We start from the raw sequence: 56,127 nt of genomic DNA on the forward strand, positions 1-56,127 counted from the left end.
GGCGGTGGATCAGTCAACCCATCCACCGACTGGCACACCGCTTTCGCGAGCAAGCCCGCTCCCCCACTTCCAACTGCGGTGTTTAGAAAGCCCAGTCCAGGCTCAAACCCACCCCATGGACTTTCTCCTTGCTGGCCAGCAGGCCGTTGTAATCCAGATTCACCTTCGCCTCCTTGCTCAGCGCCAGGCTGACCCGCGCCCCCACCAATGCCGCATCACGCACCATCGACGAACTCTCCACAGTGAACGAAGGGCCGCCCGAGGCAAACGCCAGGTGCCGCTCGGAATCGACGCTGCTCAGGTTGTGCTGCCAACCCAGGGTGCCGGAAAGCTCCAGTTGCTGATGGTCATTGATATTCAAGGTTTTCAGCGCTCGAGCACCCAGGGTACTCAACACCACATCGCGGCTGTCATCCCGGCCCTTCAAGGCCGCCGCATCACCCTTCTCGGTAAACCCATCGGCATCCAGATGCACGTACGCCAGGTTGGCGAACGGTTCCAGGGCCAGGGGTTGCAGGTTCAGGCGATACGCCGCCTCGGTAAACACCTGGGTACTGCGGGCATCCACCTTGGCTTTCTGCTTGCCGGCGACTTCACCGTATTGCAGCTCGCGCTTCACATCGGCGCGGTGCCAGCTGTAGGTCGCACCACCGCTCAAGCGCAAGGCACCGATTTCATGCCCGGCATACGCACCCAGGTGATAGCTGTCCACCGATGCCCGGGAATGGGTGTCGCTGCCCATGTTCAGCGATGTATCGCTGTACCCCGCCACCAGGCCTACACGGGTGTCTTCATCCAGCGCGCCGTCCACACCCGCCAGCATGCCGCCGATGGAGGTGGTGTAGCCCGCCGTATCGCTGCCGCTGTTGGTCTTGCCCCAGGCGCCCAACGCCTTGACCCAGACGTTGCCACGGCTATCGACGGTCTGGCTCGATGCGCCCATTGCCCCTTGCTGCAAACGCTCGCCCACGGCTTCGCGCAGGTAGCGGTTGTCATTCACCAACGCGGTTTCCAGCGCCGGGTAGATCTCCCCGGACAGCTGCTGGAATGCACCCTGGGCCGAGGCCGCATTCGGCGCCAGCAACAGGCTTTCGTACACGGCGTTGCCCGCGCCCAACTGCTCGGCAGCAGCGGCCACCGAACGTTGGTTCGGGGTGGCGGCCACACTGGCAAAGGTGTTGGCATTGCGCCCCACATCCAGCTGCACGCCGTTGGCGGCGTAGTTCAGGGTACCGCCGATAAACAGATAGTTGGGCAGCACCGAACCGAAGCTGCCGGTAATCCCGCCTGCAGCCTGCAGGATGTTGTACTGGCGACCGATCAGGCTTTCGGCCTGGGTCTGGGTCAGCAGCGTCGGGCTGTTTTCCAGGGCCAGGGTCACCGTGCCGCCGCTGAGGGTGGCCTTGCCACCGGCGACGATGCGATCACTGTTGGTGGCCGACAACTCCACCGCATAGGTGGAGCCCGCCGCGAAGTTCACATCCCCGGCCACGTTCAGGGTGCCGATGGAGTTGCCCGGCGCCACGGTACCGCCGCTGTTCGCTGTCAGCGAACCAATGCGCCCGGAACCACCCACTACCCCGCTGTTACTGACGGTGACGTCGGAGGTGATCGAGCCATTGATCGCCAGCAACCCTTGGTTGACTAGGGTCGGGCCGCTGTAGGTGTTGGTGCCGGTCAGTACCAGCGCGCCAATGCCCTGCTTGGTCAGGCCGCCATGCCCGGAGATATCGTTGCTCCACACATCCAGCCCGCAATGCACATCGGTGCACGTGCGCTGGGTCGGTTTGCCGGCATCCACCACGGCGCCAATCCCTGGCAGGTCCGCGACAAACTGGCCGGAGCCGTAGGCGCCGTCGATACGAAACTCCGCCGGGATATCCTCAGCCGTCACAAACATCCCCGGGCCGTTGATGGCCTTGCCCAGGTTGATCATGCCCCAACCGTACAGCGAGTCGATGCCCGGTGCGCCGAGGTCGGTCGCGGTGGTTTTCAGCAGCGTGGAGATCTGGTCGCCGCTCATGTACGGGAAGCGCTCCATCAACACCGCTGCACTGCCGGCCACATGCGGCGCGGCCATGGAGGTGCCGTTGAAATTGGCGTAGTCGGTGGTCAGGTTTTCCAGGGAGGTGCCGTTGATCACCGAACTGTAGATCTTGGTGCCGGGGGCCGCGACGCAGAAGCTGGCGGCATACCCGCAGCGCGAGGAAAACGTACTGATCACGTAAGGATCGGAACTGGCGGTGTCGGGATTCTGTTGCAAGGCCGCCACCGACAGCCAGTTGGGTGCAATCTCCGGCACGAAGTACGCCAGGCCCGAGATCGCATCCGGGTTGTTGCGGTTGTAATCGTTTCCGGCGGCAAAGATCGTCAGCACGCCGCTGCGGGCCGCATCAATGGCGCCCTGATAAGCGCCACCTGCGATCGTCCCAAGGATCGGCCGAATGTTATTGAACTGCGCCTGGGCTTCATTGACCGTGAAGTTGGGGAATGCCGGATCTCGGCCGCCCTTGGCGTACTGGTCACCAATGCCGATGCCCCAGCTGTTGTTGATAATGCGCGCGCCGCTGGCCACCAAGGCATCCCAGCCGGCTTTGTAGACCGCACCGTCGTTGCCCAGGATGATCCCGTCTTCGGGGCCCGGGTCACCGTTTTCGGCGCTGATGATCTGCGCATCGAACGCCACGCCGTGCATTGGCCCGCCGTCGCGGTTACCCGCGGCGATGCCGCCTACGTGCGTGCCGTGATTGCCGAGCTTGCCGTTGGAACCCAGGGAAGGCGTGCCGTCGTAGCGAAACGCATCCCCGGCCTTCACCGGGATGTACGGGTCGGTGTATTGGCGAATGCCTTCGGTCACGATCGTGACCACTTTGCCGGGGCTGGCGAATTCCGGATGCTGGGCATACACCGGCTGGTCGAAGATCCCCAGCTTCACGCCCTTGCCGGTGTAGCCGGCGGCGTAGGCGGCGTCTGCATGCACGGCGCCCAGGCCCCAGTCGGCCTTGAATTCATTACTGCGCCAACTGGCAGCATCTCCCAGTTTTCCGGTTTCCACGTAGGGTGCGGCCTGGGCGGTACCCAGGCTGGCCAGGCAACACAGCAACGCGCCGTATGGCACGCAGTTCAGGGCCTTGAGCGGGTAGCCCGGGCCTGTTGGGATGGCGGATTGAAACCCTCGTTTTGTTTTTTTCACGGTGACCTTCCTTAGTTTTTATTGCACTTGTATAAATCACGTTTCTCCCAAGCGTCGCCGACCCCATATGGGAGCGGGCTTGCTCGCGAATGTGGTGGCTCAGTTACAGGTGCGTCGACTGACACACCGCATTCGCGAGCAAGCCCGCTCCCACAGTTGACCTCTTTCGGCCTCAGGATCTTGCTCAGAACTGCCAGTTCAGGCTCAACCCCACGCCCTGGATTTTTTCCCGGCCAGCCAATTGGCCGGTGTAGTCGAGGTTGACCCGTGTGCTTTTGCTCAACGCCAGGCTCGCCTGCACGCCCACCAATGCCGCGTCGCGCATCAACGGCGAGCTTTGCACCGCAAACGACGGCCCTCCGGCGACAAACGCCAGGTGCTCTTCGGATTCAACGGCACTCAGGCTGTGCTGCCAGCCCAGCGAGCCGGAAACGTACAGTTGCTGGCGGTCATTGAGGGGGAAGGTTTTTGCCGCCCGCAGGCCCAGGGTGCTCAGCACCGCATCGCGGCTGTCACTGCCACGCTCCAGCGCGGCGGCGTCGCCCTTCTCGTGAAAACGTTCGTTGTCCAGATGCACGTAAGCCAGGTTGGCGAACGGCTCCAGCGCCACCGAGGACACGTTCAAACGGTAGGCCGCTTCGGTAAATACCTGGGCACTGCGCGCATCCAGCTTGGTCTTCTGCTTGCCGCTGACTTCGCCGTACTGCAAGTCGCGTTTCACGTCGCCGCGATGCCAGCTGTAGGCACCGCCGACGCTCAAGCGCCAATTGCCCAGCTCATGCCCGGCGTAGGCGCCGAGGTGGTAGCTGTCGATGGACGCCGATGAATGCGTGCCGCTGCCCATGTTCAGCGAGCTGTCGCTGTAACCGGCCACGAGACCGGCACGGGTCTGCTCGTCCAGCGCGCCGTCGACACCGGCCAGCATGCCGCCCAGTGAGCTGGTGTAGCCTGCCGTGTCGCTGCGGCTGTCGGTCTTGCCCCAACTGCCGAGCGCCTTGACCCACACGTTGCTCTCACCGGTAACCGGCGTATGGCGCAGGCGCTCGCTAACGGCATCGCGTAGCTGGCGGCTGTCATTGATCAGCATTGTGCCGATGGCCGGGTAGATTTCTCCCGACAGCTGCTGGAAACCCGACTGCGCCGTGGCTGCCGAGTCTGACCGCAGGATGCTTTCGTACACCGGATTACCGGCGCCCAACTGCTCGGCGGCCGCGGCCACCGAACGCTGGTTACGAGTGGCACCGACACTGGCGAAACTCGCATCACTGCGGGCAATGCCCAGTTGCACACCGTTGGCGGCATAGTCGAGGGTGCCGCCGAGGAACAGGTAGTTGGGCAACACGGCACCGAACTGGCCCTGGACCCCGCCCGCCGCCTGGAGGATGTTGTACTGGCGCCCCACCAGGCTTTCCGCCTGTTGCAGGCTGAGCAGGGTCGGGCTGTTTTCCAGGGCCAGGGTCACGGTGCCGCCGCCGAGGATTGCCTTGCCCGTGGCGACAATCCGGTCGCTGGTGGTGGGGGTGAGTTCGACCGCATAGGTGGAGCCGGCGGCGAGGTTTACATCCCCGGCCACCTGCAAGGTGCCCACGGAATTGCCCGGCGCCACGGTGCCGCCGCTATTGACCTGTAACGCCGCGATGCGACCGGAGCCGCCCAACGTGCCGCTGTCATTGACCGTCACCGCGGACGTCAGCGAGCCATTCACCGCCAACCGGCCGCCATTCACGGTGGTCGGGCCACGGTAGGTGTTGTCGCCCGCCAGGATCAGGCTGCCCGCACCGGATTTGGTCAGGCTGCCTTCGTAGATACGCTGGGCCGCGGCTGCCGCACGGGCAGTGCCAACGGCATAGTCCGTCTGGTCCTGCTGACTCGCGCCGGCGCCCACGCCGTTCTCCCAGCCCTTATCGCGCAGGGTTTGCTGCCAGGCCAGGGTTTCGGCGCTGTCTTCGGCCTGACGCTGGATCAGCGCCTTGTCGGAGATCGCATTGCTCCACACATCGCCCTGCCCGGCCGCCAACGTGACATTCATCGGCCCGAGCAATTGCCCGGGCCCGTGCATTGCTCGGCCAAGATCCGGCACGCCCCAGCCGACCTGAGTGGTCGGTGCATCGGTGACCGCGCCATTGAGCTGGGTGGCCGTGGTCAACAGCACCTGCAAGGCCTGTTCGTTGTTCAGGTATGGATAGCGTTCCATCACCAGCGCCAGTGCGCCGGTGGCATGAGGCGCCGACATCGAGGTGCCGGATTTCACCCCATAACCGCCATCGGGAATGGTGCTGTTGATCAACGCCCCGGGGGTGGAAATGCACCAGTACTTGGCGATGCCGCACTGGTTGTATTTCTGGTTGTTCGCCTTGTCCAGGCCCGATACCGCCAGCCAGTGGCCTTCCAGCTCCGGCTGGAAATAAGGCAAGGCCGAACGCACGCTGGCGTTGGCGTAGCCGCTGTTGCCAGCACTGAACACGTTGATCACCCCGGCCTTGGCCACCTCCGCAGCGGCATCCAGCCAGGTGTTCTGGTTGTAGTGCTGGGCATAGGCAGCGTGCAGGTCGCCAATGGTCTGGTAGCTGACATCCTTGGGTTGGCTGCCCCAACTGTTATTGATCGCGCGCACGCCGGCATCCACCAGCGCGCTGTACACCGCCTTGAAGTACTTGGGGTCTGGCGTGGGGCCGAACAGGAAGCTGTCGCTGGCGTTGGTGTTGCCGACGTAGATCTGCGCGTTGTACGCCACGCCGTGCATGCCCACGCCATCGCGGGCCGCGCCCATGGTGCCGGTGACGTGGGTGCCGTGGGAGTCATTGTTTGGGTTGAGCGCGCCGGTGGTCGTGAAGGGACTGCCATCGACATAGGTGCCACTGGCGGTGACCGCGTGATAGCGGTCTTTTGAGGCTTCGGGATGGTTGGGGTCGAAACCCGAGTCCAGGGCGCCGATCTTCACGCCACTGCCGGTGATGCCGCTCGCATAGGCCTCGTTGGCTTTCATCCGGTCCAGGCCCCAGTCGCTCTGGAACTCGGCGGTGCGCCAACTGCCGGGGTCGCCGACTTTTCCGGCTTCGATGTACTGCCCGTGGGCCGCCACTGACAGCAGCAGCAAGGAGCCTGCGGTGAAGGGTTTGAAGCGAGGTGAACCAATGATCATGAACAGTCCCTTTTCTTATTGTTGAAATACCTGTGGCGAGGGAGCTTGCTCCCGCTGGAGTGCGCAGCGCTCCCAAGATCTTGGGGCCGCTACGCAGCCCAGCGGGAGCAAGCTCCCTCGCCACAACAAGCGCCCTTGCCACAGAAAGCTCCCTTGCCAAAACAAGCGGCCATGCCACCAAAGCTCCCTTGCACCAAGTACCACTCGTCCAGGCATCAGCGGCTCTCAGGACCAAACGCCTCGTCCACCTTGGCCAGGTCGGTGTCACGCAAGTTGCCCGCGTAGTAATGCAATTTGGTCCAGGCCATCAGGTAGTCGTACCGTGCCTGGGCCAGGTCGCGACGGGTGCTGTACAGCTGCTGCTCGGCGTTCAGCGCATCGAGGTTGACCCGCTCGCCGCCGAGGATGCTTTGCTTGGTCGAGACCACCAGCGCTTCGGCCGAAGTCAGCGCCTTTTGATACGCCCGCAACTTGCTGACGCCCGACAGGCAAGCACTGAACTGGCGTCGCAGTTCGATCAGGGTTTCGCGGGTCTTGCCTTCCAGTTCGTACTCGGCCTGCTCCATGGCGCGGCTGGCCTGGCGGGTGGAAGCCGAGACGCCGCCACCGGCATACAACGGCATGCTGACTTCGATGCCGATGGTGTTGGTGTCGTAGCGCTGGTTGTAGGTGTTGCCGCTGTCGGATTCCTGCTGGCGCGAGCTGGCATACGCCGTGATGCGTGGCAGGTGCCCCGAACGGTTGCGCTCCACTTCATAACGCGCCACTTCCACGGACTGGCGTTGCGAGGCCAGGTTGGGGTTGTTGGTCAGCGCCAGTTCGTGCCAGGTGTCGTAATTGGCCGGGGTCAGGGTGAAGGCGGCAAACCCCGGGTTCAGCGGCGCCAGGTCGTTGATATTGACGCTCTGCACGCCAATCAGCGCCCCGAGTTCGCGCAGCGAGGCGTCCTGTTCATCCAGCGCCTGGATTTCCTCGGCAGTCGCCAGCTCATAACGCGACTCGGCTTCCAGGATGTCGGTGCGGGTGCCCTCGCCCTGCTGGAACAGATGCTGGTTCTGCTGGAACTGCTGCTCGTAGGCCTTTTTCTTGGCGCGGGCAATGTCGATCTGGTCCTGGGCAAACAACGCCTGGGTGTAATAGGTCAGCACCCGCACCAGCAGCGCCTGGCTCTTGTCGCGGAAGCTCTCGTCGGCAAACAGTGCCTGGGCCACGCCCTTGCGGTAGTTGGCATAGGCTTCGTAGTCGAACAGCGGCTGTTGCAGGGTGAACGTGGAGCCATAGCTGTTGTAGTTGCGGTCATCGTGATAATTGCCGCCGCGCCCGTCGGGCAAGGTGGCCTGGGAGTTGTTGCGGCCCTTGTTGTAGTTGTACGAGAGCTTGGGCAGCAGGCCGGCGCGGCCGATGGTGCGGTTTTCCAGGCCGGCGTCGCGCTCCTTGATGGCACCAAGGAATACCGGGTCGTTGCGCAGGGCCTGTTCGTAGACATCGAACGGGCCCATGGCGGCCTGGGCGTTGCCGCAGGCGAGCAGTAAGGCGATGAACATCGGCTTCATGCTCATTCCTCGGTCAACGCCGAGCCAGCGCGGTCCAGCAGCGGCTTGAACAGGTAATTGAGCAAGGAGCGCTCGCCGGTGCGGATGAACATCTCGGCGGGCATCCCCGGCTTGATCACCAGGCCATGGAGTTTCTCCAGGGCGCTGCTGCTGACGGTGGTGCGCAGCACGTAGTAAGGCATGCCGGTTTTTTCGTCGAGCATCTGGTCGGCGGAGATCAGGCTCACCTCCCCCGGCACCCGCGGCGTGCGGCTCTGATTGAAGGCGGTGAAGAGAATGTCCACCGGCAAGTGCGCACCGACCTTGTCCACCAGGTGCACCGGCAGGCGCCCTTCGACTTCCAGGCGGGTGTCCTGGGGCACGATTTCCAGCAGGGTTTCACCGGCACGCACCACGGCGCCTTCGGTGTGCACGCCCAGGTTGACCGCGATGCCATCGGCGGGCGCGTTGATCTCGCTGTGCTGCAGGTCGAAACCGGCGGAGGTCAATTGTTGCTCCAGGGTCAGGCTGCGCAACTGCGCGTCGGCCAGTTGGCTGCGCACTTCCTTCTGGTACTCCTCGCTGTGCTGCTGCAACTTGAGGCGCGATTCGAGGATGCCCTGCTCCACCCGCCCGCTTTCGCCGGTGTTCTGCGCCAGGTCCTGTTGCACCTGGGACAGTTGCCGCTGGTATTCCATCAGCCGGTTGCGCGGGATGTAGCCGTTGTCGGCCAGGGGTTGCAGGTTGTTCAACTGGTCACGCAGGGATTGCGCCTGGGCCGTCAGATCACTGCGGGCGCGGCGCATGCCGTTCAGTTGCGCGGTGGCACCCTCGATACTGGCGCGAATCCCGGCCTGTTCACGGGCAAAGGCTTCGCGGCGGCTGCTGAACAGTTGACGCTGGCCTTCGAGGACCAGTGCCAGGGCTTGGTCCGGGTTGCCGCTCAATTGCGCCGGAAAGGTGATCGTCGACTGGTTATCCCGCTCGCTCTGCCACCGTGCCACGCTGGCCCAGGCCATGCGGTACTGGGCTTGCAGGGAGTGCACGTCGGCCTGGTTCTGCGTCTGGTCGAGACGGAACAGCGGCTGGCCCTGCTTCACCGCCTCGCCCTCACGCACCAGGATCCGGCTGACCACGCCGGGGCTCAGGGTTTGTACCGCCTTGCGCTTGCCCGAAACCACCACCGTGCCTTGTACCGGGATCCCCTGGTCCAGCGGCGCCAGACTGGCCCAGAGGAAAAACCCGCCGGCGCCGACCACCGTCAGCAGCCAGCCCATGCGGGCGAAGAAACGCGCGTCGTGCTCGGGATGGGTCTGTTCGTAATCGCGGTTGATTTGAATGCTGCTGTCGCTGCTCATGCGCCTGGATTCCTTCCGGCTTGATACTGACGGCTGAGGCTGACCCCGGCCTTTTCTCGTGGTGCTTCCTGCTGGCCGGACAGTGCGCGCAGCACGTCCTGGCTCGGACCAAATGCCTGCAAACGACCTTCGTTCAGCACCAGCAGCTTGTCGGCCTGGGCCAACGCCGAGGAACGGTGAGTCACCAGCACCACCGTGCTGCCCTGGGCTTTCATCTGCATGATCGCGCTGGCCAGGGCGGCTTCACCCACGGTGTCGAGGTTGGAGTTGGGCTCGTCGAGCACGATCAGGCGTGGCCCGCCGTACAGCGCGCGGGCCAGGGCGACCCGTTGCTTCTGCCCACCGGACAGGCCGCTGCCCTCGTCGCCGAGCACGGTGTCGTAGCCGTGGGGCAAGCGCAGGATCAATTCGTGCACACCTGCCTGTTGGGCGGCCTGCACCACCAAATCCGGGTCGGCTTCGCGAAAGCGCGCGATGTTGTCGGCGATGCTGCCGCTGAACAGTTCGATGTCCTGGGGCAGATAACCGATATGCGGTCCGAGGTCGTCGCGGTCCCAGCGATGAATGTCGGCTCCGTCCAGGCGCACGGTGCCTGCCAGGGTTGGCCATACGCCCACCAGCACGCGGGCCAGGGTTGATTTGCCGGAGCCGGAAGCACCCAGCACGCCGAGCACTTCGCCCGCAGTCAGGTTGAAGCTGACTTGATGCAAGGTCGGCACACGTCGCCCCGGCGGGCCTGCGCTGACTTGCTCGAAACTCACATTGCCCTTGGGCGCCGGCAAGGCCATCTGATCGCCCTGGGGCGGAAACTCGCGCATCAGGTTGTCGAGGCGCTGGTAGGCCAGCTTGGCCGAACTCCATTGCTTCCACACGGCAATCAACTGGTCGATGGGGCTCAACACCCGGCCCATCAAAATGGAGCCTGCGATCATCATCCCGGCGGTCATGTCGCCCTTGATCACCAATAGCGCACCCAGGCCCAGCACCAACGATTGCAGGCACAGGCGCAGGGATTTACTCAGGGAACTGATGATCGAGCCGGTGTCGCTGGCCTTGTTCTGCAGGCCCAGGAACTGCGAATGCACCTTGAACCAGCGCTTGCGCAATGCACCGAGCATGCCCATGGCCTGGATGGTCTCGGCGTTATGCAGGTGGCTGGTGGCCAATTGGGTGGATTGCTGGGAATAACCGCTGGCTTCACCCAGAGGCTTTTTGGTCAGGTATTCGTTAAGGCACGCCAGGGCAATCAGCAGCACGGCACCGGCACTGGCCAAGACACCCAGCCACACGTTGAACAGGAAAATCACGAACAGATAGATCGGAAACCACGGCGCGTCGAAAAACGCGAACAGCGCAGGCCCGGTGATGAATTGGCGGATGTGGGTCAGGTCCCCCAGGGATTGCCCGCCATGGCCTTCGCCCCGTTGCAGGTTGCGCTCGAAAGCGGCCTTGTAGACCCGCAGGTTGAAACGCCGCTCCAGCTGGCTGCCGATGCGAATCACGATAAAGCTGCGGATCACCTCCAGCACACCGATAAAGGCGAAGAACCCCACCACCATCAGCGTCAACATCACCAGGGTGGTTTCGTTCTGTGAAGACAGCACGCGGTCGTAGACTTGCAACATATAAATCGACGGCACCAACATCAATACGTTAATCAATGCCGTGAAACAGCCAATACTGATCAGAATACTTTTGTAGTCGCCGAGTGCCTTGAACAATGGTGCAACGGGAGTGGTCTTCGCCATGTTGCCTGATCTTCCCTGAGCCGAATGACGCGCAATAGTTTACCGAGCGCCCCAATAAGGGGCGGGCAAACATTAAAATCGGGTTATATCGATATAACGAACTATTACGGTGCGCGTTGTAATATCAATACCGCGCCGGTTTTTGCGCGACCTTCATATTCGCCTTCTTTCTGGCGATTCAAATGGGTTATGCCGGTGCCTTCGGCATTCATCAGCCAAATACCATCGGGAGTAGGCGTCCAACTAACGGGGGCTTCCCCCAGCCATTGTCCGGCGCACTCCACATCGCCCCCTAACGCGTTAGCCTGCTCAATCAAATCCAGTGCGCACACCTGCTCTTGCTGATGCAGCGCCCAATGCCCGGCCAACTGCGCGGAAGTAGGTAAAACCAGACTGCTTGCCATTGCTGTGGCTCCTGCCGACATAAGCAACACCTGGAAACTCCAGGCCACGGTACTGCGAAATAGCGTCATCACCTTCGCCCGTTCATGGGGTGGATGCAAGGGCAGAGGGCGGCGCGTGTGCGCCACCCTCCTTTACGCGTGTATCAGGCCACGATGTCGGTGACGGCTGCCTGGCCAACGGTGGTGACGAGGAAATCCGCCACGCCGTGCCCGGAGAAGTCCACGGCCAATGTGCCCAGGTTGGTACCCGAAGCGTAGGACAGCACCGCGTCGCCGGCATGACCGGTAAACGCGTTGACGAAGGTCAGGCCTGCACCTTTGGTGATGCCGGTGAGGTCGATCTTGTCGGAACCCGAGGTGAAGTCGAAGATCTTGTCGGCCGCACCCGGCTTGGAGTCGGAGCTGGCGCCGAACACGAAGGTGTCGTTGCCTGAGCCGCCCCACAGCTGGTCTGCACCGCCGCCGCCGAAGATGATGTCGTTGCCGGCACCGCCCTTGAGGACGTTGGCGGCTGCGTTACCGATCAGCAGGTCGTTGCCCGAACCGCCGATGGCGTTCTCCACGGTCACACCCTTGGCGATGGAAACGTTGCCCACCAGGCCGCCAACGTCGGAGAACGAGGTTTCATTGAGGTTGATCTTCTGGTTCTGGGTAAAACCGGAGAAGTCCAGGGTGTCGTTGCCGCCACCGTCCCATACCGAGAACACCAGCTTGTCGGCCGATGAAGTGGCGCTGAGGAAATCACGCCCGGTGTTGGAGTTGAAGCCGTAGGTGGTGTCACCGGCACGGGTGTTGTAGTTGGCGCCGTAGAGCTTCTGGATCGCGGCGATGTCGTCGATCAGCGGGCCGGACGAGTAGGCTTCTACCCCGCCTTTGCTGAAGTTCTGGTTGGTGTTGCTCTCGCTCCAGTAACTCATGACGCTGTAGCCACGCGTGTCCTGTCCATAGTCCGCGTCTTTGTACGAAGGGTTGCCGGTCCCGGCGTTGTAGTCGCCAGGGTGGTCCAGGCCCAGGGTGTGGCCGATTTCGTGGGTCAGGGTCTGCCGGCCATAGTTGTTCAGGTCCGGGGTCTTGTTCGGCGTGTAGCTGTTGTTCGTCAGGTACCAGGAAGTGCCGTCAAGGCCGCTTTCGTTGTACTTGGCGTTGGTGCCTGGCAGGTAGGCAAAGGCCGCTGCGCCGTCCTGGCCGCCGCTGTAGTTGCCGAAGGTCATGTGGAAGTCACCGCCCGAGGCTTTCTCGGTGAAGGTGACATTGGCCACATCGGCCCAGGATTGCATGGCCAGTACGGCCTGTGCTTTCTGCTGGGTGTTGAACTGGCTGAACCCGGTGATCCCATGCTTGTTCATGGTCGCGTTCGAAGCCGAAGTCAGGAAGGTGTAGGTGAGATCGATCTTGCCGTTGCCATCCACGTCCCGGTACGCGGCGTTCTCACGCAGCAGGTGGTCGGCGGCCTGGTCAACGGTGAACGACGGTTTGCCATTGACCGTGAGGTTGCCACCGCGGTCGTATTGATGGCTAAAGCTATCGATCTGGGTGTAAGCGGTACTTGCTTGAGCCGCCGACACAATAGCTTTGTCTTTTACTTTTGACATAAACGTACTTCCTTGTTTGCAAGTGGAACAGTTTTTGTCCGACCGGACCCACTCTGGCGAGTAAGTCCGATCACTCGCCCCTTTTGAAGGCGAAAGAAAACTGACACAACCTGAAATCATTCGTCCAGCGGTTTTTATCCAAGGATAAAGTTGGGCCGGTGAACAAAACCTGCAAACACTGGTAAATAGCGCCTTATTTAAATCCAGCTATTTAAATATTAAATACTCCTAAAGACATTTAGCCACGAATGGATCCAAAGTATTGACTGAGGTGCACTAAGAAAGTGTCACCGTGTCATTGTTAGTATTGATTGGCCACTATTTAAGTGTTTGTCCCGTATTACCGGGACAAGACTTAGTTTACTTACTGGCCGCGCCAGCCGGTTTGGCGCAATGCCTGCAGGAGCGTGTGGGCATCCAGCGCGGGCACCCGCACACCCTGGTCGGTGGTCATGTCTTCGCCGGCCACTATGGCATTAATGATCGCCTCTTCCACGGCCTCCGCCGCCGCGCTGAACAGCGGTGAAATGTGGTCGTTATTGACCATTTGCAGGGCTGTGCTGAGGGGCGAGCCCTTGCGCCCGTAGTCGGCCACCGGCAAATCCTGATTGCCGGTGGCGAACGCCAGGAACAGGTCCCCGCTGGAGTCCTCGGTACCGCCACCCGTGCGCGCAATCCCGATGGACGCGCGTTGTGCCAGGCGCTGGCATTGATGGGGCAGCAACGGCGCATCGGTGGCGATGATCACCACGATGGAGCCCATGCCGGGTGTGCCGCGATCGGCAAAGGGTGACGGGATGTCCATCAATTGCCGGCCTACCGGGTAACCATCCACGCGCAGTTCCTGACGCTTGCCATGGTTGGCCTGCACCAGCACACCGACGGTCCAGCCACCCTGCTCCGCCGGCAAGCGCCGTGACGCGGTACCGATGCCCCCCTTGAACTCATGGCAGATCATCCCGGTGCCGCCGCCCACGGCGCCCTCCGCCACCGGCCCGGATTCGGCGTTGGCCAGCGCCTTGCGCACATGCTCCGGGCCGACGTGCTGGCCCCAGATATCGTTGAGCAAGCCGTCGTAGGTTTCCATCACCACCGGCATGCACCAGTACACGGCGGGGTCTTCGAGGCTTTCGCGCTCCAGGGCGATCAGCGTGTCGCGCACAATCCCGATGCTGTGGGTGTTGGTGATCGCCAGCGGCGTGGTCAGCAACCCTGATTCGCCGATCCATTCAAGGCCCGTGGCGTCGCCATTGCCGTTGAGCACGTGGTAGCCGGCAAAACATGGCTGATACCGCGCGGCACCGGCCCGGGGCTGGATCGCCGTCACGCCGGTACGTACCTGTTTGCCGTCGATGCGGGTCTTGATCGTACTGTGGCCGACCCGAACCCCTGGAACGTCGGTGATGGCATTCAACTCACCGGGCGTACCCAGTCCCAAGGTGATGCCCAATTGACGTGCACGCATAACCACTCCTTACAATTTCTGAAACGCCGGACTCAACCGGCCACTGATGCAATACAGGATCACCGACAGTGCCAACAGGCCGATGATAATCATGATGTCGCGAACCGAGGCGGCAATCGCCAGGGTCACCAACAGGTAGCCGGCGCCCAGCACCGCCAGCAAGGCCGGCACCGGCCACAACGGCATGCGATACGGGTGCTCGCGGTCACGCAACAGAACCCGGCTCATCAACGCACTCAACGCCACGATCAGGTACACCAGCATGATCAGCAGCACGCTGAAAGACGTCAGGTCCGCCAGGTTGGAGCTGAAGCTGAGCAATGCCGAAGGGACCGCCAGGAACAGCGTAGCCAACCACGGGGAATCCCAGCGTGGATGAATCCGGGTGAAGAGTTTGTTGATGGTGGGTGTCCACAACGCATCGCGGCCGCTGCTGAACACCACCCGGCCAATCTGGATGACGATGGCGACGATGGCGTTGAACACCGACAGGAAGATCCCGGCGCTGACCAGCCGCGACAGGGTTTCGTTACCGTGGCTGGTCAGCAGGTAGCCGATCGGGTCGGGGCTGCTGATCATCGCGCTGAGGGATGGCGCACCGATCAGCAAGGCGGTGATCGGCACCAGCTCGATGACCACCACCAGGCCCAGGGACCACAACACTGCCTTGTGCACGCCCCTGCCGCCGCACTTCATGTCTTCGGCCAGCAATACGGCGGGACCGTAGCCATTGAACGAGAACAGGCCGATGCCCACCGCGCCGATGACCAGCGCCCAGGGCGCCAGGTGCAGCACGCCGTTCTCGACGATTTGCGGTTGCAACAGCACGCTGACCGGCTGCACCGGGTTGCCGAAGCCGATAAACACGATCACCAGCAACGCCGCCACTTCCAGCAGCAGGCAGGTGCCGGTGATCCAGGCATTCAGCTTGATATTGAGGATACCCAGGGCGTAGCTGCACACCACAATCACCAGGGCCACGGTTTGCGAATCGAATTGGGTGCCGAGGGCGTTATTCAGGTAAGTCGCCGCCCCGGTGGCCAGTACCGGCGGGATAAACAGCAGCATCACCAGTACCGTGAGGAACGTCGCGTAGCCGGCCATGCCGCCGAACACCCGCTTGGCATACACGTATTCGCCGCCGGCGCTGTTGTGGGCACGCCCGAGTTCGGCGTAGCAAAAGGCGAACATCAGCGCGAGCAAGGCGGCCATCACAAAGGCCAGGAACACCCCGCTGCCGGCCTGCTGGATGGCAAACGGCGCAATCACGAACACTGAACTGGCCGGGGTGACCGCCGAGACGGTGATGGCCACTACATCGAATACGCTCAGGGTGGGTTTCAGCACGCCGTCGGGCGTGGAAGGAGCACTCATATCGTTATCCTCTTGATTGTTCTTGGTTTGAGGCAGAAACGAAAAGGTGAAGCGGCGCAGGGTATGTTCCCCACTGACTGACGGCCAACTTAAACACTCTGTGTAAATCGGCCAATTCCCCTATTGGAGTACTCCCCTTGACGCCGCCGGGCAAAAGTCGAACCCTTGCGGCCTGAATCCTTAGCGTGGAGCTGCACATGAGCCTGTTCAGGGAAGTCGGCATGCACGCGGGCCTGGGGCGTACCGTCGCACAGATCGGCACCGGGCGTTTCTGGAAGCAACTGGTGCTGTTGCTGCACCAATGCCTGCCCTTCGACAATGCCCTGGCGATCTTCTACCCCGCCGATGGCCCGCCCGAAGCGCTGGAAGAATACGACGCACAACCGAGCAGCAAACCGGCGTCGATGCTGGTTTATCTGAATGGCTTGTATCTGTTGGACCCGTTTTTCCAGGCGTGTCGCGAGGGGTATGCCAGTGGCGTGTACCGCCTTGAGGAAGTGGCGCCGGATCATTTTCGCCAGAGTGAATACTTCCTCAATTACTTCCACGACAACGTGCTGGAAGACGAGGTGCAATTCATCCTGCAATTGCCGGGTGCGGGGACTTTATCGCTGTCGTTGGGGATGCAGCGGTTGTTTACCGGCGAGGAAACGGGGTTGATGACCATGCTCGCGGCCTGGGTGTTGCCGTTGATGCAGCAGCATTGGCAGCAAAGCACCCAGCGAGTGGCCGCGCCGGCGGAAATGGCCAGCCAGATACGGGACGCGTTGAGTCATTTCGGCTGTGGTGTGTTGTCGGAACGGGAGCTGGAAATAGCGCGATTGGTGTTGCGCGGGTTTTCGTCAAAAGCCATGGCCGAACGGCTGAATATCTCGCCGGATACGGTCAAGGTTCACCGCCGGCACCTGTATGCCAAGCTGGATATCTCGTCGCAGCCGGAGCTGTTTTCGTTGTTTATCCAGTCGTTGGGGCATGACTTGGAGAATCCTTAATGATCGTTCCCACGCCCTGGACGCTCCGCTTCCGCTTTTGAAGTCGTGACGCGGAGCGTCACAGGATGCATTCCCACGCGGAGCGTGGGAACGATCATCAACGCCCGGTACGAATGGTGTTCCACACCCGCGTACGAATCCGGTCGATGTTCAGCGGCATTGCTTCCAGTGCGAACAACTTGCCCATCATTTCCGGACTTGGGTACACCTTGGTGTCGCTCTTGATTGCCGGGTCCACCAGGCTGTCCGCCGCGGCATTGCCGTTGGCGTAGTGCACGTAGTTGGTGATGCTGGCCATCACTTCCGGGCGTAGCAGGTAGTTCATGAAGGCATAGCCGGCTTTTTCATCCGGGGCATCGGCGGGCATGGCGACCATGTCGAACCAGATCGCGGCGCCTTCTTTCGGAATGTTGTAGCCGATGTTCACGCCATTCTTGGCTTCCTTGGCGCGGCTTTCGGCCTGGAGGATGTCGCCGGAGAAGCCGACGGCCACGCAGATGTCGCCGTTGGCCAGGTCGGCGGTGTATTTCGAGGAGTGGAAATACGCCACGTACGGCCGCACTTTCATCAGCAGGTCCTCGGCCTTTTTGTAGTCTTCCGCCTTTTTGCTGTGGTGCGGCAGGCCCAGGTAGTTGAGCGCCGCCGGCAGCAGCTCCGGGCCGTTGTCGAGGATGGCGACGCCACACTTCTGCAGTTTTTGCATGTTCTCGGGCTTGAAGATCAGGTCCCAGGAATCCACTGGGGCGTTGTCGCCGAGTACCGCCTTGACCTTGTCGATGTTGTAGCCGATACCAGTGCTGCCCCACAGGTACGGGAAGCCGTGGGCGTTGCCCGGGTCGTTGTTTTCCAGGGCCTTGAGCAGCACCGGGTTGAGGTTTTTCCAGTTGGGCAACTGGCTCTTGTCGAGTTTCTTCAGCGCCCCGCCCTGGATCTGCCGGGCCATGAAGTGGTTGGAGGGGAACACCACGTCATAGCCGGATTTGCCGGTCATCAACTTGCCGTCGAGGGTTTCGTTGCTGTCGTACACGTCGTAGGTGAAACCGATGCCGGTTTCTTTCTGGAAGTTCTTGGTGGTGTCGGGGGCGATATAGTCCGACCAGTTGTAGATCTTCACCGTCTCGGCGGCTTGGCTGAGGGTGGCGACGAATACCAGCGGCAACAGGGCAATGGGTCTCATGGTTCGATTTCCTGGCGGTTTTAGGGCTGTTTTTATGGCAGGCGATCAAAGATCAAAGAATCAGAGGATCAATACATAGGTCTTGCGCACGGTTTCCTGGATGTCCCAGATACCGGTGCTGTTGGCCGGCAACATCAGTGCGTCGCCGGCTTCTATGTGGAGCATTTCCCCGTTGTCGGGGGTGAAGGTGCACCGTCCCTGGATAAAGTGGCAAAACTCCTGGGCTTTGATCTGCCGGCGCCAGCGCCCGGGCGTGCATTCCCAGATGCCGGTTTCGACGCCGTCGCTACGTTCCACGCTCAAGGTCGAGGCCACCGCGACCGGTGTGCCCAGTGGCACGGCGACGGGCGAGGAGTCCGGCAAATGGGCGCTGAGTGTGTCTTTGAACTGGGTAATGCTCATGTTCATACCTGTGGTGATTGAAACGACTTAGTGCATGAAACCTTCCATGAACCCGGCAACCCCGCTGGCCAGTTTGCGGCGCCACGGGGCGGTATTGGGGTTGGCCAACACCTGGTCCTCATGCACAAAACTGCGGATGATCGCGTTGTAGCCCAGCCAGCGGCAGGGTTCCGGTTCCCAGGCCTTGAGCCCGTCCAGCCGGCCCGGCTGAATCACCCATGGCTGGCGAACCAACGGCGTATCGAGCCCCAGGATCAAGTCCGCCAGGGTGCGGCCACCGAGGTTGCTGGCGCCTACGCCCTCGCCGCCGTAACCACCGGCCAGGGCGATGCCTGCCGCGTGATCGCAGAGCATGTGCGGCTTGAAGCGCCGGGACATGCCCAGGTTGCCGCCCCAGGCGTGGGTGATCCGGACTTTCTTGAGCTGCGGGAACAGTTCGCCGAACAGGTAGCGACGCAGCTCGACTTCGCTGTCGGTGAGATCGAAGTTGTGCCGCAACTTGCCGGCAAACTGATAACCCCCGCGAGCGCCGAACACCAGGCGGTTGTCCGCCGAACGCTGGCCGTAAGTCACTTGCCGGCTGCTCTCGCCAAACGCCTGGCCACGATTCAGGCCGATCTCGTCCCAAGTGCTGGCCGGCAACGGCTCGGTGGCAACGATCAGGCTTTGCACCGGCAACTGATAGCGCCCCAGCGGAGCCAGCGTGGTGGCATACCCTTCCACCGCCGGCACCACCCAGGAGGCGCGCACCGAGGCTTTGTCCGTGCGCAGGCTGCCGGACTGCCAATGGGTGACGGGACTGTTTTCGTAGATCTTGACGCCCATCCGCTCCACCAACCGCGCCAGGCCGCGCACCAGCTTGGCCGGGTGAATCGTGGCAACGTGGGGTGCATAGATGCCGCCATAAGGCTTGGCGATACGGATCTGCTCGGCCAGTTGTTGCGGGCCAAGCCAACGGTAGTCGTCGTCGGTCAGGCCCTGGCTGTGAAGTTTGGCCAGGTATGCACGCAGGGTGGCTTCCTGTTCGGGGTAGCGCGCGGCGCAATACAGCACACCACCCTTGCGGTAGTCGCAGTCGATGCCTTCGCGCTCGATCACTTGCGCGACTTCGTCGGGGATGGCGTGCAGCAGGTCGAACGAGGCCCGGCGCTGTTCCGGGGTCAGGCCGGCCAACAGGCGGTCCTCTCCCAGCAGGTTGCCCATCAGCCAGCCGCCGTTACGGCCCGAGGCACCGAACCCGGCGGTTTGCGCCTCGATGATTGCGATTTTCAGCTCGGGCGCCTGGCGCTTCAGGTAATACGCGGTCCAGAGCCCGGTGTAGCCGGCGCCGATGATGGCCACGTTGACGTCCAGGTCCTGCTCCAGGGACGCGCGTGCCAGCAGCGGCTCGTCCAGCTGGTCCATCCATAAACTGATATTGCGCCATGCAGGCATGCCAAGCTCCACCACCACACTTCGATGGCAGTGATCCTAGAGCCTGGCCTCAGGGGCTGTCTTGCGCGCGTGCACGCAGGGAAATTTGTTTGACGTAGGCCTTTGGCGACTGGCCGGTGTGCTGGCGGAAGCTGCTGTAGAACGCCGACGTCGAATTGAAGCCGGCGGCAAACGCCAGTTCGTCGATGCGGATCGGCGGCGCGGCCAATTCCAGTGCAGCCAGCAGATGCTGGAGGCGTGCCTGGTTGACGTAGCGATAAAAACTTTGCCCCAGCACCTGGTTCAACAGGTAGGAAATCTGGTTGCGGCTGTACCCGCACTCCTTCGCCACCCGTTGCAGGTCCAGCTCGGGGTCCAGATAGGGTTGCTGGCGCTCGAAGTACTGTTGCAGGTCGTTGGCCATGTAGCTCAGTTGCTGCGGCGACAGGCCCAGGCGGCTGACGGTCGGGCGTGTGGTCTCGCGGCGGCTGGCAGACTGCTCGTGGACCAGGGAGGCGTACTCGTTGACCCGCCAGATCAAGCCATCGCGCACGGTAATCGCTTCGCTGGTGCGAAACGACACCAGGCCCTGGCCGCCACGCAAGGTGATGCGGTATTGGATGAACGCGGTGTCGCCGTCGGCGCGGATGCGGTCGGTGTGTTCGATCGCTTCGTCGGCGCCACGGGGCATGCTGGCTTGCAGGTATTCGCGCAGCTCGCCGGCACCCACCACGCGGTTCTGGAAGAAATCGTGGTACTGGATGTCCGGATGGTAGTACGACATCACTCCATCCAGGTCCCGATCCCGCCAGCACAGATGGTGACGCAGTACCAGCTTGGCCGTAGCTTGGGTTTTCTGGGAGTCATCCGGAATGATGTCTTGCATTGAGCGCTCTACGCCGGTGAAAAAAGAGGCAGCTTGCCCAACTGCCCGTACCCGCTCAACGGCCATTTGATATTTCCGACTAATGGCCTTTCGCTTAATACCACGCAGCACGTGACCCATATCAACGTTATTGAAAACAACTGCCGGACGGGACGAAAAAACTCCCATGCCCGATGCGAACGAATGCTATTTTTAATGCTCACGACGGCCAGGACCAGTGACGGTCATGGCGCCCCTGCAGCGAGCTAAAGGAAGCGCTCAATGAACAAGGTGGGCAACATGAACAAAGTGACATTCCCCAATGCCTGCCAGTTGATGCGCTGGCACTTTCATCCCATGGGCTTTGAGGCGAGCATGGATGCTCCCGGCAGTATGATCGCCCGCCTGTTCGACCGCGCCAGCGGGGAAACCCTGATTGCAATTGCCGGTATCCCTTGCGCCACGGTGATGAACGCTGCTGACGTGGAGCGGATCATCGAGGCGGTTGAGGATGAACTGGAGTCGTTTGTGCCGCCGCTGTCGCTACGGGCTTGATCTGGAGAAGCAGGTATCTTGTGGCGAGGGAGCTTGCTCCCGCTGGGTTGCGTAGCAGCCCCAAAATCCTGGGAGCGCTGCGCACTCCAGCGGGAGCAAGCTCCCTCGCCACAGCAAGCTCCCTCACCACAGGATTCAACGTCACCCCTTATGATTTGCTGATGCGCTGGTCGTCAAAAAACGGTTTGTCCTCGGCAACCCGGTCCGAAGCCTTTGGCACATTCACCCCTTGGCCATCCTGGCCGTCGACATACCAATAGCAATGGCTCACCGCCCGGGTAATGCCCACGTAGGCCAGGCGCAGCACTTCGTCTTTCTGCGCGCTGTCGTAAGCTTCGGTATCGCCGTCCTTGCCCAGTCCTGCCATGCGGTAGACCTGGTTCTTGTACGGCGAACTGGTCAAGTGCTGGCAGTCGCCCAGCAGGAATACCGCATCCGCTTGCAAGCCCTTGGCGCTGTGATAAGTCAGTTGCTTGAGCCGGCGGCTGCCGTACGGCAAACTAGAATCCACATTAACTACCGACTGAATATGCTCTTGAATCAATGACTTATCGCTGCTTTTTCGATACAGCATTAACACCGAATCACCCTTTTGATAGTGCGCCAGCAGTTGTTGGCCCAGCGCCGCATCGTCACGGTCACGCACCGTGACCGGCACCAACTCCTTCGCGGTTCCACTCGCCTTGGCTTTCTTGCCGCTGATGGCCGGGGCCGCCCGCACAATGTGCTCGGCAGCATCGATCACGTGCTGATGGCTGCGGTAGTTCTCGCCCAGCATCACCCGGGTGGTCGTGGGTGACGGGAACTCCTTGTTGAACTCCATGAAATACTTGGGCGAACTGCCACGCCAGCCATAGATCGACTGCCAGTCATCGCCCACGCACAACAGCGAAGAGCGCTGGGCCCCACGCCCCACGTGCATGGCCGGCCCGCGGCTGCGGATCTCCCGCAGGCTGGCCCGGATCCACGAGACGATCTGCGGCGATACGTCCTGGAATTCGTCGATCATCAGGTGCGACATCGGCCGTAGCAGCGGGTCGCTGAGCAACTTCAGGTTCTCCGGGGTGTTTTCGCCAAACAGCGAGAACATCCGGTTGTAGGTCATGACCGGTGGCGACTGGTCCAGCAAGTGATCTTCGAGGGCCTTCCAGAAAATGCTCAGTGCCTCGAAGTAAAAACGGTCTGGATCATCCTTGGCAAAACTCATCTTGCCCACGGCGGTGGGCACATCCAGCCCGAGGTTCTCGATGAACCCGGCGGCGGCAACAAAGCTGTCCAGCAACGGTGCCGAACCCAGCTCGCCCTTGACCTTGTAATCGAAGCCCGGGCCCGCTGTTGCGTCACCTGCCAGGCTGCTTAAAAGCCGCTTGGAAGACTCGTAGCTTTCTAGCCATATCAATGGTTTACGGCAGAAAGCTTGAAATAGGGTTCGCTTTACCGCCCACTCGGCACGTACTGACAGCTTGGACCCGAGTCGACTGACCTGGGCATTTTCCCGCGGGTCGAAGCCCAGTACGACCCAGGCATCCAGTTCGGCAATGTAGCCATGGCAGTGAAACTTCGCGCCGTTGATATCGAACGTCTGGCGATTGGGCTCGATGCCCTTGATCGGCCAGGCGCCGGCACGAAACCACAGGTCTTCGATCACATCGCAGAGTTCTTCATCGCGCTTGGCCGCCAGTTCGGTCACCGCCACGCGTTTTTGCACGTCCGGGTGATCGCGCTCCAGCTCCTTGAGTTGCAGGGCATGGCGCGCCAGCGGGGCGATCAGTTCGCGGAAGCGTTCATGGCGGCCATGCAGCCGGTGATAGCAGGCATTCAGTTGCTGGCGCTGGGCGTCGTTGATCCGCAATTCGAAGGGGTTGCTGTCGGCCTCATCAAAGCCCGCTTCGGTCCGCGCATTGAGGTTCTCGAACGCCTGCAGCCGTTCAAGGCCCGGCAGGCTGCGCACCATTGGCAGGATGCGTGAGTGAAAGGTCCGCACCACCGCTTGCGCGTCTTTCATACCAAGGGGTTGGCCCCACAAGGCGAGAATTTCCATGAGCTTGTTGATGAAGTCCTTGCGCGACTCACGGGTGAAGGTCACCACCGTCATCGAGCTCAGCTCGAAGCCCAGGTAATGGGTCAGCAGCAGGATACGCAGCACCAGCGAGGTGGATTTACCCGCGCCGGCGCCGGCGATCACCGAGGTGGACGGCGTGTCGCTGAAAATCATCTTCCATTGCGCCGCACTCGGCTGGGCATGGGCCGGCAGCAGGCGCGCCACATCAGCCTTGATGCGTTTTTTCAATTCGGCGGTCAGCGGCAGGCGCCAATCATCGAACAGATTGTCGTCAACACCCGGCGCAGTGTGCTCATCCGGCCGGAAGTCACGAATCAGCAGGACCTGGCGGCCTTCCTCGATACCATCCGCCTTGCCTTCCTTATAGCCATACTCCACGCCGGCCGTGTGGCCACTGCGAAAGCCGTCGGCCTGGCCATGCAGCCATGAGAAACGGTGCTGTGCCCGCAGGCGCGTCAGGCCGTGACCGAATAATCGGGCGGCGAGCCGTTTCAACAGGGGCATTTCGGCCAGTGGCCGCAGTTCGGGAGGCAGATCGGGGGTGTGTTGCGGCACGCGGACTCCTGCGATGCTTTAACTCGGACAAGAGCCCTATGGTCGCCGCAAATGCCCCACAGTTCCAGCCAATTGCTTTGCGCTCATGCAGTTAGGCGATGAAGTGAAGACAAGTCCTGAGCATCGGCATCGAAGCATTCGATAGGAATCCAGCATTTTTTACGCTTTTTATCGATCTGGCGCTGCTGGATGATGGCTCCCATCCACAGGAGACGATCATGCTTGAACTTCGACCTTTCAACACCCTGGGCGGCGCCAATCACGGTTGGCTGGACGCTCACCACCACTTCTCGTTTGCCGAATACCATGACCCCAAGCGCATGCACTGGGGCAACCTGCGGGTGTGGAACGATGACCTCATCGCACCGGGCACCGGCTTCCCGCAGCACCCGCACCGGGACATGGAAATCATCACCTATGTGCGTGAAGGCGCCATCAGCCATGCCGACAACCTGGGCAACCAGGGCCGCACCGAGGCCGGCGACGTCCAAGTAATGAGCGCCGGCACCGGCATCGCCCACAGCGAGTACAACCTGGAAGCTACGCCGACCAAGATTTTCCAGATCTGGATCATACCCAATGAGGCCGGTTTGCCGCCGTCGTGGGGCGCGAAGCCGTTTCCGAAAGGTGACCGCGAAGGGTTTGTGACCCTGGCCAGTGGCAAGGCCGGAGACAGCGAAAGCCTGCGGATTCGGGCCGATGCACGCTTGGTAGCGGCAAACCTGAAAGCCGGTGAAAGTGCCGAGTATCGGCTGGACAACGGACGCCGGGCGTACCTGGTACCGGCCACCGGGGTGATTGAAGTCAATGGCTTGCGTGCACAAGCTCGAGACGGTGTGGCGGTTGAGGATGAGCAGGTACTGCGGGTGACAGCGGTTGAGGACAGCGAGATCGTGTTGGTCGACCTCGCCTGACCGAGCTTGAATGTGGCAAGGGAGCTTGCTCCCGCTGGGGTGCGAAGCGCCCCCAAAAATGGGACTGCTGCGCAGTCCGGCGGGAGCAAGCTCCCTCGCCACAGGTTAATCAGTCATAGGTTGGGCATCAGTTAGCCGAGATCGCCCCGTCCACCAACACCTGGGCCTCTTCCACCAGTTGCTTGAGGTGATCTTCGCCGATAAAGCTCTCGGCGTAGATCTTGTAGATGTCCTCGGTGCCCGATGGCCGTGCGGCGAACCAGCCGTTTTCAGTCATGACTTTCAGCCCACCGATCGCCTGGTCATTGCCCGGCGCGTGGCTGAGGATCTGCTGGATGCTTTCCCCGGCCAACTGCGTGGACGTCACCTGGTCTGGCGACAGCTTGCCCAACAAGGCCTTCTGCGCCGGAGTCGCCTTGGCATCCACCCGAATGGCGAACGGCTCACCCAGTGCATCGGTCAGCCCGCGATAAATCTGGCTTGGGTCCTGGCCTTTGCGCGAGGTCATTTCCGCCGCCAGCAGCGCCGGGATCAAGCCGTCCTTGTCAGTGCTCCACACGCTGCCGTCCTTGCGCAGGAACGAGGCGCCGGCACTTTCTTCGCCACCAAAACCCAGCGAACCGTCGAACAGGCCATCGGCAAACCACTTGAAGCCCACCGGCACTTCGTACAGGCGACGGCCAATGCGCTTGGCCACGCGATCAATCAAGCCACTGCTGACCACGGTCTTGCCCACCGCAGCATCAGCGCGCCACTCGGGGCGGTTCTGGAACAGGTAGTCGATGGACACGGCCAGGTAGTTGTTCGGCGCCAGCAAGCCACCGGACGGCGTCACGATGCCATGGCGGTCGTGGTCCGGGTCGCAGGCGAAGGCCACGTCATAACGGTCCTTGAGGCCGATCAACCCCTGCATGGCGTAGCTGGAGGACGGGTCCATGCGGATCTGGCCGTCCCAGTCGACGCTCATGAAGCGGAAGGTCGAATCCACTTCGGTGTTCACCACGTCGAGGTTCAGGCGGTGATGCTCGGCGATGGCCGACCAGTAGCGCACCCCTGCTCCGCCCAGCGGATCGACGCCCAGGCGCAAGCCAGCGTTGCGGATGGCATCGAAGTCGATGACGTTGACCAGGTCGGCCACGTAGGTGTTGAGGTAGTCGTGGCGATGAGTGGTGTCGGCCTTCAGCGCCTGGGCATGGGTGATGCGCTTGACCCCGGCCAGCTTATTGGCCAGCAGTTCGTTAGCCTTGGCTTCGATCCACTTGGTGATGTGGGTGTCGGCCGGGCCGCCGTTGGGCGGGTTGTACTTGTAGCCGCCGCTTTGTGGCGGGTTGTGGGACGGCGTGATCACGATGCCGTCGGCCAAACCGCTGGTGCGGCCGCGGTTGTAGCAAATGATGGCGTGGGAAATCGCCGGTGTCGGGGTGTACTCATCGCCTTCGGCGAGCATCACGTGCACGCCATTGGCGGCCAGTACTTCCAGCGCACTGGCGCCGGCCGGGGTGGACAACGCGTGGGTGTCGAGGCCGACAAACAGCGGGCCGTTGATGCCCTGGGCTTCACGGTACAGGCAAATGGCCTGGCTGATGGCAAGCACGTGCCATTCGTTGAAGCTCAGGTCGAACGAGCTGCCGCGGTGCCCGGAGGTACCAAAGGCGACGCGCTGGGTGGAGATCGCTGCATCAGGCTGGCCGGTGTAATAGGCCGTTACCAGTCGCGGGATGTCTACCAGCAATTGAGCTGGTGCCGGCTTGCCCGCAAAAGGACTGAGAGTCATGCATAAACCTCTGAAAGAGAAGGATTCGGAAAAAAGTGCAGTTTACTGGGACTTGGACTGCTCCGCGACGTTATAAATCCTACAGCAATCAGCGAAATTTCATTCAGTGCCGGTCTGTGCCTGCCTGAGCGCCAGAGCCAGCTCATCCAGGGCATTCTCCAGGTTATGGGCGCCGTCAACGGCATGGCTCAGCCGCAGATGCTGGCAGTGCAGGCCACTGAGGCTGAACAACTCCCCCGGCGCAATCACCACCTGCCGGGTGAGCAGGCGCTGGAACACTTGGCGCATATCCACCGGGGCCTCTGAGCGCAACCAGAAGGTCGCGCCAGCGGCGGGCATTCGGTAGCTCACCTGGTTGCCCAGATGCGTGTCCAGCCGCAGGCCCATGAGCCGGGCCTGCTCTTTGAGTTGCGGGCGCAACTCCCGCAGATGCTGGTCGATGCGCCCGCTTTGATAGAGCCGCGCAATCGCGCGCTGGCGGATAGAGGACAACCGGAATGCGCGCAACAGGAACTGGCGCTGCAGCTCGCCGCTGAGGTGGCGCGACAGCAAATAGCCAAACGGCGCTTCCGGCCCGAGCATCTTCTCGAACGTGGAAAACACCATCAGCCGCTCGGGATTGGCCAGGTCCCGTAACGCGGTAATTGGCTGCCCGAAGCCGAGGTCACCATGGCTGTCATTTTCTAACAACCAACAGCCATGCTGGTCCAGCAATCGCACTAGCTGCAGGCGATCATGGGTGGACAGGACTACGCCGGACGGCAGGCTGACACCGGATGACAGCAACGCCAGCTGCACCGGCTCGGTGCTGAGCAATTGCTCGAACAACGCCAGGTCCAGGCCGTCGTCCGCCGTGAATGGCAATTCGAGAATCCTCACGCCTGCCCCCTGCAACAACCGCAGGATCAGCCAGTCACACGGGGATTCGACGATGATCGCAGCGCCCTTGAGACCCAGCACCTCGATCAGGATTTCCAGTACCCCGCGCAAGTCGGCGCCGATGTATACCTCGTCCGCCTGCCAGCAACGGGTCGGCGACGAGGTATAGCGCGCCGCGAGCGTCGCCCGCAGTTCCCACACACCACAGGGCTGCGACCATGGCTGCAGATGATGCGGGTAATGCCGCAACAGTTCGCGCTCGAGCAGCAACAGCGCTGCGTCCAGTGACGCCGCAAGTGCCGGTTCATCGGCGCTGAGCACGCGCATTCCCGGGCGTCGCGCACTGGCATAGAGGCGCTCCAGCAGGTCGCCACCGCTGCTGCCTGGCGGTTTATTCAATACCGGCCAGGCGTAGTAGCCCGACTTGGGCACCGAGTACACCCGGCCCTCCTTCTCGAGCAACGAGTAAGCGTATTGAATGGTCGAGATCGACACATTCAGGCGCTCCGCCAGCTGCCGCAATGATGGCAGTTTTACCCGGGCATCCGTGCCCACCTCGCCGATGAGGTTGATCATGTAGCGATACACCGCCTGGTAGGCGAAGTCGGTTTGCCGGTCGTCCCTGAGGTTCATCGCTGGTCACCCGCCGCCACCCGCTTAACGCCCCGCCAGTTGGTAGGCTGCCAGGGCGGGCGCACCTTGCTGTGGCGTCTCGGCCATGCCCGGCACGCCGGTGGCGGGCCGCTTGCGATAGAGATGTTGCAGCAGGTCGATCGGCAACCCGCTGGTGTCGATGGCCCATTGCACCAGCATCTCGGCCACCGGCTTGCCTTGCAGCGCCTTGTGCAGCTCGGGGAGCGCCACCAGCATGCCGGGGTGGCATTGGCGCAAAAAGCTTTCGAGGCGCTCGCCGTGACGGATAAACGGCGAAAACATCAGGCAGTTCAGTTGGCTTTCATCCAATCGGAACAGCGCCTGGGCGTAGTCGGCCGCCAGCGCTCGGCCATCCTGGGTCGCTGCCTGGGCAATCAGGTGTTCGGGAATCTGCTTGCGCCGCATGAACAGCGCGGCCTGCTGCATGAAGCCCTGTGCGCCCTCCTCGTAATCCAGTTCCCGCAGGCACTCGGCCTGCAGGCCCCGCAGATGGGCCATCAGCAACGGGTTCGCATAGCTCGCGTGGCTGAAATGAAAGCCAAACTCGTCCGGTTCATAGCCCATGAACTGACGCAACAGCGGCCCGGAGGAGTATTCGGCCGCGTCCTTAAGGTCGGCAGCGCCGATATAGGCCAAGTGGCGATGGTTGTCCGTGTCGGACTTATCGGCGACGGCGTAGCGCTCGCCGTAAAGGTCGCAGTAATAGGCGTTGCTCCACTCATCCATGCGCGCGAACAGCCCGCTGAGCACCTGGGGCTGGCGCGGCGGGATCTCTGCACCGCTCGCCAGCGCAGCCTTCTTCAGCCACGCCAGGTACTCCCGCTGCTTGCGCGCGGAGTCACCGCTGACCAGCGCGTGCACGCCCCCATTGCATGTGGTGACGCGCTGGTAAAAGTCACCGAGGGCCAGGTAGGCGTCGTTGCACAGGGTTTGGCGAAGATCTCCCGAGGTCAGGTGCCCCACCATCAGCATATTGCGCCGGCTGGTATCGCGCGCCGCACTGGAGGCCGGCCGCAGGTGGTTGAACGGCAAGACTTCCTGATTCTCGACCATCAGCAATTCGACACGCGCATCGTCATGCATGAACAGCGCGCTGTAGCCGCGATGCAGCGTGTCCAGGGCATTTTGCGACATGCCGGCATGGCGCAAGGTCGCGACCCGCAGTTGAAACGTCCGCGGCGCCCGGCCTGCAAGCGTCAGCTGGGCTGCGCGCAACAACGCCAGGACATAGCTGCTGCCGGCGCCTGCGCCGTGAGCGACCAGCACCTTGTATTCACCGATCCGCTCCATGCCGCCTGCCGCTACCACGATTCGTTGAATCAATAACTGGAGCGAGGTACGTTCTGTTCGAGAGAAATGCCCTATCAAGCGTTGCAATACTTGTTGATAGACATAGTTCATGGCTTGTTCGTGAATAGCGCTCATAGTTCTACTACCTGAGTTGAAATATCAGTTTCGGGCAATCGTTGACGGCATTTGCCTGACCTGTTGTTTCTGTAGGGGCGTTACAACATGTGACATTCAATGGAGATTAGCACCGGGCCCTACCTGCCAAGCCGGCCTTTGGGGGCTTCCAGTCCCGAAAAGGCGCCAAGCCAAGGGGCACGCAGCCCAAACCGAAAGTCTTAGGAACGCTCTGACAACTTCCTACGCTGCTTTAACTTACAAACTAGAGAAACATCCGACATAACCCACTTCAATATTGATGTTCCGGCAAAACAGCCATGGGAAACATTATTGGGCTTGACGGATGTACGGGGTGATTTCATATATTCAATCATTGCTCAATCCTTGAGATAAAAGTGACGGGGCAATTATCGGCACTTGAATAATGATTAACAGATACAGAGCGCCGGCTAAAACCGGTTCAGATGGGGGCTTGCATGGGGTATCGAGTGTGCAGACACGACAACGCCGCGCTGGGATTCAGGGCGGCGTCAGGGGCATACATCTGGTTTATCGGGCTGAAGTACTGAAATCCCGATTCAAGCGGTGGGCAGGTTAAGTCCTGTCAAATGGCGCATTTGCCCCATGCGCCCGGGGGCAGGAATACTCGCTTGAGAATATTCCCACAGATCAAACAGTTTCTACCTGCAAGGCAACCCGTTCACGGCACGGACATTCGTCCATATAGCGGTGCGCTTCAACGAACTGGCTGAACGGAAATACCGTGGTTTTCAGCGGTACCAGCACCTTGTCGGCGGTCAGTTGGTTGATGTCACGCAGGGCTCGCTGCAAGGCCACCTGGTCCTGGATGATGCCCAGTTCCGGTTTGCCGGTGAAGTTGCCGATGCAGTGCACAAAGAACTGAATGTTCTTCTGGAACGCCGCACAGGCCGGAAATGGCGTCTGGTTGCCACCTTGCAGGCCGTACAGCACCAGGCTGCCACGCGGCGCCAGCACATCACCCAGCAACGACATCTGCGGGCCACCCAAGCCATCGAACACCACGTCTACGCCGCGGTTGTCGGTGAACTTGTTGACTTGCATCAGCAGGTCCTGCTCTTCGGTGACGATGACCTTCTCGGCCCCGAGGGACAGCAGGTATTCGCGCTCATCACTGGTCTTGGTCGCAGCAATCACCCGCACACCCAGGGCTTTGCCCAGTTGCACGAACGATGGGCCGGCACAGTGGCTGGCGTCCGTTACCAGGGCGAATTGCCCGGGTTTGACCCGCGCCAGGTCCATGTACGCAAAGTAGGCAATCAGCAGCGGCGTGTAGTGCACGCTGGCTTCGATCGGGCTCAGGACATCCGGGTAGCGGGTCAGCGCCGAGCGCGGCAGGACGATCTGTTCGCCGTACACCGGGTAGTCATTCGGGCTCTCGGCCGGGAAGCTGGCGACCTTGTCACCCACCGCCAGGTCGTCGACACCCTCGCCAACGGCCACAACCACGCCGGCCATTTCATGGCCAAGGCCGGAAGGCAAGCGGGCATGGGACGACGCCAGGTTCTGGCGCCACAGAATGTCGTACCAGCTGATGCCAATCGCCTCGACGCGCACCTGCACTTCGCCCGGTGCGGGCTTAGCGGCTGCATGCTCTTCGCATTTGAGCACCTCGGCCGGACCAAACTTGTGAAAACGGATCGTGCGGGACATCGCAAACCTCGTCAAAGTAACCTCTATTGCCATGAACTCTATCTGGGCTTTCGGGGCAAGACCACCGGTCGCCGTTAATAGTCGACATGCCTGTCATTGATTCCGCACATACGGAAAAGGTGCCAAGCCATGTAGGAAAACTGAATTAGCCGGTGCAGAGTACCAGCCTTTCCCCGTAAGATTCATGCCGGTCATTGTTCTTATATGACCGCTCCCGTCAAGTTTACTGACGCCGCCTGGGACACAAGATGAACCGTAACGACCTGCGTCGTGTCGACCTCAACCTGTTGATCGTATTCGAAACCTTGATGCATGAGCGCAGTGTGACCCGCGCTGCCGAGAAACTGTTCCTTGGCCAGCCGGCCATCAGCGCAGCCCTGTCACGCCTGCGCGGCCTGTTCGACGACCCGTTGTTCGTGCGTACCGGACGCAGCATGGAGCCCTCGGCCCGTGCGGTAGAAATCTTCGCCCTGCTCTCCCCGGCCCTGGACTCGATTTCCACGGCCGTCAGCCGCGCCTCCGAATTCGACCCGGCCACCAGCACCGCGGTATTCCGCATCGGCCTGTCGGACGACGTCGAATTCGCCCTGCTGCCGCTGCTGCTCAAGCGCCTGCGGGCCGAAGCCCCCGGCATCGTGCTGGTAGTGCGCCGCGTCAACTACATCCTGATGCCCGGCCTGCTGGCCTCCGGCGAAATCTCCATCGGCGTGAGCTACACCACCGATTTGCCGGCCAACGCCAAGCGCAAGGTATTGCGCCGCAGCAAGCCGATGCTGCTGCGGGCCGACAGCATGCCGGGTTCCATGAGCCTGGATGACTTCTGCGCCCGACCCCATGCCCTGGTGTCGTTTGCCGGGGATTTGAGCGGGTTTCTGGATGAAGAACTGGAAAAACTGGGCCGCAAGCGCCATGTCGTGCTGGCTGTGCCGCAGTTCAATGGGCTGGGGACGTTGCTGGCGGGCACCGATATTGTCGCGACCGTGCCGGACTATGCCGCTGAAGCGTTGACTTCAGCGGGTGGCTTGCGGGCTGAGGAGCCGCCACTGCCGGTGCGCACCTTTGAATTGCACATGGCGTGGCGTGGGTCCCAGGACAATGATCCGGGGGAACGGTGGTTAAGGTCGCGGATTCAGATGTTCTTTGGCGACCCGGACAGCCTATAAAGCAACAGCACCGCCGGGCATCACACCGAACTCGTCACTTCGCTCTGAACAGATTGCAATTCCCCGGGAACCGGCTCATCGCTGGCGATCGGCCTTGGGCCTTGAATCACGGCCAGGCGCCCGGTGCTCGGCGAGCTTTTTTTGCTCTTGTTTGAATTGCTGTTGCCAGCGGGCCAGCGCCTCAGCCCCGTCCGATGCCTGCACCGCCATTGGCACAGACACGATCATCCCGAAAAGCGTCCAGATAAGGAGTTGCTTCATTTCATCTCACCTTCGTTGTTGTAGCTGAAACTGGTTCGGATATCGGCACGCTGGTATTGGTCGAGCAACCCCGCCAAATCCCGGTAACAAGCAGCCAGGTCGAGGGCACCAAGGCGGAACAGTGATCTCGACGTACGCCGGGCCTGGGCCGCGCTGATCGCTGAATCGAAGGCATATCTGGCAATACGCCGATCGCCCGCTTGCACACACCTGGCGATTGATGAATCAGGCTTCAGGTCGCGTGTCTTGGGGTGCAGCAACCTTAACTGTCGACCCAGTTGAAGCGAGACGGCACCGGCCTCATCGGCGCCCGACAGCGCTTGCAGGGCAACCATCCGGTGCTGTTGCGTGGCCTGCCACTTCAGAAGATCCATGCGGTGCCCGTGACGGAGTAACCGGCGTGTGTCCTTGTGCAGCGCGGTCCTCAGGACGTCGGCGTGGCTGGCGGGTTTCCCCGGCAGCAACTGGAAGGCCAGCAGGCAGATAGCAAGCGTCACCATCCAGGCCAGGGCTTGATTCGCGAAGTCAGCGAAGTCGTATTGGGCGGTCCCGGCGGTGCCGACCAGGGTGTTGAACGTAATCAGGTAGGCGACGCCTTGCAGGGCATGGCGCGGCCGGGTCGTGGCATGAATCCCGACCGCCCAGAACGCAACCAGCACCACCGTGAGCAACCCGAACCCGCTGATGTGCGGCAACAGCAGGAACTTGCACCCCGCCGCTGCCAGGATTGCGTAGAAGGTTCCCCTGGCAAGGCTCGCAATGCCTTGCTCGGGCGCCGCGCTGGTGGCCAACAAGGTGCAGAACGGACCCAGTACGGCCAGCAAGGTTGGCCCCTGGTCCCAGCCGGTGAGGTACCAGACAGCACCGGTCGCCAGCGTGGCCAGCAACGCTCGCACACCGTTACGCAGTGCAGCGCCGTAGTGTCGGTGAAACCCCACGGCGCGGGCCGGCGGCAGGGGCGCGCGCTCAAGGCAGGCAAAACTCGACAAGGCGCTGGCCAGTTCGGCCAATGGTTCATTCAGACGCCGCTGGCTCGCGCCTGGTTCAAGGCTGGCTTGCAGCTCCCGGACACGATCGGCCGCCACGCAAAACCCGGGCATGGCTTCAGCCAGCTGGCGCAACTGTGCGCCGATTCCAGCGTGCGAAGGTATCGCACATTCGTCGAGCACCACGGCATGCAGATACGCAAGTCCTGCCTGCAGGGTCGCCAGCCTGGCGCGGATCAGCACCGACTCGCCCCGACCAATCCCGAGAAGGTCGTCCACTTTGCTGATATCGATGGCCAGCGGGTCCTGCGCACGCGCCGGCCCGCCGTCAAACCGCACGGCCAATAACCGCAGGGTGCGCGACGAGACGTCGCGAAGTGCCATGGTCAGTGTGCGCTCGACGGTCTTGCGGCTGAATAATGTGGCCACCAGGCACAGGCTCAACACCCCCAGAACAACGGCCGTGCCCCGCCCGACGATATGTTCGAAACCTTGCTGTGGCGCGACGATGGCGGGCCCCAGGGCCAGGCAAACGGTGTAGCCGGCGACCACCGCCGCCGTGGCCTGGTAGTGCCGAAACACGGTCATGGCGCCGACACAAAGGCCCAGCCATACCCCGATCCCGAGGATAAACAGCAGCATTTGCTGGGCGAACAGGCTGGTCAGGACCAATGCCACAGCCAACCCCACGAGGGTGCCCAGTGCCCGGTGGAAGCCCTTGCCAACCACTACCCCCTGCAGCGGATGGATCAGCAACAACACGGTTGAGGCGGCCGAGAACGGCGAATCCAGGTGTAATTGGAACCCCAGCCACAGGGCCAATGAGGCCGCCAAAAGACTACGCAGCACATAGCCCGAGGTAGCAGCTTCCCATGCCCCAGCATGCGCAGTGCACGGAGCATCACATGAACGCCTGAAGCCATTGCACCAGCCTCCAGCGCGGCGCCGTGCCCTCCTCGGCAACGTCGATGCTGGCGGTCATCCCCGCCGCCAACTCCACACCGGGCGGCACCTTGTCCAGTTCAATCCGCACGGGCACGCGCTGGGCCAGGCGTATCCAGCTGAACGTAGGCGCCACCTGGGGCAAACCACTGTTACTGCGCAGCTCGTTACCGTCGGCAATGCCCCGACCAATGCTCGCCACATGCCCTTCGAGCAGCGGTGAAAAACCCATCAGCTTGATGGACGTCACAGCCCCCACCCGAACACCGGCCAGCTTGGTCTCCTCGAAGTAACCGGTGACCCAGAAGCTATGGCTATCGACCACAAAGATATTGGTCTCGCCCGCTGCCGCGTAGTCACCCGGCTGCAGCCGCAACTGGGTCACATAGCCGTCGACCGGCGAACGAATCGTCGTGCGGTCCAGATCCAGCCGCGCATGGGCCAGTTGGCTGCGGGCCGCATCCAGGCGCGCCCTGGCCACCGCCAGGTCCCGGGCTGCGTTGTCGGTTTCCTCCCGCGCAATCGCATCGCCGAGCTGGTTGCGGCGTTTGAGCTGTGCACTGCGCTGCTCGAAGACACTGCGCGCCTCGGCAAGCTCGGCCGTGCGCTGTTGCTGGGCAAGCAAGTAGCTGCTGCGATCGATCTGGTAGAGCAACGCGCCCTTGGCGACCCATTGGTTGTCGCCCACCAGCAGGTGTTCGACCTGGCCGGACACCTCGGGGGCAATACAGATGACTTGCGCGCTGACACGCCCGTCCCGCGTCCAGGGGGCCAACTCATAGGCGCGCCACAGTTGCGTGCAGAACAGCAATGCGGCCAGCCCGAGCACCAGGGTGACGAGGGTCTTGAGGATGTGTTTGATGATCATCGCGCTGCCCTCAAAAGCTCAGAACCAAGGTCGAGAGCACGATCAGCGACACAAAGAAACGCGCCAGGCTGGGGTGCCAGGCCCAATCCAGCCAGCGCCGCAGGGCCCGCTCCAGTAGCCCGTACACCAGGGCTGCAACGCCGACGTAGAGCAAGAACGGAGGAATGTAGAGGTGGGCAATCGTGATTTCGCTGAGCATCGGTTGAATCTCGCAGTCGGCAATCACCTTGATCGCCTTGATGAAGATGGTAGGGACTGCAAGGTCGTGCCGATATTGAGTATGCTGCCAGGATATAATCAATTTCAGACAATCGAGGCGGTGCAACATGGGCGAGATGAAGCTCCAGGGCGTTGATCAATTCGAACTGGACAGTTTTGATCAGCCCGCCGTCGCGTTGATGCTCGGCAGCCAGCGCAACGACACCGAATTCCCCGTGCACAGCCACCGCAAAGGCCAACTGGTGGTGGCATATCACGGCGGTATCGTGTGTACCGTAGAGGATGGCGTGTGGATGGTGCCGTCGGGCTTCGGCGTGTGGATTCCGGGCGGTATCGCCCACAGCAACCGGGTGACCGCCAACGGCAGGATCGGCTATCTGTTTGTCGAGCCCGGCGCCGCCGCGCTACCGGAGAAATGCTGCACGCTGGTGCTTTCGCCGCTGGTCCTGGCGTTGATCCTGCACCTGAGCGCCCAGCCCCAGGATTATCCGCCTGCCTCTGCCAATTCGCGCGTGGCGAGCGTGCTCCTTGAACAACTGGAACTGGCTCCTTCGGAGCAGTTGTACCTGCCGCTCCCCGCTGCTACGCAGTTGCGCTTCATCGCCCGCGGCCTGGCCCAGGCCCCGTCAAACCGTTGCACCATGGCCCAGTGGGCACGCCAGGTGGCCATGAGCGAGCGCTCCCTGGCCCGCCTGGTCAAGAGCGAAACAGGCCTGACTTTTGGCCAATGGCGCAAACAATGGCAAATCATCGTGGCCTTGCAGAGCCTGGCCGAGGGCGAATCGGTGCAACGGACCGCCGAGGCGCTGGGGTATGAGTCGGTCAGTTCGTTCATCAGCATGTTTCGCAAGACACTGGGCTCGTCGCCGGCGCGCTACATTCGCCGTACGGCAACGCGCTAGCCTCAAGGTGCCTCAATCACTGCCAACTGCTCCGCCAACAACCCCGGCAATCGCGCCTGCAAAAACCCGACCCACGTCCGCACCTTGGCATCCAGAAAGCGCCTTGATGGATACACCGCGAAAATGCTCCGCTCCCGTAGCCGATATCCGGGCAACAGCCGCACCAACGAGCCCTCGCGCAGCGCCGGGTTGGCGCTGAAGAACGGCAACAAGCTGATGCCCATTCCTTCCTGCGTCGCCTTGACCATCGCATCCGCGACATTGGTCCTGAAGGTGTCACCCGGCGAAATCGCAATCTCGCCCTCTTGCCCCTTGAACAACCACGCATCCTCCTGGAAATCCTGCAGATGCAACCGTCGATGCTGCATCAACTGCTGCGGATGCTCGGGCACGCCGTACCGGGCCAGATACCCCGGTGCCGCACAGGGCACACTGAACAACTGCCCGATCGTCTGACTGACCAGCGCCGAATCCGGCAACGAATGGGCGATGGAGATCACCACGTCGTGACCCTCTTCAAGCGGGTCCGGGTTCTGCTGGGACAGGGTCAACTCGATGGACACGTCCGGGTATTGCTCGCTGTAGCGGGCAATCAGCGGCGTGATCAGCACCCCCAACCCGCTCATGCAATGCACCCGCAATCGCCCGCGCGGGTTAAGGTGCGCGCCGCTGGCTTCTGCCGTGGCTTCCCTGACGTCTTCAAGAATGTCGCGACAGCGCAACAGAAAGCGCTCGCCCGAATCGGTAAGGCCCAGGCGCCGGGTGGTGCGTTGCAACAGGCGGGTCTGCAGGTGTTTTTCCAGCTCGCAGATCAACCGTGATACGTGTGCCCCGGACAGGTCCAGCGCCTCGGCCGCTGCGGCAAAGCTGCCAGTGTCGACAACCCGGGCAAACACCTGCATGCCATTGAGCAAATCCATCAACATTGCCCCTCGATTGCTACGTGATACGTACGAGTCATTCACCTGTTCCTGTCTTTATCCCGCTGCGGCAATCACTAAAATGAACCCTACTCACAGAGGAACTCATCATGAATATCAAATGGCTCAGCCTGCTCCTGTTTTTCACCGCCGCCGGCGCCATGGCGGCCGGCAGCAATGAAGCGCTGGATATCCAACACGTTGTTTCAATCACGCCCGTGCCGGGCAGCTGCCAGGTAGAACCGGCGACCATGGTGTATCTCGACAGCCAGGGCGCCAGCCATACCGTCCACTACCAGGTCATGGGCACGTGCCAGGGCGGGGTTTAAAGCAGCTTCCAGGTGTAACTGAGGATCAGCCGGTTCTCGTCGATGTCGCTGCGGTAGTTTGAACGGGCCATGACATTGCGCACCCGAATGCCCAGGCCGCTCAATGTGCCGCTTTGCACCACATAGCCGATATCCAGGTCGCGCTCGCGATCCTTGCCTTCATAACCCGCGCCGGTGGTCACGTTGTTACCGGTGATATAACGCACGGTGGTGGTCAGCCCCGGAATGCCCAGCGCCACGAAGTCATAGTCGTACCGCACTTGCCAGGAGCGCTCGTCGGTGTAGGCAAACTCGTAGGTGGGTACTTCGTTGCCCAGCGGCGTGATGTTGGCGAAGACCCGCGGGAAGGCACTGTCGCCATACATGGCTTGATAACCGACGTAGAAGATATGGCCGCCATGCTTGGCCGACAGCAGCGAGAAAAACGCCTGGTTGTCGATCTTGCCGAGCAGTTTGTCGCCGTCTTCCCGGGCATCGTAGTAGCCGAGGTTGGCGCCGAGCGTCCACTCACCCATTGGCTGGCTGTGCTTGAGGCCGACAAAGTCCTGGCGGTAGATGTCCTTGAGTTGGCCATGCCAGTAGCTGACGCTGGTGCGGTTGGTGTTGAAGGCGTAGTCGCCGCCGACGTAGTTGAACCCATCACTTTCAGCGCCGCGTTGCGGCACATGGCCGAGCATGGCGATCATTTTCTCGTCGCCGGCTTCGTTGCGCAGGCGGGTGGTGGTCAAGTGCCCGGCCTGTAGCGCAAGGCCGGCGATTTCGCCGGAGCTGACACTCACGCCCTGATAGCTCGGCGGCAGCAAGCGGATATCGCTGAAGGCCAGCACCGGCAGGTTCGGTTGCAGTTCGCCGACCTTCAATTCGGTCCTGGAAAACCTGGCCTTGAAGGTCAGGCCCAAACGGCTGTAATCATGCGGGGCGCTGCCGTCGCCCTTGACCGGGAGCAGGCCGGTATTGGTGCGGTCCGGGCTGCTGTCGAGCTTGAGGCCGAGGGTGCCCAGGGCATCCAGGCCAAAGCCCACGGGCCCCGGGGTGTAGCCGGATTTATAGGTCAGGATAAAACCCTGGCCCCACTCCTCTGCCTTTGATTGCTTGTTGGCGCCGACGATGTCCGAGAAATCGCGGCTGAAGTAATAGTTGCGCGCCTGCAAGGTGGCGGTGGAGTCCTCGAAAAACCCGCCCTCGGCCGCCGTCGCCGCAAGGGGCACGCCCAACAGGGATAGCCAGATACGTTGTGTGTTCATGTCGTTGCTCTTAGTTATTGTTATCGACAGTTACTGCGCCGGGGCGGCGATCACCTCCTGCCGGCCCCGACGCTCATTCAGCGCATACGCCGTCATCGCCAGCACGGCGATGGCCCCGGGGATGGCAAAGGCCATGAAGTTCAGGTGCAGCGGCAGTTCAATCCCCATCAGCGCGCCGCCCAGCAGCGGGCCGACGATGGCGCCGGTACGACCGATACCGGAAGCCCAGCCCAGGCCGGTGGCTCGAATGTTCAAGCCATAGAGTTGTGCGGCGCCGGCGTACAGCAGGATTTGCGTGCCGATGGTGGTGGCGCCGGCAAAAAAGATCAGCAGGTACAGGACCGGCATCGGGCTCTTGATACCCAGCAGGCTGATGGAGAGCAGCGCGGCGATAAAGAAACCGATCACCACCTTCACCAGGTTAAGCCGGTCACACAGCCAGCCACCGACAAGCGCCCCGGCGATGCCGCCAAAATTCAGCGCCAGCAGGAACGACAGGCTCGATCCCAGGCTGTAACCGGCACCCGCCATCAGTTTGGGCAGCCAGGAACTCAGGGCGTAGACCATCAACAGGCAGCAGAAAAACGCGACCCAGATCGCCGCCGTCCTCAAGGCCAGGCCGTGTCGGAACAACTCCAGCACCGAAGCGCCCTTGCCTTTACCGGCGCTGACGAGCAGTTGGTCTTGCGGGTCGATCCGGGTCTGCGGCGACAGGCGCTTGAGCAGCTCACGCGCCTGTTCCTTGCGGCCCTGGCGAATCAGGAACCCGATGGACTCAGGCAGCCAGTACACAATCAACGGCATCAGCAGCAGCGGGATCGCCGCGGCGAAGAACATGGACGACCAGCCAAAACGCGGCAGCATGAAAATCCCCACGCCGGCCGACAGCATGCCGCCCAGCGAGTACCCGCCAAACATCACCGCCATCAGGATGCTGCGCATTTTCTTCGGTGCGTATTCGGTAATCAGTGCGGCCGCATTGGGCATCAGGCCGCCACAGCCGAGCCCGGCAATAAACCGGCAGATTCCGAACTCAGTCGGGTTGCTGGCAAAACCGTTAATCACCGTGGCGACGCTGAACAAGGCAAAGCAGATGGCGATGCCTTTGCGGCGACCGAACTTGTCGGCCAGGCTGCCGAAGACCAGCGCGCCGAACATCATCCCGAACAGCGCATAACTGCCCAGAGCGCCGGCCTGCAGGGGCGATAGTCCCCATTCCTTCATGATCGACGGCAAGACCACGCCGTAGATGAACAAGTCATAACCGTCAAAGATCAACAGCACAGCACACAGGCTGACCACCAGCCAGTGGAAACGATTGAAATGGGCATTATCGATAATCGAATTGACGTCATGGGTACGCATGGCAGTGCTCTCATTATTGTTGTTGTGAGTCAGTGTCTGCAGGTACGGCGCTGGGTCAGCCGAGGTCGCCGCCTCCTACCGGCAAGGTGACGCCCGTGATGTAGGAGGCCTCATCAGAGGCCAGAAACAGAATCGCGCCGGCTTGTTCGTCGATGCTGCCGTAGCGCTTCATCGGGCTGCTGTCGAGGGTCTGGTCGACGATCTGCTGGTACCAGACGCGCTCCTGGTCGCTCTGGGGCTGGCTGTTGCGCGGGATCCGCCGCGGTGGCGCCTCGGTGCCACCGGGTGCGGTGGCGTTGACCCGAATGCCGCTGCCGGCGGTCTCCAGGGCCAGGCACGCGGTCAGGGCGTTGACGCCGCCCTTGGCTGCGCCATACGGCACGCGATTCACTCCGCGCGTGGCCACGGACGAGACATTGACGATGGCACCGCTGCCCTGCTCCAGCATGTAGGGCAACACGCAATGGCAGCACCACAGGGTCGGGAACAGCGAGCGGCGCACCTCGGCTTCGATTTCGTTCTCGGCGTAGTGCTCGAAGGGCTTGGCCCAGATGGTCCCGCCGACGTTGTTGACCAGGATGTCGATACGCCCGAACCGCGCCTTGGCAGCGGCCATCACACGGGCACATTCGGCATGCTGCTCCAGGTCGGCGGTGAGGATCAGCGCCCGCTCATGCTGCAATTCATGCACGAGTTCCGAGCGATCGACGGCCACCAGCCAGGCGCCCTCTTCCAGCAAACGCTCGGCAACCCGCCGGCCGATGCCCTGGGCGGCGCCTGTCACCAGCGCAACCTGGGTGTTGAAACGTGGAGTCATGGGGGATTCCTCAGGCGGCGTCGCCGGTGACGATGGCGTTGGGGGTGAACTTCTCGTAGTGGAAGCTGGCGGGGGTGACGCCCTGGTTCTTGAAGTGCTGGCGTACCGCGTCGACCATCGGTGGCGGCCCGCACAGGTACACATCCACGTCGCCATCGTTCAGCACGTCAGCGGCCATGTGCTGGGTGACATACCCCTGCCGGGGGTGCGCGGTCTGGGGGTCGGCCACGCAGGTGACAAAACCGAAGTTGGGCAGGCGTTGGGCGAACGCCTCCAGCGCCTCGACCATCACCAGGTCCTGGTCCCGCGTCACGCCGTAGATCAGCGTGACCGGCCGGGTTTCCTCGCGCTCGGCCAACACTTCAAGCATCGACAGGAACGGCGCCACCCCCGTACCACCTGCCAGCAACAGCAGTGGCCGCGCCACTTCGCGCAGGTAGAAACTGCCCAGCGGCCCGGTCATCGGCACCGCGTCGCCCGGCTGGGCACGCTCCAGCCAGCCACTCATCAACCCGCCGGGCACATGCTTGATCAGGAAGCTCGCGCGTTTGTCGCCGGGGCGACTGCTGAAGGAATACGCGCGGGTCTGCCCACTGTCGGGCACGCCGATATTCACGTATTGCCCCGGCAGGAACACCGGCGCCTGATCCAGTTCGAAGCTGACTTCCAACGCTGCATCGGCATGCCGGGTAATACTCGCCACCGTCGCGGCAAATTGCGCGGTGCCGGTCTTGCAGGCACCGGACGGCACCGGCACGGCAATCACGCAGTCCGACTGCGGCACCATCTGGCAGGTGAGCACCTGGCGCTCAGCGGCTTCATCCTCGCTCAGAGCGTCTTCGATGTAGTCGTCGCCCAAATCATAGGCGCCGGTTTCACAGCGGCATTTGCAGGTGCCGCACACACCGTCGGAGCAGTCCATGGGCAGGTTGATACGTTGGCGAAAGGCCGCGTCGAGGACCTTTTCACCCACCTTGCAGTCGATGAAACGGGTTACCCCGTCCTCGAAGTTCAGGGCAATGGAGTACGTCATGGGCATGTCCTCAGATGTGGTAGATATCGATGACCTGATGGATGTAGTCGTTTTTCAGCACCACCTTCTTGCGCGTGATCAGCGGCTGTTCGGCGCGGATGTCGAGGCGATAGAACGAGGTACCGAAGTACGTATCCGTGGTCTTGTAGCGATGGCTGAGGGTTTGCCAGTTGAAACGCAACTCCACGTGCTGCCCGTCGTCGGCCAGCACTTCGAGGTTGGTGATCAGGTGCGCGGTGCGCGGCTCCGGGGTGCTGGCGCTGGAGCGCTCGGTCTTGATCCGGAACACCCGGTCTTCCAGGCCGTCGCGGCTGGGGTAATAAATCAGCGAGATTTCTCTCTGGGGGTCTTCGGTCAGCGTGTCGTGGTCGTCCCAGGCCGGCATCCAGTACTCGACCTTGGGTGAATAGCATTCGAGCCACTCATCCCACTGGCGGTCATCCAGCAGGCGGGCTTCGCGGTACAGAAAGTCCAGCAGGCGGTCACGGGAAGCACTCATGCCAGCACCTCCTTGTCCGTCGCGATCAAGCCTTGCTGCTCCCGTTCGATAGCGCGTTGCAGGCTCTGGGCCCAGTGGGCGTGCTGGCGCACGAACAGGCCTTCGTCCTCGGTCTTGACGCCACTGAGCTGCGGATTCATGCCCATGGCCCGGGCGTTTTCGTCAGGGCCTTCGACCCACTGTTTGGCGCCGCGGCTGAGGTCATTCCACAAGGTGGTCGCACCCTGGTAGCCGGTCTGGCAGGCGCGGAACTCTTCCAGATCGTCCGGTGTACCCATGCCGCTGACGTTGAAGAAATCTTCGTACTGGCGGATGCGCGTGGTGCGTTCCTCGGCACTTTCGCCCTTGGGCGCCATGCAATAGATCGTGACTTCGGTCTTGTCGACCGCGATTGGCCGTACCACGCGGATCTGCGTGGAGAACTGGTCCATCAGGTACACATTCGGGTAGAGGCACAGGTTGCGGGTTTGGTCGACGATAAAATCGGCGCGTTCCTGGCCCAGGCGCTCGGCCAGCGCCTCGCGATGGGCATGCACCGGACGCACTTCGGGGTTGAGCAGGCGCGTCCACAGCAGGATATGGCCATGCTCGTAGGCGTACACGCCGCCCAGGCTTTTCGACCAGCCATTGGCATCCACGGTGCGCGTGCCTTCGGCTTCGTAATTGCGCCGGCCCATGGTCGCCGAGTAGTTCCAGTGCACGGAGCTGACGTGATAACCGTCGGCGCCGTTTTCGATCTGCAGCTTCCAGTTGCCGTCATACACATATGACGAACTGCCCCGCAGCACCTCCAGCCCCAGCGGGGCCTGATCGACCATCTGGTCGATGATCACCCGGGTCTCACCCAGGTAGTCGCTCAGCTCCGGCACCGTCTCGCTGAGGCTGCCGAACAGGAAGCCGCGATAGTTTTCGAAGCGGCCAAGGCGTTTCAAGTCGTGGGAGCCGTCACAGTCGAAGCTGTCGGGGTAGGCGCCGGTCTTGGCGTCCTTCACTTTGAGCAGCTTGCCGGCGTTGCTGAAGGTCCAGCCGTGGAAAGGGCAGGTAAACGAGCCTTTGTTGCCTTGTTTACGGCGGCAGAGCATCGCGCCACGGTGGGCGCAGGCGTTGACCAGGCCGTGCAGCGTGCCGTGTTTGTCGCGGGTGATGACCACGGGCTGGCGGCCGATCCAGGTGGTGAAGTAGTCGTTGATCTCCGGCACCTGGCTTTCGTGCGCCAGGTAGACCCAACCGCCTTCGAAAATGTGCTTCATTTCCAGGGCAAACAGGTCGGGGTCGGTGAAGATGTCGCGGCGGCAGCGGAACACCCCAGTGGCGGGATCTTCCTGGACGGAGTCGCGCAATTGTCGGGCGAGTCGGTCGAATGTGCTGATCATGGGGTAGGCCCTCGGTTGTTCTTGTATCAGGCCCCCCCACCTTATGTGCTTGCCCTACCCCTCAATATCCGCTGACTGCAATTCGTTATCCGCCTGGCGCGAGCCGGCGCTTCCAGGTTTGCGAAGGCAGCTCGCCAAAGCGTTTGCGATAGGCCTCGGAGAACCGCCCCAAATGCACAAACCCATGATCCAGCGCCACCTCCGTCACGCTGCGCGCCGTGGCCAGTTGCAGCATGGCGTGCACCCGCTCCAGCTTGCGCTGGCGCATGTAGTCACGGGGTGACAGGCCGACCTGGCGTTCAAACAAGGTATACAACGAACGCTCGCTGACCCTGGCGATGGCCATCAGTTGTTCGACGCTGATGTCGTCGGCCAGGTGCTCATCGATGAACTGACGCACGGCTTCAAAGCCCCCACCCTGATCCGGTCGCGGAATCACCCGCAGGACGTTGCTGGCCAGCAGCGCCAACAGCTTGTTCGCCACAATGCGCTCGTACAGGCCCTGCACTTCGGGTTCGGCAGCGTTTTCGGCCTCATGGCAGATCAGCCCCAGCAATTGCAGGAACCCACCCATTTCGGCAAGTGCGTGGCGCGGCGCCGCAAAACGGATGCCCGGCTGCGGCAACGTCCAGTGCTGCTCAAGGCAGGCGTTTTCCAGCAGGCGCACGGGCACCTTGACGATGAATTTTTCGCAGTCGGCGGAATAGGTCAGGTCTACCGGGTCATCCGGGTTGATCAGCAGCACTTCGCCGGGGCCCAACACCTGCTCTTCGCCACGGGAGCTCGAGCGGCAGTGGCCGTGCAGCAGGATCTGCAGGTGGTAGATGGTTTCCAGCGCCACCGAGGTCACCCGCACCGGCGCGCCGTAGCTGATGCGGCACAGGTCCAGGCTGGAAAAGGTCCGGTGGCTGATGCTCGCCTGCGGGCGGCCCTTGGGCGGCAGGCGGATGCAGTGGCTGCCGACATGCTGGTTGACGTAGTCGGACACGGCATAGGCATCTGCACGGTCGAAAATCTGGCTGCGCTCACTCAATAGCACGGTCATGGTTGCGCCTTTTATTGTTATGGGCCCTGCGTATGTACTTCACCGCAGAGTGATGCGGGGGACGCAAGCCGTCCAATATTCAATAGGTGTTGCTTCATACCCCGAAGGTATCGTGGGTTCACTTTCGCTGCAAAACCGACTCACCGGCCTGGGGCGGCAGCCGCAGGTTATCCAGCAGCGCCACGCCGGCGATCACCGCCACTAGGAGAAACGTCAGCTGGAAATCGGCGGTGGCGGCCTGCCCGGTATTGCCGTGAAAATTCATGGCAAAACGTAACAACAGCGCGCCAATCGCCACGCCCATGGCCATGCTCAGCTGGAAGAACATGCTGAACAAGGTTGAGGCGTCGCTCATCTGCGCCTTGGGTATATCAGCGAACCCCAGGGTGTTGAACAAGGTGAACTGCATGGAGCGTGACAGGCCACCCACGAACAGAATGAACAGGATCAGCGCCCAGCTCATGCGCTCGTCCAGCAGCGCACAGGCCGCAATCGCGAGCACGCCAAGGATGCCGTTGATCATCAGCACCGAGCGAAAGCCCCAGCGCTGCATCACCGCCGTGGTGAACGGCTTCATCGCCAGGTTGCCGGCAAATACCGCGAGCACCAGCAACCCCGCATCGAATGCAGAAAGGCCGAACGCCAGTTGAAACATCAGCGGCAGCAGGAACGGCAAGGTGCTGATGGCCACCCGGAAAATCGACCCGCCGCACAGGCACACACTGAAGGTGCGCACGCTCACCACACCCAACGCCAGTAACGGCTGGGCATGCCGGCGCATATGGCGCCAGGCAAAGGCACCGAGCATCACGCCTGCAGCGCTGAGTAACAGGCCCTGCAACAAGCTGCCACGGCTTTGCCCGAGCAGTTCCACGCCGTACAACAGCGCCGCGCTGGCGACACCCACCAGCAGGAAGCCGCTGAAATCGAATGAGCGGGACGTGACCTCGTCGTGTTTGGGGATCAGTACCAGCGTGGCAATCAGCGCCAGCAGGCCCAGCGGCAGGTTGAGGTAGAAAATCCACGGCCAGGACGCGTGGGTAACGATAAACCCGCCCACCGGCGGCCCGAGTATCGGCGCCACCAGGCCGGGCCAGGTGATGAATGAAATCGCCCGCACCAGGTCTTTTTTCTCGGTAGCCCGCAGCACCGCCAGGCGCCCCACCGGCACCATCATCGCGCCGCTGATGCCCTGCAACACGCGCGCGGCGACGAAGGTCTGCAGGCTGTCGCTCCACCCGCACAGCAGTGACGACAGGCTGAACAGCACGATTGCCCAACCGAATACCCGCCGCGAGCCAAAGCGGTCGGCCAGCCAGCCGCTGATGGGAATGAACACCGCGACGGCGAGCATGTAGGCGCTCATGCCGATGTTCACGTCCACCGCGCCCACGCCGAAGGTTTTGGCGATGTCCGGCAACGCGGTCGCGATCACGGTGGCATCGAGGTTCTCCATGAAGAAGGTGACGGCGACCAACAAGGCAATCAGGGTTGAGCGGCGTTGGGAGGTCGACGTCATTGCTGTTCACTCATGGTTTCGAACCGGCACTTTATCAATAAGTGCGTCCTTTATGGTCCGCGAAATGCCTGCCTCACAACGTGGCGCCCGGTAACGAATTGCCCCGAATTGGGGTGCGCGCTTGCAAAAAACGGCTGTCTCACGCGTCAAAACCCATCAAAAACCTGGAAAAGTCATTAGTTGGCACGATACCCGCTTATTAGCCAATACAGGATTGTTGAACAATCCAAATCTCCCTGCATCCAGCAACCGAGGCGACGAACATGCAAAAAGGTCTGACGGGCAAGAACACCCTGCGCACATTGGCGCTAGCGATCACCCTGACGTGCGTGACGCCGCTGCTGTCGGCTGCCGAAATCAAGGGCACCCTGAAACCGGGCGAGCTGTCCATCGGCTCCGACCTCACCTACCCGCCTTACACCTACCTTGAGCAAAAGACCCCGGCCGGTTTCGACCCGGAGTTCATGCAACTGATGGGCAAGCAACTGGGGCTCAAACCACGTTTTCTCGACACCCGTTTCGCCAACCTGATCCTCGGCGTCAACGCCCGGCGTTTCGACGTGGTGGCCTCGGCGCTGTACGTCACCCCCGAGCGCGCCAAACAGGTGGATTTCCTCAGCTACCTGAAGACCGGTTCTTCGCTGATGGTGCTCAGCACCGGCGACTTCAAGCCCCAGCGCCCGGAAGACCTGTGCGGCAAGCGCGTCGGGTCGATCAAGGGCGCGTCGTGGGTGCCAAAGCTGAACAAGGTTTCGGCGGACTACTGCCTCCCTGCGGGCAAGCCGGCGATCGAGTCGCGTGAGTTCCCGACGTCCCCGGAGGCCGCCCAGGCCCTGCTCGCCCAGGCGGTGGACGTGCAGATGGAAGACGCGGCGGTCGCCAAGATCACCGTGGAAAAACTGCAAGGCAAAACCGTGATCAGCTCCAGCGAGTTGATCTACCCGGTGGTGGTCGGCCTGGCCGTGCGCAAGGAAAACCCGGCACTGCTCCAGGCGCTGACCGGCGCCCTGAGCCAGATCAAGCAGGACGGCAGCTACGGCAAGCTGCTGGCGCGCTACAACCTGGCCGAGCCGAACGCCGCCGAGATCAGTGCGGCACTGGGTAACTGAAACGCGGAGCACCTTTATGCAATTCGATTGGCACTACACCCTGGGCTTGTTATGGAACGGCGACTTCTGGCGAGCCGTCGGCACCGTGGTCGAACTGAGCCTGGAAACCTGGCTGCTGGGCATTGTGCTGGGGTTTTTCCTGGCCCTGGCGCGGCAGTCGGAGCGCCGCTGGCTGCGGGACTCCGCTGGCGTCTACATCTGGTTCTTCCGCAGCCTGCCGTTGCTGGTGCTGTTGATCTTCGTCTACAACCTGCCGCAGGTGTTTCCGTCCACCAGCGTGGTGTTGTCCAACCCCTACTCCGCGGGCCTGATCGCCCTGGTGCTGAGTGAGGCGGCCTACATCGCCGAGATCCATCGGGGCGGCCTGCTGGCGGTGGTCAAGGGGCAGCGCGAAGCCGGCAAGGCGCTGGGCGTGGGTTATCGCGGCGTGCAGCGGTTGATTGTGGTGCCGCAGGCGCTGCGGGTTGCGTTGCCGACACTGGCCAACGAATACATCACCATCGTCAAGCTCACCTCGCTGGTGTCGGTGATTTCGCTTTCGGAAATCCTGCTGGTGGGCCAACAACTCTACACCCAGAACTTCCTGGTAATGGAGACCATGCTGGCCGTGGCGTTCTATTACGTGTTCATCGTGACGGTGTTCAGTTGGCTGTTGCGGGTGCTGGAGAATCACCTGGACGTGACCCGGCGCAAACCCAAGGCCATCGCCCCCGCCGTGCTCGACCAGGTGGCCACGCGTCGTGCCCCCGGCCAGGCCGAGCCCGGCGAGTTTGCCTTGCAGGCCCGCGGGGTGCGCAAGGCCTATGGCGAACTGGAAGTGCTCAAGGGCGTCGAACTGAATGTGCGCTGGGGCGAGGTGGTGTCGATCATCGGCCCGTCAGGCTCTGGCAAGACCACGCTGATTCGTACCATGAACGGCCTCGAAAGCCTCGACCGTGGCGAAATCACCCTGCAAGGCCAGCCGTTCCTGCGTGGCAGCCAGGAGCCGCAAGGCGCGCTGGGGCACAAGGTGCATATGCGCGGCATCGTGCATGTCGGCATGGTGTTCCAGGGGTTCAACCTGTTCCCCCACAAAACTGCCCTTGAGAACGTGATGCTGGCGCCCGTCTACCATGCCCATGGTGGCGCCGAAGAACTTCGCCTGTTGAGCTTGGCCCTGCTGCGCAAGGTGGGCATGCTGGAGCACGCTGGCAAGTACCCGCATCAATTGTCCGGCGGCCAGCAGCAGCGTGTGGCAATTGCGCGGGCCTTGGCGATGCGGCCGTCGGTGATGCTGTTTGATGAGCCCACCTCAGCCCTTGACCCGGAGCTCGTGGGCGACGTGCTCGCGGTGATCGAAGAGCTGGCTCGCGAAGGCATGACCATGGTCATCGTGACCCATGAAATGAACTTCGCGTTCAAGCTCTCCGATCGCGTGGTGTTCATGGAGGGCGGCGAGATTATCCAGGACGCCGCACCGCGTGACATGCTCGAGCAACGCAGTGAACGCATGACCAAGTTCCTCAAAGACGTCCAACTGGCGTGAGCCCAAGGAGCCCCGACGTGAGCCAAGCCAAGGAACCCAGCCTGTCGCTGGCCGACCAGGTTGCCATCGAACTGCGCGAAGACATCATCGGTGGCCGCCTGCTGCCCGGCATGCCGCTGGTGGAAAGCGAACTGGTGAACGCCTACAACGCCTCGCGCAACACGGTGCGTGAAGCCTTGCACCACCTGGGCCGCGAAGGCCTGACCAGCTACGTGCGCAACAAAGGCGTGATCGTGCGCCGCCTGGGGGTAGAGGAAGTGCGTGACATCTTCAAGGTGCGACGCACCCTGGAGCTGCAGGCCATCGCCGCCAGCAAGCCGCTGCGCGAATACCAGTCCGACCTGATGCTGGAGTCCATCGAGGCCGCGCAACTGGCCCAGGACCGCGAGAACTGGCAAGCCTTCGGCACCCACAGCCTGCGCTTTCATCAACACATTGTCGGGCTGATGCGCAGCCCGTTGCTGGACGAGTTTTTTACCCATATTGCAGCCCAGATGCGCCTGGTGTTTTCCAACGCGCCCAGCGAGGAAACCTTCCAGAAGCCCTGGCTGGAGCGCGACCGGCAGATTCACGACTTGCTGGTTGACGGCCACAAGCAAGCCGCCGGCGAAGCCCTGGCCAGCTACCTCAATGACTCCGATTCGTTGCTGCTGGACATCCTGAGCAGCATTCCAAAACCCTGAAGCGAGGACCCACCATGTACAAGGACTACCCAGCGGCCTACCAAGTCAGCAAAGGCGCTGCCTTGCAGGTCGACAAAGCCTTTTATGACCGCGTACGCGAGTCCCGGGACGGGCGCACCCTGATCGAGCAATTCGAAGTGCCGATCCGCACCGGCCGCGCCTGGAAAGTACCGGCAGGCCATGTGTTCCGCGTGACCACGCCGGTTGGCCCGCAGGTCGGCGACTTCAACGTGTGGAGCGCCAACGACCCCCGCGAACGCATGTGGGCGGCGCGCACCCGCCAGCTGCAAGGCGCGCACGTCACCACCTACGACCGCCTATGGTCGAACCTGCCGTTTTTGCGGCCGATGGTCACCATCACCGACGACAGCCTGGCCGGCTATGGCATCGACGAACACGGCGGGCGCCTGCATGACTTGCTGGGCACGCGCTGCGACCCTTACGTGAACAAGATGCTCACGGGCGAAGACTTCCACCACCACTGCCACTCCAACCTGACCCGCGCCGTGCTGCCCCATGGCCTGACCGAGTTCGACGTGCACGACGTGCTGAACATTTTCCAGTGCACCGGCCTCAATCACGACGACATGTACTTCATGAAAGCCTGCCCGGCCAAGCAGGGCGACTATCTGGAGTTCTTCGCCGAAATCGACCTGCTGTGTGCCCTCTCCACCTGCCCCGGTGGCGACCTGTCGCTGCCGATGTGGGGCCCGGATGCGGAAGACCCGTTGAAGGTCTGCCGTCCGCTGGGGGTGGAAATCTACCGCCTCGACGACGCGCTGCTGGAGGGCTGGAAACAACCCGAGCGCGCCGCCTATAACGGCAACCATGGCCTGCTGATTGCCAAGGCTGACTGGGAAAAGTAACGGGCAGACCGACACCTGGGGCGCCGCGCCTCAGGTGTTCTGCGCAATCCTGCGGCTGATGAAACTGAAGGCCAGAACAATAAATATCAGCACGCCGGTTGCCACCTGCTGCCAGTAGAAGTTCCAGCCGATCAACAGCAAGCCATTGGCGATGACGTTGATGAACAGCACCCCCAGCAACGTGCCCGGAATATTCGCCCGGCCCTGGCGGTTCAATGTGGTGCCGATAAACACCGCACCAATCGCATTCAGCAGGAACGCATTGCCCGACAGCGGCACGTAGGCGCTCACCGTCGAACTGAGCAGGATCCCCGCCACCGCGCACGCCAGCGCCGCCGCCAGCACCGTGGTGGTGACGATGCGCCGCACCGACAACCCCGAGTAATACGCCAGCAGCGGCTGGGTACCCTGGGCCAGCAGTTCGCGCCCCAGGCGTCCACGGGCCAGCAACAGGCCGTAGACCACGGCCAATACCAGCACGATCAACAGCGGCAAGGGCACGCCCAACGGGCTGAAGCTCGCCAGTTCCGGCTTGAAACCCTGGGCGATATAAATTGGCTGGCCGCCGTCCGAGAGCAGTTGCTGGGCACTGGTGCCGATAAACAAGGTGCCGAGGGTGGCCAGGAACGGGCTGATCCGCAGCCCCGCGATCAAGCCGGCATTGAACAGTCCTACCAGCAGCTTGGCGGCCAACGCACCGGCAATCGCCACACCCAGCCCGTGCCCGGCGTTAAGCAACACCACGAAGCTGAAGCTGGCGAAATCCAGCGCGGTGCCTACCGACAGATCGATGCCACCGGCCGCCACCGCATAGGTCATGCCGATCGCAACAATCGCCAGCAGCACGAAGTTATTCAGCACCAGGCTTTTCAGGTTGCCGCCACTGAGAAACCCCGGGGCCTGCCAGGCAAACACCACCACGATGGCCACGAACACCAGCGGCAACGTCAGGGGCAACAGCGAACGCCAGCCGCCATGGGCTTGCAGGATGGATACCTGACTCATGAATGTTCTCCCCGGTTCAATGCGCTGGAAGCGGCGACCACCAGCAGAATCAGCACGCCCTGGACACCGTTGACCCAGAAGCTCGATACGTTGAGCAACTGAAACCCGTTGATCAAAAAGCCGATCAACAGCGTCGCGAGCAAGGTGCCGGGGATGCTAGCCACCAGTCGCCGGGAAAACACCACGCCAAGAAAGGCTATGGCGACCACCGACAACAGCATGTCGCCGGAGCCGGTGGTGCTGCCGCTGAAAAATGCTGCTGAACACAACGCCGCCACCGCGGCACACAGCCCAGACAGCAAATAACTGGAGAGTACGTAGGCCGGCACTCGAATCCCGGCGGCCTCGGCGGCGTGCGGGTACTCGCCGACGGCATGCAGGCGCAGCCCATAGGCGGTGTGCTGGATCAGCAGCGTCAACACAAAGGCCGTCACCAGCAACACCCAGGCGAGTGCCGGCACGCCCAGCCAGGTCCCGCCACTGAGCAGGTCGAGCAACGGTGAGTCAGTCGAGACCACGGTGTTTTCGGTGAGGACCAGCTCCAGCCCGGCCAGTACATTCATGCTTGCCAGCGTTGCGAGCAACGGTGGCAAGCGCAGCACCACCACGGCCAGGCCATTGAGCAGGCCCACCGCCAGGCCGCAACCCAAGGTCAGCAGCAGGCTTGCCCACAGGTCGAGGCCTGCGTTGTTGAGTCGACTGAACACGGCCGCGCACAAGCCCAAATTGGCCGCCAGCGACAGATCAAGCCCGCCCGCCACCACGTTGGAGCCGCCGCCGATAATCACGCAGGTCAGGCCGAAGGCAAGTACGCCGAGGATCGCCGACTGGCTGAACACATTCGCGATATTGCCGACTGAAAAGAAGTTCGGCGCGGCGACGGCAAAGCCCAGCAAAATCGCGAGGAATACGCCCACCGAGCCGCGCCGCAACAGCAGTACCCATAACCGTTGGGACAAGCCAGGAGTAGCAGCTTCAAGCAGGGACATGCGCCACCTCCTGTTTCACCTGCACAGCCACTGTGGACTGCACCGCACCCGTGGCACACGCCAACAGTTGATCACTGCCCGCCTCACCGGCATGGAACTCCCCGGCTATTTCACCGCGATGCAGCACCAGGATGCGGTCGCAGATCCCCAACAGCTCGGGCAAATCCGAAGACAGCACCAGCACCGCTGCGCCCTCTTCCACCAGCCGCCCGATCACGCGATAAATCTCGACCTTGGCGCCGACGTCCACACCTACGCACGGTTCGTCCAACAGGTACACCGCCGAGCGCCGGCTCAGCCATTTGCCCAGGGCGACTTTCTGCTGGTTGCCGCCGCTGAGCTGGCTGACGGCAGCCTGCGGGCCCGGCGTCTTGATCGCCAACTCGTCGATCAGCCGCAGGCTTTCGGCCTGCTCCTTACGCTGGCTCAGTAACCCCCAGCGACTGAAACGCCCAAGCCCGGCGAGCGTGAGGTTTTCCAGCACCGACAGCAGCGGTGAAATCCCCTGGCTGCGGCGTTCTTCCGGCACCAGTGCAATCCCTTGGGCAATGGCTTCTCCGGGTGAACGCAGGCGCAACAAACGCCCCTCCAGATGAATGCTGCCGCTGTCGGCGCGCACCACACCGAACAGGGTCTTGAGCAGGTCCTTGGCGCCCGACCCGACCAGCCCGGTGAGGCCGACGATCTCGCCCCGACGCAATTCCAGGTCGATCTGCCGGTAGCGCCGGGCCAGGCTCAGGCCGCGCACCTGCAGCAATGGTTCGCCGAACTCGACCTGCGCCTTGGGGTACATCTCCTGGACCTCGCGGTTGACCATCAACCGCGCAATCTGCGCGCTGGAGGTGTGCCGTGGCTCAACCACGGCCACATCTCGACCATTGCGCAACACCGTCACTTCATCGCACAGGCTGTCGATTTCCTGCAGGTAATGGGAGATGTAGAGAATCGACAAACCCTGGTCCCGCAGGCGCTTGACGATCCGCAGCAGCTGGTCGACTTCGCGCTTGACCAGCGCCACGCTGGGCTCGTCGAACACCAGGATCTTCGGCTGGCGAATCAACGCCCGGGTGATTTGCAGCACCTGGCGCTCGGCGCTGTTCAGCTCGCCTACCAACGCGTCGGCGGGCAGTTGCAGCTCAAAATATTCCGCCAGCAAACGTTCGGCCTCGCGCTGCTGCCGGCGCCGATCCACAAACGGACCCCGGCGTAATTCATGCCCGAAAAACAACGCCTCGCCCACGGTAAAACTCGCCGGTAACAGCCGCTCCTGATGGATGAACTGCACGCCCAGCGCGTCCACCTGGCGCGGCGACAGTGCGGCATACGGCTGGCCGTCAATGCTCACCTGCCCCGAGTCCGCTTTGTGGATCCCCGCCAGGACCTTGATCAAGGTCGACTTGCCGGCACCGTTCTCGCCCACCAGGCCGTGAATGGTGCCGCGCTCGACCTTCAGGCTCGCATCATCCAGCGCCAGGGTGGCGCCGAAGCGTTTGCGCAGGTGCTGCAAGTGCAACGCGGCCATCAATCACCCCGCAGTTGCTGGACCTGCGCCAGGTTGGCGGCGGTGGTCAGCAGCGTCGGCACATGGGTTTCCTTGGGCAGGTCGCGCTGCCCGGCCAGGTAGCGGGCCACGTTCTGCACAGCAGTCTTGCCGATCAGCGCCGGTTGCTGGGCGACTACCGCGCCCACCGGCGAATTGGCCTGGCCGAGCAGCTCCAGTACCTCCGGCGTACCGTCCACGCCGTAGGTCTTGATCTCGGTGCGCTTGGCGTCGATCAACGCCTTGCTTGCCCCCAGTTGCGGAATGTCCCACGCCGCCCAGATCGCCGAGACACTGCCGGCCGGGTACTTGTTGAGCAATGCGGACACCTGGGAATAGGCATCCTGCACGGTGTTGGGGATCACATCCCGCAGCTCCGGCTCGATGATTTCCAGTTGCGGGTGATCCTTGAGCGCCAGCTTCAACTGGTCGTAGCGAATCGCGCACACCGGCACGCCGTAGAAGCCGTTGAACACCAGGATCTTGCCCTTGCCGCCGGCATCCTTGATCAACTGATCGGCCAGGGCCTTGCCGGTGGCGACATTATCCGAGGTGGTGTTGTTGAGGCTGTACTGCGACGGCGCGTCGATGGTGAACAGCGGGATGCCGGCCTTGCTGATGCGCTTGAGCCACGGGTCGATCACGCTCAGGGTGCCGAGGGTCTGGATCACCGCATCGGGTTTCTGGGTGACTACGGTTTGCAGTTGGGTCACCAGGTTCTTGTCATTGCGCCCGGCGTCGAGGGTGATGGGCGTGCCGCCGAGGCGCTTGATCTCGTCGACCTGGGCCTGGAAGGCCTTGATATCGAAGTAGTGACTGGTGCCGGTCATGCTCACGGCAATGCGCTTGCCGGCCAGGGACGGCACCGCGTCATCGCCCTCGGCGGCCTGGGACACGGCGGCGTGGCCCAGCAACAACGCTGCGCCGAGCAAGATGTAACGTGAACGCGAGAAAAAGGTGCAAGGCATACAGGGCTCCGCTGAGCAACGGGTGAAAGGGTTCACCTGTGTGCATTGCAGAGCCCATGCCATAAATTATTTTCAATAAAATCAACGCGATAAAAACAATGGACGAGGCCTTGCTGTCTCGAGCAAACCACAACTGTCCGATTGCTGTTGCCCAGCCAACAGTTGCACACACCCAGGACCGTCGCGCGCTGCACGATCATTCAATATCCGGCCGGCCGTTAGGCCTAACTTAAGGCTCCAATGTCCTGAAACCCTGGAACCTACAATGCCCGCCTCCCACGCTTCGACGAATTACGCCTCGATCAACTTCGCCGAGAAATACACCCTGTTCAGCGAGCAATGGGCGCCCAAGGTCGTCGCGCAGATGAACGACTACCAGTTCAAGGTGGTGAAGATCGAAGGTGACTTCATCTGGCACGACCATGCCGACACCGATGAAACCTTTATCGTCCTCGAAGGCACCCTGCGCATCGACTTCCGCGACGGCGCGGTGACCATCGGCCAAGGGGAAATGTACGTGGTGCCCAAGGGCGTCGAGCACAAGCCGCACGCATTGGGTGAGGTAAAGTTGCTGTTGATCGAACCCTGCGGCGTGCTGAACACCGGCAGTGAGGGTGGCGAGCGTACGGCAATCAACGACGTGTGGATTTAGCACCTTCCGGCGTTGCCTGTTTGGGCTAGTCTTTACCTCACAGTTACTCCAGACCAGGAGCACGCGTGATGAACAGGCAGCTCAGGAAAACCTCAGCCCTCGTGATTGCCCTGATGGCGTTGATGGGCAACGTCTCCGCTGGCACTGGCGCCTGCC

At 62.1% G+C, this 56,127-nt stretch carries 46 protein-coding genes; 11 read left to right on the plus strand and 35 right to left on the minus strand.

The features are described from left to right. Positions 1-82 precede the first annotated feature (82 nt). The 9 genes from AC3WKX_RS15030 to AC3WKX_RS15070 form a co-directional block, all read right to left on the minus strand. Positions 83-3,160 carry an autotransporter domain-containing protein gene (locus AC3WKX_RS15030; RefSeq protein ID WP_371858904.1) on the minus strand — a complete coding sequence of 1,026 codons (3,078 nt, stop codon included), beginning with the start codon at positions 3,158-3,160 and terminating at the stop codon, positions 83-85. A gap of 217 nt (positions 3,161-3,377) precedes the next feature. Next, positions 3,378-6,335 (minus strand): autotransporter serine peptidase EprS, encoded by a 2,958-nt coding sequence (gene eprS / locus AC3WKX_RS15035; protein WP_102604637.1) that lies wholly within the window; start codon positions 6,333-6,335, stop codon positions 3,378-3,380. A 215-nt stretch (positions 6,336-6,550) separates the two neighbouring features. Next, on the minus strand, positions 6,551-7,888 hold the full coding sequence (locus tag AC3WKX_RS15040; protein WP_102604636.1) for a TolC family outer membrane protein: 1,338 nt from the start codon (positions 7,886-7,888) through the stop codon (positions 6,551-6,553). Positions 7,889-7,890: 2 nt separating this feature from the next. Continuing rightward, positions 7,891-9,225: an HlyD family type I secretion periplasmic adaptor subunit gene (locus tag AC3WKX_RS15045; RefSeq protein ID WP_008433775.1), complete on the minus strand. Its 1,335-nt coding sequence runs from the start codon at positions 9,223-9,225 to the stop codon at positions 7,891-7,893. After that, positions 9,222-10,973: a type I secretion system permease/ATPase gene (locus tag AC3WKX_RS15050; protein WP_102604635.1), complete on the minus strand. Its 1,752-nt coding sequence runs from the start codon at positions 10,971-10,973 to the stop codon at positions 9,222-9,224. The genes AC3WKX_RS15045 and AC3WKX_RS15050 overlap by 4 nt, the downstream gene beginning before the upstream one ends. A 104-nt stretch (positions 10,974-11,077) precedes the next feature. Beyond that, on the minus strand, positions 11,078-11,446 hold the full coding sequence (locus tag AC3WKX_RS15055) for an AprI/Inh family metalloprotease inhibitor (protein WP_158213549.1): 369 nt from the start codon (positions 11,444-11,446) through the stop codon (positions 11,078-11,080). A 74-nt stretch (positions 11,447-11,520) separates the two neighbouring features. Further along, complete coding sequence (locus AC3WKX_RS15060) at positions 11,521-12,969, minus strand: serralysin family metalloprotease (protein ID WP_008433780.1); 1,449 nt, start codon at positions 12,967-12,969, stop codon at positions 11,521-11,523. A 364-nt stretch (positions 12,970-13,333) separates the two neighbouring features. Beyond that, entirely contained in the window at positions 13,334-14,434 is a 1,101-nt protein-coding gene (locus AC3WKX_RS15065) for a DmpA family aminopeptidase (protein WP_102604634.1), read from the minus strand. Positions 14,435-14,443: 9 nt separating this feature from the next. Beyond that, positions 14,444-15,808 carry an APC family permease gene (locus tag AC3WKX_RS15070; protein ID WP_003217116.1) on the minus strand — a complete coding sequence of 455 codons (1,365 nt, stop codon included), beginning with the start codon at positions 15,806-15,808 and terminating at the stop codon, positions 14,444-14,446. Positions 15,809-16,005: 197 nt separating this feature from the next. On the opposite strand from AC3WKX_RS15070, the gene AC3WKX_RS15075 reads away from it, so the two are divergent. Then, on the plus strand, positions 16,006-16,800 hold the full coding sequence (locus AC3WKX_RS15075; protein ID WP_008433783.1) for a helix-turn-helix transcriptional regulator: 795 nt from the start codon (positions 16,006-16,008) through the stop codon (positions 16,798-16,800). A gap of 97 nt (positions 16,801-16,897) precedes the next feature. Here AC3WKX_RS15075 and AC3WKX_RS15080 read toward each other — a convergent pair whose 3' ends face one another. The 4 genes from AC3WKX_RS15080 to AC3WKX_RS15095 are packed head-to-tail and all read right to left on the minus strand — an operon-like array spanning position 16,898 to position 20,678. Continuing rightward, positions 16,898-17,977: a polyamine ABC transporter substrate-binding protein gene (locus AC3WKX_RS15080; RefSeq protein ID WP_010169417.1), complete on the minus strand. Its 1,080-nt coding sequence runs from the start codon at positions 17,975-17,977 to the stop codon at positions 16,898-16,900. A 60-nt stretch (positions 17,978-18,037) separates the two neighbouring features. Next, positions 18,038-18,379 carry a cupin domain-containing protein gene (locus AC3WKX_RS15085; protein ID WP_003217122.1) on the minus strand — a complete coding sequence of 114 codons (342 nt, stop codon included), beginning with the start codon at positions 18,377-18,379 and terminating at the stop codon, positions 18,038-18,040. Between the two features lie 27 nt (positions 18,380-18,406). After that, a complete protein-coding gene (locus AC3WKX_RS15090; protein WP_087694414.1) occupies positions 18,407-19,813 on the minus strand; it encodes an NAD(P)/FAD-dependent oxidoreductase in 1,407 nt (468 codons plus the stop codon). A 49-nt stretch (positions 19,814-19,862) separates the two neighbouring features. After that, positions 19,863-20,678, minus strand: a complete 816-nt coding sequence (locus tag AC3WKX_RS15095) for a helix-turn-helix transcriptional regulator (protein WP_087694415.1) — start codon at positions 20,676-20,678, stop codon at positions 19,863-19,865. Positions 20,679-20,939: 261 nt separating this feature from the next. Here AC3WKX_RS15095 and AC3WKX_RS15100 point away from each other — a divergent pair, with 261 nt between their 5' ends. Further along, entirely contained in the window at positions 20,940-21,212 is a 273-nt protein-coding gene (locus AC3WKX_RS15100) for a DUF1652 domain-containing protein (protein ID WP_003217129.1), read from the plus strand. A 148-nt stretch (positions 21,213-21,360) separates the two neighbouring features. Here AC3WKX_RS15100 and AC3WKX_RS15105 read toward each other — a convergent pair whose 3' ends face one another. Continuing rightward, positions 21,361-23,829 (minus strand): UvrD-helicase domain-containing protein, encoded by a 2,469-nt coding sequence (locus tag AC3WKX_RS15105; RefSeq protein WP_102604633.1) that lies wholly within the window; start codon positions 23,827-23,829, stop codon positions 21,361-21,363. A gap of 218 nt (positions 23,830-24,047) precedes the next feature. Here AC3WKX_RS15105 and AC3WKX_RS15110 point away from each other — a divergent pair, with 218 nt between their 5' ends. Further along, positions 24,048-24,743, plus strand: coding sequence for a pirin family protein (locus tag AC3WKX_RS15110; protein ID WP_003217133.1), 696 nt, complete (start codon positions 24,048-24,050; stop codon positions 24,741-24,743). A gap of 127 nt (positions 24,744-24,870) precedes the next feature. Here AC3WKX_RS15110 and pgm read toward each other — a convergent pair whose 3' ends face one another. The 4 genes from pgm to AC3WKX_RS15130 all read right to left on the minus strand — a co-directional run bounded on the left by pgm (position 24,871) and on the right by AC3WKX_RS15130 (position 31,149). After that, the gene (gene pgm, locus AC3WKX_RS15115; protein ID WP_087694418.1) at positions 24,871-26,517 is read right to left on the minus strand and encodes a phosphoglucomutase (alpha-D-glucose-1,6-bisphosphate-dependent); all 1,647 of its coding nucleotides are present in this window, start codon (positions 26,515-26,517) and stop codon (positions 24,871-24,873) included. Between the two features lie 99 nt (positions 26,518-26,616). Beyond that, positions 26,617-28,029 carry an aminotransferase-like domain-containing protein gene (locus tag AC3WKX_RS15120; RefSeq protein WP_102604632.1) on the minus strand — a complete coding sequence of 471 codons (1,413 nt, stop codon included), beginning with the start codon at positions 28,027-28,029 and terminating at the stop codon, positions 26,617-26,619. Between the two features lie 24 nt (positions 28,030-28,053). Further along, positions 28,054-29,475 carry a hypothetical protein gene (locus AC3WKX_RS15125; RefSeq protein ID WP_173909387.1) on the minus strand — a complete coding sequence of 474 codons (1,422 nt, stop codon included), beginning with the start codon at positions 29,473-29,475 and terminating at the stop codon, positions 28,054-28,056. 651 nt (positions 29,476-30,126) lie between these two features. Continuing rightward, positions 30,127-31,149: a zinc-dependent alcohol dehydrogenase family protein gene (locus AC3WKX_RS15130; protein ID WP_003217140.1), complete on the minus strand. Its 1,023-nt coding sequence runs from the start codon at positions 31,147-31,149 to the stop codon at positions 30,127-30,129. Between the two features lie 248 nt (positions 31,150-31,397). On the opposite strand from AC3WKX_RS15130, the gene AC3WKX_RS15135 reads away from it, so the two are divergent. Further along, on the plus strand, positions 31,398-32,312 hold the full coding sequence (locus AC3WKX_RS15135) for a LysR family transcriptional regulator (protein WP_003217142.1): 915 nt from the start codon (positions 31,398-31,400) through the stop codon (positions 32,310-32,312). 75 nt (positions 32,313-32,387) lie between these two features. Here AC3WKX_RS15135 and AC3WKX_RS15140 read toward each other — a convergent pair whose 3' ends face one another. From AC3WKX_RS15140 to AC3WKX_RS15155, 4 genes are read right to left on the minus strand one after another with little or no spacing between them, the layout of a single operon-like run. After that, entirely contained in the window at positions 32,388-32,573 is a 186-nt protein-coding gene (locus AC3WKX_RS15140) for a hypothetical protein (protein ID WP_003217145.1), read from the minus strand. Then, positions 32,570-34,408, minus strand: coding sequence for an FUSC family protein (locus AC3WKX_RS15145; RefSeq protein ID WP_256579743.1), 1,839 nt, complete (start codon positions 34,406-34,408; stop codon positions 32,570-32,572). The genes AC3WKX_RS15140 and AC3WKX_RS15145 overlap by 4 nt, the downstream gene beginning before the upstream one ends. Positions 34,409-34,460: 52 nt before the next feature. Continuing rightward, entirely contained in the window at positions 34,461-35,369 is a 909-nt protein-coding gene (locus AC3WKX_RS15150) for an efflux RND transporter periplasmic adaptor subunit (protein ID WP_102604630.1), read from the minus strand. A 10-nt stretch (positions 35,370-35,379) separates the two neighbouring features. After that, positions 35,380-35,568, minus strand: a complete 189-nt coding sequence (locus tag AC3WKX_RS15155) for a DUF1656 domain-containing protein (protein ID WP_032899212.1) — start codon at positions 35,566-35,568, stop codon at positions 35,380-35,382. Positions 35,569-35,695: 127 nt separating this feature from the next. Between AC3WKX_RS15155 and AC3WKX_RS15160 the strand changes: the two genes are divergently transcribed. After that, complete coding sequence (locus tag AC3WKX_RS15160) at positions 35,696-36,490, plus strand: AraC family transcriptional regulator (protein ID WP_008433826.1); 795 nt, start codon at positions 35,696-35,698, stop codon at positions 36,488-36,490. 2 nt (positions 36,491-36,492) lie between these two features. Here the strand turns inward: AC3WKX_RS15160 and AC3WKX_RS15165 are convergent, their stop codons facing one another. Continuing rightward, complete coding sequence (locus AC3WKX_RS15165; protein WP_102604651.1) at positions 36,493-37,410, minus strand: LysR family transcriptional regulator; 918 nt, start codon at positions 37,408-37,410, stop codon at positions 36,493-36,495. 110 nt (positions 37,411-37,520) lie between these two features. On the opposite strand from AC3WKX_RS15165, the gene AC3WKX_RS15170 reads away from it, so the two are divergent. After that, positions 37,521-37,739: a DUF2790 domain-containing protein gene (locus AC3WKX_RS15170; RefSeq protein WP_003210829.1), complete on the plus strand. Its 219-nt coding sequence runs from the start codon at positions 37,521-37,523 to the stop codon at positions 37,737-37,739. On the opposite strand, the gene AC3WKX_RS15175 is transcribed toward AC3WKX_RS15170, so the two are convergent. The 8 genes from AC3WKX_RS15175 to AC3WKX_RS15210 all read right to left on the minus strand — a co-directional run bounded on the left by AC3WKX_RS15175 (position 37,736) and on the right by AC3WKX_RS15210 (position 46,634). Then, a complete protein-coding gene (locus AC3WKX_RS15175; RefSeq protein ID WP_102604629.1) occupies positions 37,736-38,983 on the minus strand; it encodes an OprD family porin in 1,248 nt (415 codons plus the stop codon). The genes AC3WKX_RS15170 and AC3WKX_RS15175 overlap by 4 nt on opposite strands. Before the next feature lie 30 nt (positions 38,984-39,013). Next, a complete protein-coding gene (locus AC3WKX_RS15180; protein WP_008433830.1) occupies positions 39,014-40,348 on the minus strand; it encodes an MFS transporter in 1,335 nt (444 codons plus the stop codon). Between the two features lie 55 nt (positions 40,349-40,403). Continuing rightward, positions 40,404-41,165, minus strand: coding sequence for a 1,6-dihydroxycyclohexa-2,4-diene-1-carboxylate dehydrogenase (locus AC3WKX_RS15185; protein ID WP_008433831.1), 762 nt, complete (start codon positions 41,163-41,165; stop codon positions 40,404-40,406). A 10-nt stretch (positions 41,166-41,175) separates the two neighbouring features. Next, complete coding sequence (gene benC, locus AC3WKX_RS15190) at positions 41,176-42,198, minus strand: benzoate 1,2-dioxygenase electron transfer component BenC (RefSeq protein WP_102604628.1); 1,023 nt, start codon at positions 42,196-42,198, stop codon at positions 41,176-41,178. A 10-nt stretch (positions 42,199-42,208) separates the two neighbouring features. Beyond that, positions 42,209-42,697 carry a benzoate 1,2-dioxygenase small subunit gene (gene benB / locus AC3WKX_RS15195; protein WP_102604627.1) on the minus strand — a complete coding sequence of 163 codons (489 nt, stop codon included), beginning with the start codon at positions 42,695-42,697 and terminating at the stop codon, positions 42,209-42,211. Beyond that, positions 42,694-44,070 (minus strand): Rieske 2Fe-2S domain-containing protein, encoded by a 1,377-nt coding sequence (locus AC3WKX_RS15200; protein WP_003210841.1) that lies wholly within the window; start codon positions 44,068-44,070, stop codon positions 42,694-42,696. Before AC3WKX_RS15200 ends, benB begins: the two co-directional genes overlap by 4 nt. An 85-nt stretch (positions 44,071-44,155) precedes the next feature. Then, on the minus strand, positions 44,156-45,115 hold the full coding sequence (locus tag AC3WKX_RS15205) for an AraC family transcriptional regulator (protein ID WP_102604626.1): 960 nt from the start codon (positions 45,113-45,115) through the stop codon (positions 44,156-44,158). A 118-nt stretch (positions 45,116-45,233) separates the two neighbouring features. After that, positions 45,234-46,634: a DHA2 family efflux MFS transporter permease subunit gene (locus AC3WKX_RS15210; RefSeq protein ID WP_102604625.1), complete on the minus strand. Its 1,401-nt coding sequence runs from the start codon at positions 46,632-46,634 to the stop codon at positions 45,234-45,236. 263 nt (positions 46,635-46,897) lie between these two features. Here AC3WKX_RS15210 and AC3WKX_RS15215 point away from each other — a divergent pair, with 263 nt between their 5' ends. The 4 genes from AC3WKX_RS15215 to AC3WKX_RS15230 are packed head-to-tail and all read left to right on the plus strand — an operon-like array spanning position 46,898 to position 50,817. Beyond that, on the plus strand, positions 46,898-47,743 hold the full coding sequence (locus tag AC3WKX_RS15215) for an ABC transporter substrate-binding protein (RefSeq protein WP_102604624.1): 846 nt from the start codon (positions 46,898-46,900) through the stop codon (positions 47,741-47,743). A 16-nt stretch (positions 47,744-47,759) separates the two neighbouring features. Continuing rightward, positions 47,760-49,268 carry an amino acid ABC transporter permease/ATP-binding protein gene (locus tag AC3WKX_RS15220; RefSeq protein WP_102604623.1) on the plus strand — a complete coding sequence of 503 codons (1,509 nt, stop codon included), beginning with the start codon at positions 47,760-47,762 and terminating at the stop codon, positions 49,266-49,268. 17 nt (positions 49,269-49,285) lie between these two features. Beyond that, positions 49,286-49,951 (plus strand): GntR family transcriptional regulator, encoded by a 666-nt coding sequence (locus tag AC3WKX_RS15225; protein ID WP_102604622.1) that lies wholly within the window; start codon positions 49,286-49,288, stop codon positions 49,949-49,951. A gap of 14 nt (positions 49,952-49,965) precedes the next feature. Beyond that, positions 49,966-50,817: an urea carboxylase-associated family protein gene (locus AC3WKX_RS15230; RefSeq protein WP_102604621.1), complete on the plus strand. Its 852-nt coding sequence runs from the start codon at positions 49,966-49,968 to the stop codon at positions 50,815-50,817. 30 nt (positions 50,818-50,847) lie between these two features. Here AC3WKX_RS15230 and AC3WKX_RS15235 read toward each other — a convergent pair whose 3' ends face one another. Genes AC3WKX_RS15235 through AC3WKX_RS15250 form a run of 4 tightly spaced genes read right to left on the minus strand, consistent with a single transcriptional unit; the run spans position 50,848 to position 55,319 of the window. After that, positions 50,848-51,822: an ABC transporter permease gene (locus AC3WKX_RS15235; RefSeq protein WP_102604620.1), complete on the minus strand. Its 975-nt coding sequence runs from the start codon at positions 51,820-51,822 to the stop codon at positions 50,848-50,850. Beyond that, the gene (locus AC3WKX_RS15240; RefSeq protein ID WP_102369138.1) at positions 51,819-52,811 is read right to left on the minus strand and encodes an ABC transporter permease; all 993 of its coding nucleotides are present in this window, start codon (positions 52,809-52,811) and stop codon (positions 51,819-51,821) included. Before AC3WKX_RS15240 ends, AC3WKX_RS15235 begins: the two co-directional genes overlap by 4 nt. Further along, complete coding sequence (locus AC3WKX_RS15245; RefSeq protein ID WP_102604619.1) at positions 52,798-54,333, minus strand: sugar ABC transporter ATP-binding protein; 1,536 nt, start codon at positions 54,331-54,333, stop codon at positions 52,798-52,800. The genes AC3WKX_RS15240 and AC3WKX_RS15245 overlap by 14 nt, the downstream gene beginning before the upstream one ends. Continuing rightward, the gene (locus tag AC3WKX_RS15250; protein ID WP_003210861.1) at positions 54,333-55,319 is read right to left on the minus strand and encodes a sugar ABC transporter substrate-binding protein; all 987 of its coding nucleotides are present in this window, start codon (positions 55,317-55,319) and stop codon (positions 54,333-54,335) included. Before AC3WKX_RS15250 ends, AC3WKX_RS15245 begins: the two co-directional genes overlap by 1 nt. 265 nt (positions 55,320-55,584) lie before the next feature. Between AC3WKX_RS15250 and AC3WKX_RS15255 the strand changes: the two genes are divergently transcribed. Beyond that, positions 55,585-55,971 carry a cupin domain-containing protein gene (locus AC3WKX_RS15255; RefSeq protein ID WP_102604618.1) on the plus strand — a complete coding sequence of 129 codons (387 nt, stop codon included), beginning with the start codon at positions 55,585-55,587 and terminating at the stop codon, positions 55,969-55,971. Positions 55,972-56,127: the final 156 nt, after the last annotated feature.

The sequence above is a fragment of the Pseudomonas sp. GP01-A4 genome, assembly GCF_058780865.1.

Coding starts and splice junctions, on each gene's coding strand:
- AC3WKX_RS15240 (WP_102369138.1), bottom strand. CDS start 52,811: ATGTCCCTGCTTGAAGCTGCTACTCCTGGCTTGTCCCAACGGTTATGG.
- AC3WKX_RS15060 (WP_008433780.1), bottom strand. CDS start 12,969: ATGTCAAAAGTAAAAGACAAAGCTATTGTGTCGGCGGCTCAAGCAAGT.
- AC3WKX_RS15140 (WP_003217145.1), bottom strand. CDS start 32,573: ATGAAGCAACTCCTTATCTGGACGCTTTTCGGGATGATCGTGTCTGTG.
- AC3WKX_RS15045 (WP_008433775.1), bottom strand. CDS start 9,225: ATGAGCAGCGACAGCAGCATTCAAATCAACCGCGATTACGAACAGACC.
- AC3WKX_RS15090 (WP_087694414.1), bottom strand. CDS start 19,813: ATGCCTGCATGGCGCAATATCAGTTTATGGATGGACCAGCTGGACGAG.
- AC3WKX_RS15255 (WP_102604618.1), top strand. CDS start 55,585: ATGCCCGCCTCCCACGCTTCGACGAATTACGCCTCGATCAACTTCGCC.
- AC3WKX_RS15155 (WP_032899212.1), bottom strand. CDS start 35,568: ATGCTCAGCGAAATCACGATTGCCCACCTCTACATTCCTCCGTTCTTG.
- eprS (WP_102604637.1), bottom strand. CDS start 6,335: ATGATCATTGGTTCACCTCGCTTCAAACCCTTCACCGCAGGCTCCTTG.
- AC3WKX_RS15100 (WP_003217129.1), top strand. CDS start 20,940: ATGAACAAGGTGGGCAACATGAACAAAGTGACATTCCCCAATGCCTGC.
- AC3WKX_RS15205 (WP_102604626.1), bottom strand. CDS start 45,115: ATGACCGTGCTATTGAGTGAGCGCAGCCAGATTTTCGACCGTGCAGAT.
- benB (WP_102604627.1), bottom strand. CDS start 42,697: ATGAGTGCTTCCCGTGACCGCCTGCTGGACTTTCTGTACCGCGAAGCC.
- AC3WKX_RS15250 (WP_003210861.1), bottom strand. CDS start 55,319: ATGCCTTGCACCTTTTTCTCGCGTTCACGTTACATCTTGCTCGGCGCA.
- AC3WKX_RS15080 (WP_010169417.1), bottom strand. CDS start 17,977: ATGAGACCCATTGCCCTGTTGCCGCTGGTATTCGTCGCCACCCTCAGC.
- AC3WKX_RS15135 (WP_003217142.1), top strand. CDS start 31,398: ATGAACCGTAACGACCTGCGTCGTGTCGACCTCAACCTGTTGATCGTA.
- AC3WKX_RS15150 (WP_102604630.1), bottom strand. CDS start 35,369: ATGATCATCAAACACATCCTCAAGACCCTCGTCACCCTGGTGCTCGGG.
- AC3WKX_RS15245 (WP_102604619.1), bottom strand. CDS start 54,333: ATGGCCGCGTTGCACTTGCAGCACCTGCGCAAACGCTTCGGCGCCACC.
- AC3WKX_RS15185 (WP_008433831.1), bottom strand. CDS start 41,165: ATGACTCCACGTTTCAACACCCAGGTTGCGCTGGTGACAGGCGCCGCC.
- AC3WKX_RS15220 (WP_102604623.1), top strand. CDS start 47,760: ATGCAATTCGATTGGCACTACACCCTGGGCTTGTTATGGAACGGCGAC.
- AC3WKX_RS15095 (WP_087694415.1), bottom strand. CDS start 20,678: ATGCAAGACATCATTCCGGATGACTCCCAGAAAACCCAAGCTACGGCC.
- AC3WKX_RS15075 (WP_008433783.1), top strand. CDS start 16,006: ATGAGCCTGTTCAGGGAAGTCGGCATGCACGCGGGCCTGGGGCGTACC.
- AC3WKX_RS15210 (WP_102604625.1), bottom strand. CDS start 46,634: ATGACGTCGACCTCCCAACGCCGCTCAACCCTGATTGCCTTGTTGGTC.
- benC (WP_102604628.1), bottom strand. CDS start 42,198: ATGACGTACTCCATTGCCCTGAACTTCGAGGACGGGGTAACCCGTTTC.
- AC3WKX_RS15110 (WP_003217133.1), top strand. CDS start 24,048: ATGCTTGAACTTCGACCTTTCAACACCCTGGGCGGCGCCAATCACGGT.
- AC3WKX_RS15235 (WP_102604620.1), bottom strand. CDS start 51,822: ATGAGTCAGGTATCCATCCTGCAAGCCCATGGCGGCTGGCGTTCGCTG.
- AC3WKX_RS15170 (WP_003210829.1), top strand. CDS start 37,521: ATGAATATCAAATGGCTCAGCCTGCTCCTGTTTTTCACCGCCGCCGGC.
- AC3WKX_RS15160 (WP_008433826.1), top strand. CDS start 35,696: ATGGGCGAGATGAAGCTCCAGGGCGTTGATCAATTCGAACTGGACAGT.
- AC3WKX_RS15040 (WP_102604636.1), bottom strand. CDS start 7,888: ATGAAGCCGATGTTCATCGCCTTACTGCTCGCCTGCGGCAACGCCCAG.
- AC3WKX_RS15050 (WP_102604635.1), bottom strand. CDS start 10,973: ATGGCGAAGACCACTCCCGTTGCACCATTGTTCAAGGCACTCGGCGAC.
- AC3WKX_RS15200 (WP_003210841.1), bottom strand. CDS start 44,070: ATGATCAGCACATTCGACCGACTCGCCCGACAATTGCGCGACTCCGTC.
- AC3WKX_RS15215 (WP_102604624.1), top strand. CDS start 46,898: ATGCAAAAAGGTCTGACGGGCAAGAACACCCTGCGCACATTGGCGCTA.
- AC3WKX_RS15055 (WP_158213549.1), bottom strand. CDS start 11,446: ATGACGCTATTTCGCAGTACCGTGGCCTGGAGTTTCCAGGTGTTGCTT.
- AC3WKX_RS15175 (WP_102604629.1), bottom strand. CDS start 38,983: ATGAACACACAACGTATCTGGCTATCCCTGTTGGGCGTGCCCCTTGCG.
- AC3WKX_RS15065 (WP_102604634.1), bottom strand. CDS start 14,434: ATGCGTGCACGTCAATTGGGCATCACCTTGGGACTGGGTACGCCCGGT.
- AC3WKX_RS15130 (WP_003217140.1), bottom strand. CDS start 31,149: ATGTCCCGCACGATCCGTTTTCACAAGTTTGGTCCGGCCGAGGTGCTC.
- AC3WKX_RS15180 (WP_008433830.1), bottom strand. CDS start 40,348: ATGCGTACCCATGACGTCAATTCGATTATCGATAATGCCCATTTCAAT.
- AC3WKX_RS15070 (WP_003217116.1), bottom strand. CDS start 15,808: ATGAGTGCTCCTTCCACGCCCGACGGCGTGCTGAAACCCACCCTGAGC.
- AC3WKX_RS15085 (WP_003217122.1), bottom strand. CDS start 18,379: ATGAGCATTACCCAGTTCAAAGACACACTCAGCGCCCATTTGCCGGAC.
- AC3WKX_RS15125 (WP_173909387.1), bottom strand. CDS start 29,475: ATGAGCGCTATTCACGAACAAGCCATGAACTATGTCTATCAACAAGTA.
- pgm (WP_087694418.1), bottom strand. CDS start 26,517: ATGACTCTCAGTCCTTTTGCGGGCAAGCCGGCACCAGCTCAATTGCTG.
- AC3WKX_RS15120 (WP_102604632.1), bottom strand. CDS start 28,029: ATGAACCTCAGGGACGACCGGCAAACCGACTTCGCCTACCAGGCGGTG.
- AC3WKX_RS15165 (WP_102604651.1), bottom strand. CDS start 37,410: ATGGATTTGCTCAATGGCATGCAGGTGTTTGCCCGGGTTGTCGACACT.
- AC3WKX_RS15230 (WP_102604621.1), top strand. CDS start 49,966: ATGTACAAGGACTACCCAGCGGCCTACCAAGTCAGCAAAGGCGCTGCC.